The organism is Lolliginicoccus lacisalsi, assembly GCF_014841105.1.
Taxonomy (GTDB): domain Bacteria; phylum Actinomycetota; class Actinomycetes; order Mycobacteriales; family Mycobacteriaceae; genus Lolliginicoccus; species Lolliginicoccus lacisalsi.
Window position 1 is genome coordinate 111,167 of record NZ_JACYWE010000004.1, and the last position, 56,274, is coordinate 167,440.

Genomic DNA, 56,274 nt, shown 5'->3' on the forward strand with positions numbered 1-56,274 from the left:
GTCCTCACCGACGGACTGATCGAGCTCCGCTAGCCCAAGAGATCCGCCCGAGAGATCCGCTAGCCCAACCAAGGAGCCATCCACGATGAACACGCTCGACGGAAAAGTCGCCATCGTCACCGGGGCCGGCCGCGGAATCGGCCGCGAGCACGCCCTCCTGCTCGCCGCCGAGGGAGCCCGCGTCGTGGTCAACGACCTCGGCGGCGCCAACGACGGCACCGGAACCGACGCCGGGCCCGCCCAGCAGGTCGTCGACGAGATCCACTCGGCCGGCGGCACCGCCGTGGCCAACACCGACAACATCGCCACCTGGGACGGCGCCGAGCGCCTCGTGCAGCAGGCCATCGACACGTTCGGTGACCTCCACATCCTCGTCAACAACGCCGGCATCCTCCGCGATGCGTTCCTCGCCGGGATGACCGAGGAGCAGTGGGATTCCGTCATCGCCGTCCACCTGAAGGGCCATGCCGCGCCCACCCACCATGCGGCCGCCTACTGGAAGTCGCGCGCCAAGGCCGGCGAGCACGTCAACGCGGCAGTGATCAACACCTCCTCCGCCTCGGGGACATTCATGCCCAACGCGGGGCAGAGCAACTATGGCGCGGCCAAGGCCGGCATCGCCGCGTTCACCCTCGTCGCGGCGGACGAGCTCGAGCGCTACGGCGTGCGTGTCAACGCGATCGCCCCCATCGCCCGCACGCGCCTCACCCTCGCCACCCCCGGCATGGGCGCGATCTTCGCGGAGGAGGTCCCAGAGGGGGAGTTCGACCCCTTCAGCCCCGCCAACATCGCGCCGCTCGTCGTCCGGCTCGCCCACCCCGAGTGCAAGCTCACCGGCAAGGTCTATGCCGTCCAGGGCGGCGCCATCACCGAGCTGCACGGCTGGACCGGCGGCACCACCATCGAGTCCGACGGCCCCTGGACGGTCCGCGATCTCGCGGACCGCCTGGGATGAAAGGCACCGCCATGGCATCCGCCACCACAGAGACCTCCACCACGGCCCTCCGGGCGATCGAGCATGGGGTTGGCATCCTCGACGAGCATCGCGCGCTCGCCGACTCCGTCCGGGCCTTCACCGAGCGCTACATCCGCGCGGATGACGTCCGCGCCGAGATCGACGCGACCGACGAGGAGCGCACCCCGCCGTTCTGGTCCGACCTCGCAGCCCAGGAGCTCCTCGGGCTCGCCATCCCCGAGGAGCACGGCGGCAGCGGCTACGGGATCCTCACCCTCGCCGTGGCGCTGGAGGCGCTCGGGCGCCGCATCGCCCCCGGGCCATTCGTGCCTACCGTTCTCGCGAGCGCCATGATCAGCGCCTCGGACTCCAAGGCACGGGTGGAGCTCCTGCCCTCCCTCGCTAGCGGGGAAAGGGTGGCCGCCGTCGCCCTGCGCGGCACCTTCACCACCTCCCGCGACAGCGATGGGCTGATCCTCGACGGGCACGCCGATGCGGTGATCTCCGCCGAGCACGCGGACATCATCGTCCTGCCCGCGACCGTGGGCGATGGGGAGACCATCTGGCTCGCGGTCGACGCCGCCTCGGTCCACGCGACGGCCCAGGACAGCATCGACCTGCTGCGCGGCTCCGCGCGCATCGAGGCCCGCGGCGCGCGGATCAGCACCGGCCGCATCCTCGACGGGCTCGGCCACGCGCACGGCCAGGCCCTCGCCACCGCGCTCCTCGGCGCCGAGGCGCTCGGCATCATGTCCTGGTGCGTCACGACCGCGGCGGAGTATGCCCGCGTCCGCGAGCAGTTCGGCCGACCGATCGGCCAGTTCCAGGGGGTCAAGCACCTGTGCGCCCGCATGGGGGTGGCTCTCGAGAAGGCCCGCGCCGTCATCTGGGATGCCGCCAGCGCCCTCGACAACAACGACGCTACCGCGTCCCTCGCGGCCTCCATCGCCGCGACGATCGTGCCCCGCGCCGCGGTCACCGTCGCCCAGGACTGCATCCAGGTGCACGGCGGCATCGGCTTCACCTGGGAGCATGACGCGCACATCTACTACCGGCGGGCGCTGGCCATCCGTGGCGCGCTCGATCATCATGATGTGCACGCGCGCCAGGTGGCGGAGGCCGCTCTGGCCGGGACCACGCGTGGCTCCGCCATCGAGCTGCCGCCCGAGGCCGCTGCGATCCGTTCGCGCATCCGGGCCGCCCTCGAGCCGATCGCCAGGATCACCGATGAGGACGAGCAGCTCATCGCCCTCGGCGATGGGGGCTGGGTGCAGCCGCACCTGCCCGAGCCATACGGCCGCGCCGCCGCGCCGCTCGAGCAGATCATCATCGCCCAGGAACTCGACGCTGCCGGGATCGCCATGCCGCAGCTGCTCATGGGCGGGTGGGCGATCCAGGCGATCGTCGCGCATGGCAGCGAGAGCCAGAAGCGCGACCTCGCCGTCCCCACGCTGCGCGGCGAACTGGTGTGGTGCCAGCTCTTCTCCGAGCCCGGCGCAGGATCGGACCTCGCCTCGCTCAGCACCCGGGCCGTGCGCGCCGACGGCGGCTGGCGGGTCACCGGCCAAAAGATCTGGACCACGGTCGCGCAGTTCGCGGACTGGGCGATGCTCATCGCCCGCACCGATCCCGACAAGCCCAAGCACCAGGGCATCACCTACTTCGTGCTCGACATGTCCACCCCCGGCATCACCGTCCGGCCATTGCGAGAGATGACCGGATCAGCATTGTTCAACCAGGTATTCCTCGATGACGTATTCATCCCCGACGAGCATGTCGTCGGCAGGATCAACGACGGGTGGCACGTAGCCCGGACCACCCTTGCCGGGGAGCGGGTGGCGCTGAGCCAGAAGATGGAGGCCTACGCCACCGACCGCGACCTGCTGGACTTCGCGCGCGGCCGCGACCTCTCGCCGACCTCGATGGTGCGCCTCGGCGAGCTGCTCGCCGAGAGCCAGGCCGTGGACCTCATCGGCGCGCGCGTCGTCCTCAAGCAGCTCGCCGGCATCGACGTCAGCACCACTTCATCGGTGGGCAAGCTGCTCGCGATGTCGCTCGGCCAGGCGATCTCCGAGTTCGTCGTCGAGGAGCTCGGCCCCGCGGGCACGGCGGCCGTGCCCGGACAGCCCAGCGACAAGGCCATCGAGCAGCTCATCGCCGGCCGGGCCACCACCATCTACGGCGGCACCACCGAGGTGCAGCTCAACGTCATCGGCGAGCGCATGCTGGGCCTGCCCCGGGACGCCGAGCCCGTGGCCGCGCGGTGACCGAGGGCATCACACGGCCGGGCCGCGCCATCGTCCAGGGCTCGGGGGAGGACCTTGTCATCCTCGTGCACGGGTTCTCCGATAGCGCCGACGGGTGGCATCGCGTGCAGCCGCTCCTCGCGCGCGAGCGCACCGTGGTGGCGATCGATCTGCCGGGTTTCGGGCGGTCGGCCGAGGCCTGGCCGTTGCCCCTGCTCGACGCCTATCGCGACCTGATCCTCGCGATGGCCCGCGAGCACGGCCGCGGCGGGACCACCACGATCGTCGGCAACTCCCTCGGGGGCGTCGCCGCCGCCCATGCCGCCGCCCACGCGCCGGACCTGATCGACCGCATCGTCCTCGCGGACGTGCCGGGGCTCGCGCCGACGCCGCCGCTGTGGTCGCGCGCCTCCTCGGTCCGCGCCGAGGCGATGCTGCGCGCGCTGACGGGCAGGCTCCCAGCCCGCGCCGCGGTCACCGTGTTCGAGCTGCTCTTCAGCGCCGCGGCACGGCACCGCAAGCGCCTCGACATCGCAGCGCGCCGCGCCGTGCGGGAGAACTACCCCCACCCGAGCACGGTCGTCGCGCTGCTGCCCAAGGCCCGGGAAGTGCTGCGCGCCCTCGATGGGCTGGACCTGCCGAGCCTGATCGCGGCACTGCCGATGCCCGTGCACCTCGTCTGGGGCGAGCATGACTGGCTGACGCCCCCGCGCACCGGCCGCGGCCTGCTCGCCCACCCCCACGTGACCAGCGCCGTCCTCCCCGGTTGCGGGCACTGCCCGCAGCACGACCGGCCCCGCGCCTTCGCCACGCTCCTCGAGGAGGTGCTGGGCACCCCGCACGGCCAGGACGGACCCGAGAGAAATGAGATCGTTCAGTGAATCCGGTTCGCAGCGCGCCCCGCATGGTGGGGCTCGTCCGCGGTGCTCGCGCCATGATCGCCTCCGGCATCGTGCCGCTCGCCCGTCCCGACCTAGCGCTCCGGTCCGTTCGGGTCCTCCGGCGGCAAGGACCATTCGTCGGCGCCCTGCAAGTGCCGCTCGGTCGCGCGCCGCACAGCGTGGCACTGATCGACGATGCCGGGCCGATGACCTACTGGGAGCTCGACCAGGGATCGACCGCGCTGGCCAGGGCCTGGGGCTCGTGCGGGCTCGGCAGCGGATCGGTGGTGGCGACGCTATGCCGCGACCACCGGTACCTGGTGATCGCCATGCTGGCCGCCGGCAAGCTCGGTGCCCGACTGGTGCTGCTCAACACTGGGTTCTCCGGGCCGCAACTGCGCGCCATCGCCGAGCGGGAGAATATCGACGCGCTGGTGCACGACTGCGAGTTCGACGCGATCGTCGAGCATGCGCCTGCTTCGGTGACCACCTACCTCGGCTGGCATGATCCACAGGCCCCCGCGCGGCGCGCCTGCCCCACGGTCAGCGATCTCATGCTGTTCCCGCCCTCGCTGCCACTGCCCGTGCCCCGGGCCGCACGCGGATTCGTCCTGCTCACCAGCGGCACCACGGGGATCCCCAAGGGCGCGCCACGGGAACGGACGTCGATCCTCTCGACAGGCCAGTTCCTCGACCGCATCCCGCTGCGCGCGGGCGGGGTCACAGTCATCGCTGCGCCCGCCTTCCATGGCACGGGACTGTCGCAGTTGCTGCTCGCCCTCGCGCTCGGCAGCACCGTCGTGCTCGCGCGCCGGTTCGACCCTTCGGCCGCGCTCGCGGCGATCGAGCAGCACGGTGCCGATGCGCTGATCGTCGTGCCGACCATGCTCCACCGCATGCTCGAGGCGGATGCTGCCGCCGCGGAGCGCCGCGACACCTCGTCGCTGCGGGTGCTCCTCACTGCTGGATCCGCGCTCGCCCCGGAGCTGTATCGCCGCGCCACCGCCCGGTTCGGCGACGTGGTGCACAACCTCTACGGCTCCACCGAGGTCGCTGTCGCCTCGGTCGCCACGCCCGATGAGCTGCGGCGAGCACCGGGCACCGTGGGCAGGCCGCCCGCGGGATGCCAGGTCAAGCTCGTTGATCAGGATGGCAACGAGGTGACCGGGGCGCATCGGCGCGGACGGGTATTCGTGGGGAGCGGGCTCTCGTTCGAGGGCTACACCGATGGCCGGTCCCGCGAGACCTACCGTGGCCTGCTCGATACCGGGGACATCGGCCACTGGGACTGGTCGGGGCTGCTCTACATCGACGGCCGCGCCGACGACATGATCGTCTCGGGTGGCGAGAACATCCATCCCGTGGCGGTGGAGAACAGCCTGCTCGAGCATCCAGGCGTCAGCGATGCCGCGGTGATCGGGGTGCCCGACGCGGACTTCGGGCACCGGTTACGGGCGTACCTCGTGCCCGCCAGCGGGGGCGGGGCAGCAGGCGAGGAGCTCGAGGATTCCGTTCGCGATCACATCCGGGCCCAGCTCGGCAGGCTCGCCGTTCCCCGCGACGTAGTGATCGTCGAGAGCCTGCCGCGCAATGCCACCGGCAAGCTGCTTCGAAATGTGCTGCAGGATACAGAGACGGTCATCACAATGGATGGGAGCGCGCGGCACTGATAGGTTGAAAGGTTGCGGGAAAAGGTCAATTCTGCGGCGCTAGCCGTGCGCGGAAGCATTGCGGAGGACCATCCTGAGCAGCGCTTTCCTGGTGGGCGGGGGAGTGGAAACCTGCTGGCGGTGCCGCTTTCTCGTTGATGGTCGGGCTTGGTGCCGAACATGCTGGATGTTAAGCGATGGAGAAAACGCCGTCCCGGAATGCCGCAATTGTTGCATTTCCTGTTACGCGGGCAATAACTGCCGAACATCACGCGAAAATGGTGTCCCGCATCAATGCCCGAAGCCCTTTACGATCAGCGCATGGTCATACGACTCGCCCCCCTCGACTGCGCCGCGTACCGGGTGGAGGCCGCCGCCGGGCGCCGCGTGGCGAGCCAGGCAGTGTGGAAGTACGACCGCCCCGTCGACCATGATGTTCTCGCCCGCTTCCACCGACGTCTCGGGCAAGGCCCGCTCGCGCGCCGCATCGCTCCCGCCACCATTCCCGCCGCCGGGGACCGCTGGGTCAAGGAACCGGGCAGCGAGCCCATCGAGCATGCGCCTGGCCCGCTACCCGACCACGCCGTCGAGGACTGGATCCGCGACCGCAGCCATGCTCCCGTCAGCGGAACCGGGCCCACCTGGCGCATGGCCGTCGCCGACCTCGAGTCCGGTGGAGCCGTCGTCTCCGTCCTCGCCTCCCACAGCATCGCCGACGGGCAGGCCTTCACCTACGCGCTCCTCGCCGCCGCCTCGGATGCCGCGCTGCCCGTCCCCGCCGATGACGCAGCAACGGCCCGAACGGCCCTCGCTGACTCCCGCGCTGCCCTCGCTGCCGCCCCCGCGACCATCCTCGCTCTCGCAGGCCTCCCGCGCGCGCTCGCCAGCAGCAAGCCAGCGCACCGTCCGCGGCCACGCACCACCGCCGCAGCGCCCGTAGCCGTCGACGTCATCGCGCGGCTCACCACCGCGAGCGGGGAGTTCCGCTTCCCCGGCGCATCGCTGCCCGTGGCCAGCCACGACTGGACCACCCGCGCCACCGCGCTCGGCGGCACCACCAACTCGCTGTTCATGGCCATCGCCGCGGACATCGCCACCCGCCTCGGCCGCGTTGCCGACGACGGCTCCGTCCAGCTCGCCATCCCCGTCAGCCAAAGGACCGCAGGCGACCATCGCGCCAATGCCATCACCGGCGTCACCATCCCCCTCGATCCCGGCCACGTCCGCACCGGGCTCGGGCCCGTGCGCGCGCTCGCCAAGAAGCGGCTAAGCGAGGCCAAGGGCAAGCCCCACCCGCTCGAGCCGCTGATCCCGATCACCACGGCCCTGCCCCGGCCCGCTGTCCGTGCCCTCGCCGGAACGATCCTGCACGGCGACTACCTCAGCGTCGGCTGCTCCAACGTGGGCGTCGCTCCCGAGCAGCTGCTGTCCATCGACGGAGCGCCCGCCACCCACATGATGATGACCTTCGTGCTCCAGGGATACCGCCCCGACCAGATCCTCCGCACCGGCGGCCGGCTCAATATCGGCATCCTGGAGGCCGCCGGCCTCATCCGCCTCCGCGTCTATGGCTTCGACCCTCGCGTCCCGCTCGACGACGACGGACTCCGCGAGCTCAGCGCCGACGTCCTGCGCTCCTGGGGGCTCGCCGTGCAGCCCTGGTAACCCCGCCCTGCTTGACGACACCCTGCTTGACGACACCGACGAGAGGCCGCACTCATGACCGAACCAACCCTCGCCATCGACGCGCGGGGCCTCGCCAAGCACTACGGGACCTTCGCCGCCGTCACCTCCGTCGACCTCGCCGTGCCCACCGGAACCGTCCACGCGGTCCTCGGCCCCAACGGTGCCGGAAAGACCACCACAGTGCGCATGCTCGCCACCCTCACCAGGCCCACCGGCGGAACAGCCCGCATCCTCGGCCACGACATCGTCCGCGACGCCACCGCCGTGCGCTCCCTCATCGGGCTCACCGGCCAGTACGCCAGCGTTGACAATGACCTCAGCGCCCGCGAGAACCTCACTATCTTCGCCCGGCTGCTCGGCTACAACCGTGCCCGTGCCCGCGCCCGCACCGACGAACTGCTTGCGGAGTTCAGCCTCACCGACTCCGCCACCAAGCCCTTGAAGAGCTTCTCCGGCGGCATGCGCCGCCGCCTCGATCTCGCCGCGAGCCTCATCGCCGAGCCACCGCTGATCTTCCTCGACGAGCCCACCACGGGCCTCGACCCGCGCACCCGCGTCGACATGTGGAACACCGTGCGCTCGCTCGTGGCGCGCGGCTCCACCATCCTGCTCACCACCCAGTACCTCGAGGAGGCCGACGAGCTCGCTGATCGCATCACCGTCATCGACCACGGCACCGTCGTCGCCGAGGGCAGCCCCGATGAGCTCAAGGACAGCATCGGCCACAGCGTCCTGCGCGTCACCGTCACCGACCCGCACGACACCCTCCGCGCCGCCCGCATCGTCGCCGCCTCCACCGGCGCCGAGGCCTCCGCCGCCACCCCCGGAACCCTCACTGCCGCGCTCGCCAGCACCAGCGAGGTCCCAGAGGTTCTCCTCGCGCTGCGCGCCGCCGGAATAGGGATCCGCGACCTCGCGATCGAGCGCCCCGACCTCAACGCCGTCTTCTTCGCCCTCACCGGCAACCCGCACAAGGAGGATGTCGCTTGACCATCACCCGCGCGCCCGCCCCACCCATCGAGCCCATCGCCCGCGTGACCCTTGCCGCCACGTTCCACCAGACCCGCATGATGGCCTACCGCGGACTGCTCAAGCTGCGCCGCAGCCCCCAGCAGCTCTACGACGTCATCATCCTGCCCATCGTCGGCACCGTGCTGTTCGCCACCATCTTCGGTGGCGTCGTCACCGGAAGCGTCGACTCCTACCTGCCCTTCCTCATTCCCGGCGTGCTCGTGCAGATCATCGTCACCGTCAGCGTCGTTACCGGGGTACAGCTCTCCGACGACATCAGCAAGGGCATCTTCGACCGCTTCAACGCCCTGCCCGTCGCCCGCATCGCCCCGCTCGCCGGAGCGCTCGCCGCGTCCACCATCCGCTACGCCATCGCCGCGATCATGACCATCCTCGTCGGCTACGTCATGGGCTACCGCGCCGAGAGCATCCTCGGACTGCTCCTCGGCGCCATCCTCGTCATCCTCGCCGGATTCGTCGTCAGCTGGATCTTTGCGCTTCTCGGCGTGCTCCTCACCGAGCCTTCTGCCGTCCAGGGCCTCTCCATGCTCGTCCTGACCCCGCTGATGTTCGCTTCCAACGCGCTCGTGCCCATCGAGACCATGCCCGGATGGATGCAGGCCGTGGCCAGGTTCAACCCGATCTCCCACCTCGTCTCGGCACTGCGCGAGCTCACCATGACCGGCAGCCCCGGTAGTGACACCGCCTGGGCGATCCTCGGCCTCGCGCTCATCCTCGCTGTGTTCGTGCCCCTCACCGTGGGCGCCTACATGCGCCGGTCGTAGGCTGCCCGGCTGATGCGTCGCGCGCCCGCTTTGACGAGCGGCCCCGAGAACCTGGAACAATAGCGGGCGTGACGGCGACAAGACTTGATGGCAAGGCCACCCGCGACGAACTCTTCCACGACCTCGCAGCGCGCGTGGAGGTGCTCGAGTCCCGCGGCATCCAGCCCGGGCTCGGCACGATCCTCGTCGGAGACGACCCCGGCTCGGCAGCATACGTGCGCGGCAAGCACGCTGACTGCGCCCGCGTCGGCATCGCTTCCATCCGCCGCGACCTGCCCGCTGACATCAGCCAGGAAAAGCTGCACGCCACCATCGACGAGCTCAACGCGGACCCGGCCTGCACCGGCTACATCGTGCAGCTGCCCCTGCCCAAGCACCTCGACGAGAACGCCGCCCTCGAGCGCATCGACCCCGACAAGGACGCGGACGGGCTCCACCCCATCAACCTCGGCCGCCTCGTCCTCGGCAAGGAAGCACCCCTGCCGTGCACGCCGCGCGGCATCGTGCACCTGCTGCGCCGCTACGACGTGCCCATTGCTGGTGCCCACGTCGTCGTTGTCGGGCGCGGCATCACCGTCGGTCGGCCCATCGGACTGCTCCTCACCCGGCGCAGCGAGAACGCCACCGTCACCCTCTGCCACACCGGCACCCGCGACCTCGCCGCCCACGTCCGCCAGGCCGACATCGTCATCGCCGCGGCCGGAGTGCCCGGAATCATCACCGCCGACATGGTCAAGCCCGGAGCCGCAGTCCTCGATGTCGGCGTGAGCCGCGTCGAAGGCAAGCTCGCCGGTGATGTCGCCCCCGAGGTGTGGGACACCGCCGGCCATGTCTCGCCCAACCCCGGCGGAGTCGGCCCCCTCACCCGGGCCTTCCTCATCGCCAACGTGGTCGAGCGCGCCGAGCGGCAGCAAGCCTGATCTCGCTCGCAGTGGCGGCATGGACCGGCGGGGCCGGCGCGCGGAGGCAGATCCCTCGCGCCTCGCGCCCGCGCCACTAGGTTGGGAAAATGGGCCGGACACAAACTTGAGCCGGACACAAACTTGAGCCGGGCAGCACCTTGAGCCGGGCAGCACCTTGAGCAGGGCAGCACCGCCGCACGGGACCACGACCAGCAGACGAGGGGGAACCAGTGGCACCACGGATCCACCCAGCGCGCCGCGAGCAGATCCGCGCTGCGATGTCGCATGTGCCGCTCGCCATCATCAGCGTGTTCCTGCTGCTCGCGCTCGTGCTCGTGCTGCAGGACCGCTGGCGGCGCGGGGCATTCGTCCTCGGCGTCACCTCGTTGCTCGCTGCCTGGTTCAGGCTCATCCTGCCCGAGATCCAGGCAGGACTGATCGCGGTGCGCAGCAAGCCCTTCGACGTGAGCGTGCTCGTGTCCATGGGCGTGATCATCGTGTGGCTGACCTTGTCCATCGATCCGCTCGGCACCGACTAGGCGCGGTCTAGGCGGTGGCTGCCGGTGCGCGGCGGTGGCTTTGGCTGCCGTTCGGCGCGTTGGCTGCCGTCCGCCGCAAACGCGATAGAAGCGGCCGGATATGCAGGTCGGCTTCTATCGCGTTTGGTGGTTTCCGGTGCTTTTGCGACGCCTGGCGGGTGACGTGGCTTCAAGCGGCAGTCCCAGCGCCGGTCAGCCCTGCTACCTCGGCGCGAGTGGAAAATTTTCCCGCTCCTAGAGGGAAAAGTTTCCACTAGCAGCGCGCCACCAGCCGCGCGAGCCCAACCCACCAGCCGCGCGCGCCCAACCCACCAGCCGCGCCGCCGCGTGCTCAGCGAATGCTGTGGCGCGCGAGCTCCATCGTGTCGGTGAGGAGCGCGGAGATCTCCTCGAGATCGGTGAGGAAGCCGTCGTGGCCCTTGTCGGTGTGCAGCACGCGCAGTTCCTTGCAGCCTGGCAGCTTCGCGGCGAGCTCTTCCTGCAGGCGCAGGGGGGAGAGCCGGTCGGAGGTGATGCCACCGACGATGGTGGGCACGGTGCAGGAGGCGAGCGCGGCATCGAGCCCGCCGCGACCGCGGCCGACGTCGTGGCTGCTGAGGGAGTCGCTGAGGATGACGTAGCTACCGGCGTCGAACCGGTGGACGAGCTTGCCGGCCTGGTGGTCGAGGTAGCTCTGGATGGAGTACTGGCCACCGTGGACGGGTGACACGTCGGTCTGCGCATCGTTGCCGAACCGGGTGTCGAGTTCTTCCTCGCCACGGTAGGTGAGGTGGGCGATGCGGCGTGCCACGCCCAGACCGTGCTCGGGAGAGCGACCGGTGCCGTAGTAATCGCCGCCCTGCCAGCCGGGGTCGGTCTTGATGGCGAGGATCTGCGCGGTCTGGGTGCCGATCTGATCGGCGGTGGCGCGGGCTCCGACGGCGAGGACGAGCGCGCTGGCGACGCGATCGGGGCAGGTGATGGCCCATTCGAGCGCGCGGGCACCGCCCATGGAGCCGCCCAGGACGGACGCGAAGCGCTCGATGCCGAGCAGGTCAGCGAGCTTGCGCTCGGCGTTGACCTGGTCGCGGATCGTCACTGCGGGGAAGCGTGATCCCCAGGGCTTGCCGTCGGGGGCGAGGGATCCGGGGCCGGTGCTGCCCTGGCAGCCGCCGACGGCATTGGCGGCGAGGACGCACCATTCGTTGGTGTCGACGACCGCGCCGGGGCCGATGAGCCCGTCCCACCATCCCGGGGAGGGGTGGTGGGCATCGGCGGGACCGGTGACGTGGGAATCACCGGTGAGGGCGTGCAGCGCCAGGATGACGTTGTCGCCGCGGGGCGATACCTCGCCCCAGCGCTGCACCGCGAGGGTCACGTCGGGCAGCGTGGCACCGTTCTCCATGCGGAGCGGCCCGATGCGAACGTGGCCGACACTGCCGTCCGGCGCTGGCCAGAGGGCACTGCCTAGGCCACGCTCCGCCCCGCGCCCGGTGGAGGGCGCGGACGGGGCGCGGTTGCTGAGCGGCGGGTGAACGCTGCGCGGGTGGCTCACTCTCAAGATGCCGCCGCTTCGAATCCGAGCTGGAGGTCGGCGATGATGTCCTCGATGCCCTCGATGCCCACGGCGAGCCGCACGAGGCCGGGGGTGACGCCAGCGGAAAGCTGCTCCTCGGGAGACAGCTGCGCGTGCGTCGTTGATGCGGGGTGGATGACGAGGGAGCGCACGTCACCGATGTTAGCGACATGGCTGTGGAGGACGAGCGCGTTGACGAACCGCTTGCCGGCCTCCACGCCGCCCTCGAGCTCGAAGGACAGCACCGCTCCGGGGCCCTTGGGCGCGAGCTTGCTGGCGCGCTCGTACCAGGGGGAAGCGGGCAGGCCGGAGTAGTGGACGGCGAGGACGTCGTCCCGGCTTGCGAGGTGTTCGGCTACGGCGCGAGCGTTCTGCACATGACGTTCAATGCGCAGGCTGAGGGTTTCTATTCCCTGCCCGATGAGGAACGCGTTGAACGGCGAGACCGCGGCACCGGTGTCGCGGAGCAGTGTCAGGCGGGCCTTGAGCGCGAAGGCGGGCGGGCCGAGGTCAGCGTAGACGAGGCCGTTGTAGGACGGGTCGGGAGTGGTGAACCCGGGGTACCGGCCGGACGTCCAATCGAAGGTGCCGCCGTCGACGATGACGCCCGCGACGGAGGTGCCGTGGCCGCCCAGGTACTTGGTGGCGGAGTGCACGACGATGTCAGCGCCGTGGGCGAGCGGCTGGATGAGATAGGGGGTGGCGACGGTGTTGTCGACGATCAGCGGGATCCCGTTGGCATGGGCGATGCCAGCGATGCCGTCGATGTCGAGGATCTCGCCCCTGGGGTTTGCGATCGTTTCCCCGAAGAACGCCTTGGTGTTGTCGCGCACGGCTGCCTGCCACTGGTCGAGATCGTCGGGGTCATCGACGAAGCTCACCGTGATGCCGAGCTTGGGCAGCGAGTAGTGGAACAGGTTGTAGGTGCCGCCATAGAGGCGCGGGCTGGAGACGATGTGGTCGCCAGCCTCGGCGAGGGTGAGGATCGCGTAGGTCTCGGCCGCCTGGCCGGAGGCGAGGAGCAGCGCGGCGGCACCGCCCTCGAGCGCGGCGATGCGCTGCTCGATCACGTCCTGGGTGGGGTTGATGATGCGCGTGTAGATATTGCCGGGCTCAGCGAGGCTGAACAGCGCCGCGGCGTGATCGGTGTCCCGGAAGGCGTACGAGGTGGTCTGGTAGATCGGGAGGGCGCGGGCGCCCGTTGTTGGATCGGGTGCCTGGCCGGCGTGGACCTGCTTGGTCTCGAAGCTCCAGCTTGCTGCTGCGTCGCTCATGGCGTGATCTCCTGGGAGTCGTGTCGGGGCAGCATCCCGGCCTCGGACTTGCGGGGATGCGGGGGGACGGCACGAATGGTCCGCGTGGAGCGCGGGAACTCACCTCGACGGTGGCCGCGGGGCCGGGCCCTGGGGCTCGCGCGACGGGTGGTGTTCCGTGGGCGGGGCGCGGTCCGGCGCGCCCTCAGGCTCTAGCGGTGGCTAGCGACATCGACTCATGGTGAACCTCCGTTGGTGACAATACCCGGTTCCCGGGCCCGTCCCAGCGGGCCCGCGCTTGCAGCGCGCGCGGTGCTTCGCGCGATGCCTGGTCATCACCCGGGGCACCCCACCGCGGAAGGAGGGTTGCCGAGCAGCCAGCCGGGGCTTGGCGCTGCTTCTCATGACCTGTTCCCGATAGTAGCGCCACTGGCGCCAAAGCGGGAATCGGGGGAGGGGGCCGGTCCTCGCGCGGCGCGCCGGGGCTAGGCTTGGGCCCAGCGTGGCGGGCCTTCCTGGCATGCGGGGCCCGAAGCATCCCTCGAGGGCCTACTCCAACCAGTACGCTTGTCATGTTTGCTGTGGGTGGGACGTGGACCCTCCCAGCACGATAGGTTTAATCCGATGAACCGTGATGCCTGAGCGCGGGCCGGATGCACTCACAAAGTGCGGCACGCGAGAGTCGCGCCAGGACCATTGCCGAGGAGGACGCGAACACCCATGTCCAAGATCAAGGTTGAGGGCACTGTCGTAGAGCTCGATGGCGACGAGATGACCCGTATCATCTGGCAGTTCATCAAGGACAAGCTGATCCATCCGTACCTCGATGTGAACCTCGAGTACTACGACCTCGGCATGGAGAATCGCGATGCCACGGATGACGAGGTCACCGTGGACGCCGCCAATGCGATCAAGAAGCACGGGGTAGGCGTCAAGTGCGCCACCATCACCCCGGACGAGGCGCGCATGGAGGAGTTCGGGCTCAAGAAGATGTGGCGGTCGCCCAACGGCACCATCCGCAACATCCTCGGGGGCACGATCTTTCGTGCCCCCATTATTATTTCCAACGTTCCGCGGCTCGTCCCGGGCTGGACGAAGCCGGTGGTCGTGGGGCGCCACGCGTTCGGCGACCAGTACCGCGCCACCGATTTCAAGGTGCACCAGGCCGGTACCGTCACGCTGACCTTCACGCCCGAGGACGGCAGCGAGCCCATCGTGCACGAGGTCGTCAAGATGCCCGAGGACGGCGGCGTCGTGCTCGGCATGTACAACTTCAAGAAGTCGATCCAGGATTTCGCGCGCGCCTCCCTGTCCTACGGGCTGCAGCAGAACTATCCGGTGTACCTGTCGACGAAGAACACGATCCTCAAGGCCTATGACGGCATGTTCAAGGATGAGTTCCAGCGTGTCTTCGAGGAAGAGTTCAAGTCCGAGTTCGACGCGGCCGGACTGACCTACGAGCATCGCTTGATCGACGACATGGTCGCCTCCGCCCTCAAATGGGAGGGTGGATACGTCTGGGCCTGCAAGAACTATGACGGCGATGTGCAGTCCGACACGGTCGCGCAGGGCTACGGCTCGCTCGGCCTGATGACCTCGGTGCTGATGACCCCGGACGGCAAGACCGTCGAGGCCGAAGCAGCGCATGGCACCGTCACCCGCCACTACCGGATGCACCAGCAGGGCAAGCCGACCTCCACGAACCCGATCGCCTCGATCTTCGCCTGGACGCGGGGGCTCGAGCACCGCGGCAAGCTCGACGACACCCCGGCCGTCGTGGAGTTCGCCCACAAGCTCGAGGACGTGGTCATCAAGACCGTCGAGAGCGGCCAGATGACCAAGGACCTCGCGGGCCTCGTGGGCGGCGAGCAGGGCTGGCTCACCACGGAGGAGTTCCTCGCGGCACTCGATGACAACCTCGCGGCCGCCCTCAAGGAGTAGCGGCGAGGACGGGCCGCGACGCTGCAACGGGCGCGGATCCGCGCTCCCCGGCGATTCTTCGATAGTGCCACGAATCCCTTTACGCCCGTGTTACTTTACGCCCACGGTTTTTATGGCACTAGCGGGGCGCAAGCCCCCGAATCGTGGAGGAATCTTGAAGATGAAGCGGACCGCAGCAGTTCTCGGGGCAGGCGCTCTCGCCTTTGCCGCGTCATGGGGCCCGGCTCTCGCCAGCCACAATGGGGCAGTCGTCACCACGGCTCCCGCGGGCGAATGCGGCGAGACGACGTTCGAGGCAACGATCAACGATGCCGCGGGCACGCACAAGAGCAACAACATGATGCTCGTGGTTAGCGCGGAGGGCAATACCCAGACCGCGCCCATCCCGGTCGACGGCTCCGCCGCCTCCATCACGGTCGGACCGTTCACCTCGGATACGACGACGATCAGCTACCGCGTGTTCGGCGGCGGCGAGCGCGACTACGATGATCCGGCGTGGACCGGCTACGGCACCGCCAACTTCGGTGCGGACATCGGTGCCTACGGTGATGAGAACGGCTACGACTGGGTTGTCTCTGGCCCGGATGATCCGAACCCGTTCACCACGTTCAACACGCTCGACGTCGAGGGCTGCCCCGGTGGCGGCATCGAGGTGTGCCTCGGTGGCGGAGTAGACGTGTTCGACTTCGACGCGGTGCTCGGCTGCCTCGAGGCGCAGCTCATGACGGACTTCGGCGGACTTTCCTAGCCCTGGACCAGCGTCCTAGCCCTGGACCAGCGTCCTAGTCCTGGACCAGCGCTGGCGATCCCCCTGGCAACCATGCCGGGGGGATCGTTTGCTGGTGCAGGGAGATGGTCGCCCGGCGTTCTCGGGCGCACGGCAGTGGTTGCGTTGCGCGATGGCGCCCCTGGCAGTAGTCGCCTGCCAGAGTCCTGGCGCGCTCGGGCGCACGGCAGTGGAAACTTTTCCCCACTGAGGCGGGAAAAGTTTCCACCGGCGCGGGGCAGCAAACCGGCGCGGGGCAGCAAACCAGCGCGGGGCAGCAAACCGGCGCGGACACGGCATTTCGGGCTGGGCAGGGGTAAGGCCGCTCACATTCGCGCTCGCGCGGGCATCAGCGCGGCCGTTGATGGTGTTGCGTGGTCTGGTGCCGGCGCGGGAGCATTGATCCTTTCGCGCCTCGCCACCTGCCCCCGCCCATCCGAGGCCGAACGCCGTCAGGAGAATGCCCGTGCCGCCGACCTCCACCCCGGTCGATCCGCGACAGGTCGCGGGCGGGCAAGCGCGGCGCCGCCATGTCCGGCTGGCGATGCTCGCGATGATGCTCGGCTCCTTCGGCATCGGCACCACCGAGTTCGTCGCCATGGGGCTGCTGCCCGAGATCGCGCGGTCGATGTCGGTGTCGGAGCCGCACGCGGGCAAGCTCATCAGCGCCTACGCGCTGGGTGTCGTGGTCGGCGCGCCTATCATCGCGATCGCCGCCTCGCGCGTGCCGCGCCGCGCGCTGCTCATCGGGCTGATGGTGGCGTTCACCCTCGGCAACGCCGCTACCGTGCTCGCGCCCACCTACGGCACGCTCATGGCAGCTCGGATCGTGGCCGGTCTCCCGCACGGCGCGTTCTTCGGCGTGGCAGCACTGGTGGCCGCGGGCCTCGCCGCCCCTGGAGCGCGTGCCCGGGCGGTCGCGCAGATCATGCTGGGACTGAGCATCGCCAACGTCATCGGCGTGCCCGTGGCGACAGCCCTGGGGCAGCACCTGGGGTGGCGCTCCGCCTTCGGCCTGGTGGTCCTGATCGGTGCCGCCGCAGTGCTGCTGATCGTTCGTTGGGTGCCCGACGTGCCGCTCATCGAGGGCGCGAGCCCGCTCGCGGAGCTCTCGGGCTTCCGCAACATCCGGATCTGGCTCGTGCTGCTCACCGGCATCGTCGGGTTCGGTGGCATGTTCGCCGTCTACACGTTCATCAGTTCCACCGTCACCGAGGAGATCGGGCTGCCACGCGCCGTGGTGCCGCTGGTACTGCTGCTCTACGGGGTGGGCATGGTGATCGGGAACTTTCTCGGCGGCGCGGTGGCCGATCGCGCGCTGGTGCCCGGCCTGTTCGGGTTGTTCACGCTGCTCGCGGTCGCGCTGGGGCTGTTCACCGTGACGAGCACCGTTGTGGTGCTCGCGGTATCGAACCTCGTCCTCATCGCGATTCTTGGCTCGGCGCTGGTCCCCGGCTTGCAGACGATGCTGATGGATGTGGCCGGCGATGCGCAGACCCTGGCGGCCACGGCGAACCACTCCGCGCTGAACATCGCCAATGGCCTGGGCGCGGCACTGGGAGGGGCGGTGCTCGCCGCGGGGCTGGGCTACACCGCCCCGGCCGCGGCGGGCGCTGTGCTGGCGGTAGCGGGCATCGGGGTGCTCGCGCTCGCGGTCCTGCTGCAACGCCGTGGTGGTTTCCCTCGGACGGGGTTGTCCGCTAGCGTGCGATGACGTGCCCGGGATCATCGTGAGTACCGTCAACGTCAATGGCGTGCGCGCCGCCGCCCGCAAGGGGCTGCTCGAGTGGCTGAGCAGCACCGAGGCGGGCATCGTGTGCCTGCAGGAGACGCGGGCCGACGACAAGCAGCTCGCCACGGCGCTCGCTCCGGTCCTGGATGAGGGATGGATGCTCACTTCGGCGGAGCCTGCCGCGAAGGGCCGCAATGGCGTGGCCGTGCTGTCGCGCACCGCGCCCGCGGAGGTGCGCATCGGGTTCGGCTCCGATGAGTTCGACGATGCCGGCCGCTACCTCGAGGCTGACTTCGAGCACGGCGGGCAGCCACTGACGGTGGCGAGCCTGTACCTGCCGTCGGGGGAGGCGAACACCCCGAAGCAGGACGAGAAGGATCGCTTCCTCGCCGAGTTCGGCGCGTTCCTCGCCGTGCGGGCACGCTCGGGCCGGGAGATGGTGGTGTGCGGCGATTGGAACAGCGCGCACGCCGAGGCGGACATCAAGAACTGGAAGGGCAACCTCAAGTCCTCGGGCTTCCTGCCGCACGAGCGGGAGTGGCTCACCGGCATCATTGGCGACGGGACGCCCTGGACCGATGTGGTGCGGGCGCTGCACCCCGGCGTGGAAGGCCCTTACTCATGGTGGTCCTACCGCGGCAAGGCTTTCGACAACGACGCGGGCTGGCGCATCGACTACCAGGTAGCTACGGGCGCGCTGGCGGATCGTGCAGCGGACGCGCGGGTGGAGCGGGCCGCCACGTACGATGCTCGATGGTCCGACCATGCCCCGGTCACTGTCCGCTACGCCGCCTAGCCCGATCCGATCCCCGAACTGGCCCGGTTCGATCCAGAAGGAAGACACCGCGATGACGTCCACCAATCCTGCTGTCCCGGCCCCTGGAGTTCAGGCCCCGAGCAGCAAGCCGCGCGTGCTCTCGGGAATCCAGCCGACGGCTGACTCGTTCCACCTCGGCAACTATCTTGGCGCGCTGCAGAACTGGGTGGCGATGCAGGATGACTTCGATTCGTTCTACTTCATCCCGGACATGCATGCCATTACCGTCCCGCATGACCCCGAGGCGCTGCGTGCCCGCACTCGCGTGGCCGCGGCCCAGTTGCTCGCGGTGGGCATCGATCCGGGCAAGTCGACCATCTTCGCGCAGAGCCAGGTTCCCGAGCATGCCCAGCTCGCCTGGGTGCTGATGTGCCTGACGGGGTTCGGCGAGGCGAGCCGGATGACGCAGTTCAAGGACAAGTCCGCCAAGCAGGGCTCGGAGTCGTCCAGCGTGGGGCTGTTCACCTATCCGATGCTGATGGCGGCGGACATCCTGCTGTACCAGGCGCAGTTCGTGCCGGTGGGGGAGGACCAGCGCCAGCATCTCGAGCTGACCCGGGATCTCGCGCAGCGCTTCAATAGTCGCTTCGGCGCGGCCTTCACCGTTCCGGATGCCTTCATCACCAAGGAATCCGCGAAGATCTATGACCTGCAGGACCCGACGTCGAAGATGAGCAAGTCGGGCCCGAGCCCGGCGGGGCTGATCAATCTGCTCGATGATCCGAAGGTGTCGGCGAAGAAGATCCGCTCGGCGGTCACCGATGCCGAGCGGGAGATCCGCTATGACCCTGCCGCGAAGGCTGGCGTGTCCAACTTGCTGGTGATCAATTCAGTGCTGTCGGGCCGGAGCATCGCGGAACTCGAACAGCACTTCGCCGGAAAGGGATACGGTGATCTCAAGGTCGATACCGCGGAGGTCCTCACGAGCTTCGTGGTGCCGCTGAAGGCGAAGGTCGATGGCTTCCTCGACGATCGGGCCGAGCTTGATCGCATCCTCGAGCTCGGGGCCGGCCGGGCCCGGTCGGTGGCCTCCGAGACGCTCGCGACCGTATACGACAAGATTGGGTTCCTCCCACCGAAGGGGTGACGGCAATGGCCGACCAGCCAGGATTCCTTGCCCGGCAGCGAGCCAAGCGTCCGTGGCTCGACCATCTCATCCGGGCGGCGATGCGATTCACCGAGCAGCACGGCGACTACTACGCAGCCGGTATCACCTACTTCAGCGTGCTAGCGCTGTTCCCGCTGCTGATGGTCGGGTTCGCCGGTGCCGGCTTCGTGCTCGCCGGTAACCTCGAGCTGCTCGACCAGGTGAAGAACCAGGTCTCCGAGTCGATCCCGGGCGGGATGGGCGAGCAGGTCAATGCGCTGATCGATCAGGCCATCGAGCAGCGCAATACCGTCGGCATCATCGGCATCATCATCGCCCTCTACTCGGGCCTCGGCTGGATCGGCAACCTGCGCAAGGCGCTCAGCGCGCAGTGGGCCCAGCCGATCCCCAAGGCGAACTTCCTCAAGACCAAGCTGGTGGACCTGGTCGCGATGATCACCCTCTTCCTCGCCTTCGCGCTCTCGATCGCCCTCAGCGCACTAGGCGGCAGCGGCCTGACCCGCTCGCTGCTCGCACTGGTGAACCTTGATGAAGCACCTGGCGTGGGGATCCTCGTGCGGGTCGTGTCGTTCGCAGTCGCCATCGCTGCGACCTGGTGGGTGTTCACCTGGGTCATCGCCCGCATGCCCCGGCAGCCGGTCGCGTTCGTGAGCGCCGCCCGCGCGGGCCTCATGGCAGCTCTGGTGTTCGCGGTGTTCAAGCAGGTCGGAGTGGCCTACTTGACCGGGGTTACGCAGAGCCCGGCCGGCGCGGTGTTCGGCCCGATCATTGGCATCCTGGTCTTCATCTTCACCACGTCCCGGTTCCTGCTCTTCGCTACGGCGTGGGCCGCCACCTCCGAGGAGAGCCTGGAGAAGGCCATCGTGGCGCCGCCGGATCCTGCGATCATCAACACCCCCGTGGTGATGCGCCAGGGCAGCCCGTTTGCCAGTGGCATCGTTGGGTTTGGCATCGGTGCGGCAGCAGTGCTGGGAGTCTCCGGCCTGCGCCGCAAGCCAGGTACGCCGCGCTCGTAGGACTTGCGCGCCACCGCTAGAGCGAGGCGCCGCTAGAGCGAGGCGCCGCGTCCAGTGCGCTGCCGGATGATGGCGGAGACGATTCCGATCGCGATGATCGCGCTGACGATGCCGACCACGAGGATCCTCGTTGGGAGGCTACCGGCATCAGGGTCCTGCGTGGTCGGTAGCGGTGCCGCGGCATCGCGCGGGGTGTCGTCGCTCTCGGGGGCGGCGGCGAGCTCGTCGAGGAAGCGTGCCGCGTCGAGGGAACCCACGGACTGGTCACGGGGCAGCTCGAACCCGTAGTCGAAGAGCGCGGCGATCTGCTGCCACACCTGTTGCGGCTCGTTATCGGCGCGCAGGATCGACAGGACAAGGCGCCGGCCGTCCTTCTCCGCTGCTCCGACGTAGGTCTGGCGGGCGGAGTCGGTGAATCCGTTCTTGCCACCGAGCGATGGCTCGTAGTACCAGTTCACGACGTTGTCGTTGCCGAGCGCGAAGCCGGGGCGGTCGAAGTCGCCGGGGATGGGGGGGTCGGCGGGGTAACCGGGGAAATCGACCTGGTTGGTGGTGATGGTGCGGGCGAACTCGGGCCTGCCCATGGCCTCGCGGAACAGCATGGCGAGGTCGTAGGCGGACGAGGACATGCCCGGCCCGTCGAGCCCGGAAGGGGTGGCCACGCGCGTGTCGAGGGCGCCGAGCTGCTGGGCGAGCGCGGTCATCTGCTGCGTGGTTGCCTCGGCTCCGCCGAGCTGGCGGGCGAAGGCGTTGGCGGCGTCGTTGCCCGAGGCGAGCAGGAGCGCTTCGAGGAGAAGCTGGTTGGTGTAGGTGCCACGGGGGCCGATGCCGGCGCGGCTGCCCTCGATATTGGCGTCCTCGAGGGTTCCGGTGATGGTGGCGGCGAGGTCGAGGTTGTCGAGGACCACGAGCGCGAGGAGGGTCTTGATGGTGCTGGCGGGCCGGTAGCGGCCGTGCGGGTCCTTGGCCGCGAGCACCTCTCCGGTGTCGAGGTCGGCGAGCAGCCAGCTCGCGGCGGAGATGTCACTCGGGGGTGGCGGCGCTCCGGGGAGCACGAGCAGGTCGCATGCGTCGAGCTGCGGGCCACCGATGGGAATCGCGGGAATGGGGAGCGGGCTGGGCTCCGGCTGGCCGGGGCGGGGTACTTCGGAGCTGTCCGCGGCGGGTCCCGGCGTGCGCCGATTGGGGCAATCGGCGGTGTCCGGCGTCGTGGAGGGTGGCGTGCTGGTGAGGGTCTCGCTCGTGGTGCCGTCCTGGGCTCGCGCGGGGGGGTGCGGGCCAGCGAGCAGGCCAAGCGTGGGCGCGACGATCAGCAATGTCGTCACGATGGCGAATGTGGCATGCGCTGGCGTCTTCATCGGGTCAAGACATTATTCGAGGTGCGGGGTTTTTCCGGGCATTTCGGGGCGGAAGTCGCTGGATGGATACGCGACAAGAGCGCATGCTGCTCGCATGCGCTCTTGTCGTCCCCCCATGATCGGCGGTCACTAACCCCCCAGTCATATGACCGCGATCACCGTGTGCCAATGACATTAAAGGACGGGTAAGAGAATGGGAAGCACTCTTGTTCGCGCAATGTTTGCGCAGAGGGTTTTCGCAATCTGGACGCGTAGGATAGTCCCAGGTGGGGGTTGCGCATGTGGGTGTGCGCGCCACCTCGTGGACACTCGGGATGTGACCGAGATCTCTCTTATGCTTCCCACAGGAAGCAGGGAGAGCCCCCGCCGCGTCGTTCGCGGACTAGTGGCGCGAGGTCAGCGCCGCGATATCCCCGACGATGATGCTCTGATACGTATCCATCGCAGCATCGACATCCACGAACTGGTCCCCGATCTCGTGGGTGTTCTGCACCGAGAGCTCCCGCAGGCCCGAGCGCGAGATCAGGTCATCGATCTTGCCATCGAGGCTGCGGGCCCGCCGCACCGTGTTGATCGTGCGCAGCTTGTACTCGGCCTGCGTCAACAGGTCCCCGATGCGCGCGAGCGCGGCCACCCGCTCCACGAGCTGCTCCCACACCGGCACCAGCGCCTCGAACCGTTCCCGGATATGGTCCTGCGCCGCGGCGTTCGATGTGCGATCCAGCGCGTTGAGCTCCGTCACGATCATCCGCAGCGCCGCGGTATCCACCGCGATCTGCGTCAGCTCCTCCCCGAGATCGAGCTGCCCCCGCTGGAGCGTGAAATGCTCCGAGTGCCACGCGGACGAGTTGCTGATGCGGTCATACAGCGATCCGGCGAGGTACAGCAACGTGTCATACCGATCCGTGAACTGTCCCGGATCCGGGACGAACGTGGGCATCCGGGGGCCGGCGGCCCGACCCAGCAGGAACCGGCGCGTGCCCTCCGAGATCTGCGCGAGCACCTCCGCGGCATGGCCGAGCGGACGGGTGAACTGCTCCACCTGGTCTGGGCTGGCCGCCATCGGCGCAGGCGTGCGGCGCAGCGCATCAAACAGCGCTTCCCGCTGCTCGACCGAGAGATGCACGCCATCGCGCTTGTCGCGCCGCACCGCGCGCGCGTTGCGCGGGAAATGCTTGTCGGAGAAGACGAACTCGTTCTGCTTGACCTGCAACAGGTGCCCTAGCTCGCCCGCCCGGACTCCGAGCAGGGAGCGCGACACGCCCAGGTTGGCGGCGTGGAACCGCGCGACAGCGCGGGCATGCTCGTCCGATAGCGCACGCAGCTCCGCGTAGCCGCCGATGTCGGGCAGGTCCCGGTCAGCCCGCCGCCGGGCGATCAGCACCTCCCGGATCTCCTCGTCCACGTAGCCCATCGCGATGAGCAGCGCGGACTCGTCCGACAGGTCGGGATGAGCGCCCTCGATCTCCTCCTCGGCGATGAACGATTGCTCGCTCCAGAGCCGGACCTGCTGGGTTATGCGATCGCGTCGCTGATCCACCGATTCGGCAGCATGCTCGACGAGCGAGAACGAGCCTGGATCGCCACCGTGGTAGGCGTCATCGCTGGCATGGCGGGACATGGAACCTCCTTGGACGCGGCAACGCCTCCATTTTCCTCGCGAACACGGCGCGAGCGCGAGGAATGTGAACCCAAACATACCGGCAGCCCCGCTGGGGCTCGCCAGGACCGCCCTGGTGCGATACGTTCGCGATCGTGAACACTTGGCGAGCATCGCGCCCCTGCTGGCACGTGCTCGGGCTGCTGCTCCTCATGCCGACGCTGCTCCTGGGCGTGGCCGCGGGCGCGGAGCCGCTCGATGACCCGATCGCTGAGCTGCCACCCGACCAGCGCCCCCGATGGTCGGGGCTCGACGCGCGCGCCTTCAGCGGGCACGTGCCTGATGCCCCGGGCGCCGTCATCGCCGCCACCCCGTTGGACCCGGCCCTCGTGCCGACCGGGGCGGGCGCCGCGCACCGGGTGCTGCACGCCACCACGGATCTGTGGGGAAATCCCGCACCGAGCACCGCCGCGATCTACCTGCCGGAGGGGGATCCGCCGCCCGGGGGCTGGCGGGCCCTCGCGCACGCCCATGGCACCTTCGGCCTCGGTGACCATTGCGCGCCCTCCGCCCGCCCGCTGCCCGACGCGCTCTCCGCCGCGTACACGATGCTCCTCGACGAGGGCTATGCGGTGATCGTCTCGGACTACCAGGGCCTCGGCACGCCTGGAGAACATGCCTATCTGCATGGCCCGACCGCGGCGCGCAACGTGCTGGACTCGGTGCGGGCAGCGCGCGGGCTCGAGCTGCCGATCACGGCGGAGTGGGCGGTGCTGGGGCATTCCCAGGGCGGGCAGGTAGCCCTGCACGTCGAGCACGAGGCCCGCGCGATGGCGCCGGACCTGCTGCCCGCATTGCGGGGAGCGGTGGCGATCGCCCCGAGCGTCAACGTCGCCGATCTCGCGCCGCTGGTCACGCCCGCCCTGCCTGGGGTGCTGCCCGCGGGCCTCTCGACTTTTGGGGTGCTCGCCATCGCGGCCATGGACACCGCCTACCCGGAGCTGTCGGTGACCGAAGCGCTGACGCCGCTGGGCGAGGAGGCGCTCGAGGTTGCCCGCACGCGGTGCACGAAGCCGGTCTCCCGGCTGCTCGAGGGCAGGACGGCGCAGGATCTGCTCGTCCGCCCCCTCGCCGACGTGCCAGGGGCGATGGACGCGGCGCGCGAGTACCTATCGACCCCGGTGCGCGGCTACGACCGTCCCGTGCTGATCGTGCAGGGGCTCGCCGATACCGCTGTGCCCGCGCCCATGGTGCTGGCGTACGCGGCTGAGCTATCGAGCAATGGCGAGACGCCGGAGCTGCACCTCGAGCCCCATGCTGATCACCTGACGGTGCTGGCGTTCTCGCGCTCCGAGGTGCTGGCATTCCTTGACGCCGCCTGGTCCTGAGGATCCGTCGTCGTGGCCTCATCCGGGCCCAGCGGCACGAGGAGCTCGACGATCGTCCCATGCCCCGGCTCGCTGTCGATCCGGGCGCTGCCACCATGCTCGGCGAGCCGGGCGGTGATCGATTGCGTGATGCCGAAACCTGGGGGAGTGGCTGCCTGGTCGAAACCCGCGCCGCGGTCGACGATGCGGAGCGCGATGGCCCCCTCGTCGACGGTGACGGTGATCCATGCGTCCGCGGACCCGGAGTGCTTGGCCACGTTGTTCAAGGCCTCGCCGGTGGCCCCGCAGAGTGCGTCGACGACATCGGGGGGCAAGGCGGCGGGGAAAGCATCGTGCTGGTAGCGCACGCGAAGGCCAAGGGTCTCGGCGCGGCGGATCGTGTCGGTGAGGTTCGTGGCAAGGCTACTGCCCGCGGTGTCGGCGTCGGTGCTGATGAGGCGGCGGATGTAGTCGGCCTCCGCCGCGCATCGCGAACGCACGTCAGCCCCGCGGTGATCCAGCCCTCCGCGGGCGATCGCGGTGAGCGTGGTGAGGACGGTGTCGTGGAGCCTGCGATGCTGGTCGAGTCGTTCCTCCAGGCGGGCCTGGGCGGCAGCCTCGGTCGCCTTGAGCTCAGCCTGCTGCTGGGTGAGCTGGTCGAGCTTGCGGGCCTGCGCCACAAGGTAGTGGCGGATGAAGTAGAAGACGAGCGCGAACCACACATAGCCATTGAGGATGCTCGCGAACTCGTCGACCGGGGGCTCGAAACCGTCGGCGGCCAGGGTGGTGCTGCCCAGCCGGACCGCGACGATGGTGAGCCAGGCAACGAGGAACTGGCGCAGGGGCAGGGCTGCTGCGACGAGAGCGACGGTGCCCATCGCGAGGCGCCCGGACCAGTTCATGCCGCTGTATACCTGCTCGGGCCACGAATTGAAGCTGGTGGCGATCAGGAGCGCGCTCATGATGACGACGTCGATCCAGACGATGCGCGGAGGGATCCAATGCTTGCGCCGCACGATGCCGACGAGCGTGACGTTCCAGGCCACGGCAATGAGCACGAGCATGGCATTGGTGGCGGGATGCCGGTAGGTGTGGGCGGGATGCACGAGCAGCACCCCGATGATCACGATGAGGTAGGCGGCCCGCTGGAACAGCAGCACGATGGAAAGCAGCAGCAGGGCACGTTCCTCGCTGGACCGCAGGGAACTGCCGCTGCGCATGGTCAACCTCCTGTGATGTGGCCCACGTCGGGTAAGTTCATCATGCTGGATACGCGAGCAAGTCTATAGATGGGGGACGCAATGATCCGAGTGGCATTCATCGACGATGACCGCATGCTGCTCGACGGTATCGGGTCGTGGCTGGCCGGGAGCAACGCGCTGACCGTGGTGGCCAAGGCGCACACGGTGGCGGAGTTCCTCGAGTCCCTGTCCGTGGAGGTCGATGTAGTGGTGCTCGATCTCTTCCTCGCGGACGGCTCCGATCCCGCGGACAATGTAGCCAATCTGGTCGAGGCCGGGCACAAGGTACTGGTCGTGAGCGTGACGCCGCAGGCCACTCACGGCATCGACGTGGTCCGCGCGGGCGCCTCGGGATACCTGACCAAGGACAACGACCTCGCCACCCTCACCTCGGCGATCGAAGTGGTGGCCGCGGGGGAGATGGCGTACTCGCCGGAACTGGCGTTCGCGTGGGCGCGCGACGACCGTCCCTCCAAGCCACGGCTGTCCCCGCAGGAGCGCGCGGTACTGCTCGACTACGCCACCGGATTGACCCTGGAGGTGGCCGCGCGCCGGGCCGGGGTCAAGACCTCCACCGCGAAGTCCTACCTCGATCGCGTTAAGATGAAATACGCCCAGGTAGGGCGCCCCGCGACCACCAAGCTCGATCTAGCGACTCGCGTGCGCGAGGACGGCCTGCACCGGGACGCGCGCTCCGGCTCGGAGTAACGACCGCCTGGCCGACCGCCGCGGCGATCAGAACCCGGCGCGCTCGAGCTCGGTATCCCACGCCTCGATGAGGTCCTGGCCCTGCACGCCTGATTCGACGAGCGTGCTGTAAGCGCGGAGCAGGTCGTCCTGGCGGGCTTCGTAGCGGCGCTGGAAGTCCTCCTTGTCCTGTCGCCAGTATCCGATGACGGTCATGCGCGCGTTGGGCAGGCCGCGGTCGCGCCGCAGGTGCTTGCGGATCGCGCGCGTCGTGGATGCTTCCGCTGCTACCCACACATGGGTGTCGTCGGGGAGGGGGCCGAGCTCGCGCACCGCATCGGCGAGGCGCGAGGGCGCGTGGCCGAGCCCGCTGCCGACGAGCCAGGTGGCGCTTGAGCTGTGCGGTATCGCGAGGTACTGCTCGTCCTCGGAAACAGGGACCTCAAAGATGACGTCGACGCGGGTCCCCGGCGGTGCTTCCTCGATGATCCGGGCAGCGGCGGGCAGGCCCGTGGCGTCGGCCACCAGGAGGTAGCGGCTCGTGCCGGGCAGGGGAGCGAACCATCCGTCCGCGTCGGAGAGGCCGACGAGATCGCCGGGGCGCGCCCGCGTCGCCCAGGCCGAGGCGACCCCGCCCTCGTGGACGACGAAGTCGATGTCGATCTCGCCGCGATCGGGCCGCGCGCGGCGCACGGTGTAGCTGCGTCCCTCGGGAATGTCGTCGGGGTCGGCGAACTCCCAGGCTCCGTCGGTGACGGTGGGGCGCTGTGGCTCGCGCGTGCCGGGGTTGGGGAAGTAGACGCCGAGGCGCTCGTCGGGCTTGCCGGTCGAGGCGAACCCCGCGAGGCCTCGCCCGCCCAGCGTCACGCGCACCATGCTCGGTGTGACCTGTCGTGCCTCGATGACCTCGCCCAGGTGGAATCCTTCTCCCCGTGCCACATTGCCCCCTCGATCTAGTAGGTAAACCTAACCTACCTCGCGGGCGCAACGGTTGTCATCACTCGTCGTGCAGATGACGCAGCGCATCCTCGATGCCCCGGTGGAAAGTCGGATACGCCCAGATCATCCCCCGCAGCGCCGCAACGGGCACCCGCGCATGCACCGCCACCGCGAGCGCGCCCAGCACCTCGCCGCCATGCGGTCCGACGGACGTGGCGCCCACCAGCACGCCGGCATCCGCGTCCTCGATCAGCTTGATCACGCCCTCGTTGCCAGACTTGTGGATCCAGCCCCGCGCCGTCGACGGCACCCGCGCCACGCCCACGCGCAGGCGCAAGCCCTGCTCGCGGGCCTGCTGCTCGGTCAGCCCCACCGCTGCCGACTCGGGATCGGTGAACGTCACCCGCGGCACCGCGTGGTACTCGGCTGGCCGAGGACCTTGCCCCAGGATGTCCTGGATCACGATCCCCGCCTGGTACATCGACATGTGGGTGAACGCGCCCTTGCCCGTGACGTCACCGAGCGCCCACACGCCCTCGGTCACGCGCAACGTTCCATCCGTCGGCAGGTACCGTGACCCCGGATCGACGCCGATGGAGGCCGCCCCGAGCTCATCGAGCCTCGTCGTGCGCCCGGCCGCCACCAGCAGGCGCTCCGCGGTGACCATCCGATCGGGGAGCGAGATCGTGAAGACCGAGCCGTCATGCGACACCTCCTGGGCAGGAGCGCCCGCGCAGATCGACACGCCATCACGCTCGAGCGCCTGCGCCACGATGCGGCTAGCCTCCGGCTCGTCCGCGGCAAGGATGCGATCCGCGGCCTCGATCACCGTCACTTCCGAGCCGAAGCGCGCGAATGCCTGCGCGAGCTCCACTCCGATGGCGCCGCCACCGAGGATCGCGAGCGAACGGGGCGGCTCCTCCACCGCGAAGATGTCCCGATTCGTCCAGAACGGTGTTTCCGCGAGCCCCGGGATCGGCGGTACCGCCGGCGCTGTACCCGTAGCGATGACCACGGCCTTGCGCGCGGTCAGCGGCACGCCTCCGACCTGCACGGCATCCGTACCCACCAGCGTGCCTGTGCCTCGGATGAACCGACCGCCCTTGCTCTCGAACCGTTCCACCGCGACGCGGTCATCCCAGTAGTCCGTCGCTTCCTCGCGGATCCGCAGGGCCACCGGTCCCAGGTCCGGCTCCACGCTGCTCGAGCCAGCGAGATCATTCACTCGCCGCGCCTCGGACAGCGCATTGGCAGCCCGGATGAGCATCTTGCTCGGAATGCACCCGTAGTAGGGGCATTCGCCACCCACGAGCCGCTCATCGATGCCCACCACATCGAGGCCGGCGTCGGCAAGGGTTCCCGCGACAGATTCGCCGCCGGGCCCCATGCCCAGCACGATCACGTCCGCCTCGCGAGTGCTCGTCGCGTCGTTCACGGCGTTGTCCTGGGGCATCACGGCCACCTCTCGTCGTCGGGCATCCCGCGAGGAACCGGGGCGGGACGCACCTTCCCTCGGGCCCAGGATCTCAAGCCACGCGCCCCGCCCGCTCCCGATCAGCGATACTCGGGGTTCTCGAAATCGAACCGGCAGCCCGCTTCCCACTCGGTGCGCTGATTGCCGTAGGCGGGAACCCCGCCCTGATCGGTCCGCATCCGGGCGAAATGCAGCAAGTTCCACGTCATGAACGTGGTGTTCTTGTTGGTGAAGTCATTCTCGGGGCCGCCCGAGCCCTCATCGAGATACGACGGACCGGGACCGGCCTCGCCCACCCATGCCGCATCGGCCTGCGGCGGAATCGTGTACCCCACATGCTGCAACGAGTACAGCGTGTTCATCGCGCAATGCTTCGCGCCGTCCTCGTTGCCGGTGATCAAGCACCCACCGACCCGCCCGTAGTAGAGATACTGGCCGGCATCGTTGAGCAGTCCCGAGCACGCGTAGAGCCGCTCATGGATCTTCTTCATCTCGGAACTGTTGTCACCCAGCCAGATCGGGCCCGCCAGCACGAGGATGTGCGCGGCCTTGACCTTCTCGAACAACTCCGGCCACTCATCGGTCGACCAGCCATGCTCCGTCATGTCCGGGTACACGCCCGGCGGGATCACATGATCCACCGACCGGAACTGCTCCACCGTCACGCCCTGCTTGCGCATGATCCCGGCGCTGATATCGATCAAGCCCTGCGTATGGCTCTTCTCGGGCGACGGCTTCAACGTGCAATTGATGAACAATGCCCGCAGATCGCTGTAGTCCGCGGGCGGCCTCGTATGTTCCTGGTCTGCCATGAAACCAGCATCGCACCGCCCGGTGGTCCGTGCGAGGGCATTGTCACCCACTTGCCAAAGCCTGGCCGGCAAACCGCTAGCAGCGTCCTTCCGCAGCGTCGATGGCAGCCCGCTCGCACGCCTCCCGCTCCTCCTCGGACATCGACTCCCACGTCTCGATCTCGGCAGCGTCGTCGGGGGCATCCTCGCCCGCGGCCTCGAGCGCTGCATCGACGAGGTCAGTGAAGTCCTCCTGGGCGAATCGCACGAACTCTTCGGCCTCGGCACGCCGATCCATCTCGCCCATGTCGAGCTCCCGGTACGTCTCCTCGATCTGCGCCAGGTAGGTGTTCACCTCCGCGCAGACCTCGTTGTAAGTCGCGTCGGCCTCCGGGCTGGACGAGCCGGACGAGCACGATGCGATCAGGAACGCGGCAGCCACCCCCGCGATCATCGCGCGGGGCGGGGCGATCACGGGGCGGAGCGAGGAAGGAAGGGTGCTCACTGCTGCCATTCTTCCCGACCGCGGCAGGCCCATGCAGGAGAACACCGCAACCGGGAACGCGTCCGCGCCGTGCCACGGAAGGGCCAGGAGGGTGTGCAATCCTGGGAAGCATCCGGCATCCCGCGGCAGAACAGGAAACCCAGCGTTGAACAGGCGTCACCTCCTGAGGCTCGGCGGCGGAGCGCTCGTCGTCGGAGCCGCGGCCAGCCTCAGCGTGCTCACGAGCCGGGGAGCCTCGGAGGCGGCGAACCTCCTGCCCGCGCTCGTGCGCAGCGACCGGCCACTCCCGCCCCGCTTCGTTGTCCCCCTGCCGCGCCCCGCGCAGCGCACCGGCAGCAGCGTGTCGTTAGTCCAGCGCATCGCCGAGCAGGAGATCATCCCCGGCACCCGCACTCGCATCACCGGCTACAACGGAACCTTTCCCGGCCCCACCATCCGCGCACACCGCGGCCAGCCCGTCACGGTGCGCGTCCGCAACGAGCTCGACATTGGCACCGTCACCCACCTGCACGGCGGACGCATGCCACCCGAGCAGGACGGATATCCCACCGACCTGCTGCTTCCCGCTTCCGGCCGCACGCCGAAGGCCATCGAGTCCGGCCTCGCCATGCCCGGTCGCACCACCCTCGCCGAGCGCGACTACGCCTATCCCATGGACCAGCGCGCCGCCACGCTCTGGTACCACGATCACGCCATGGACTTCACCGGGCCCAACGTCTACGCCGGGCTCGCCGGGGCCTGCATCATCAGCGACGACGAGGAACGCGCCCACCCGCTGCCCGAGGCCGACCGCGACCTCGAGCTTGTCCTCGCCGACCGATCCTTCGACGCCGACGCCCAGTTCGCCTACCCCGCGCTCGCCCCCGACCAGGCCTATCCCGGCGTGCACCCGCTCTACCTCGCCGGAGTGCTCGGCGACACCATCCTCGTCAACGGCGCCCCGTGGCCCGTGCACGAGGTCTCCGCTGGCCGCTACCGGCTCCGCTGGATCAACGCCTCCAATGCTCGTGCCTATCGGCTCGAGCTGGAGCCTGGTGGCGAGCTCACCCAGATCGGCAGCGACGGCGGCCTCCTCGAGCGTCCCGTCCGCCGCCGCGTCATCACCATCGCCCCCGGCGAGCGCATCGACACGACCCTCGACTTCAGCGCCTACCCCGACGGCAGCCGCGTCACCATCCGCAACACCTTCGGCTTCGGCAGCACCGACGCCGTGATGCAGTTCCACGTCGTGCGCCGCATCAAGGACGAGACGCACATCCCTGACCGGCTGAGCACCGTGCCCGCGCTGCGGCGCGAGGACGCCGTCCGCACCCGCGACTTCTTCCTCGCCCTCGAGCTCGGCGCCGGCCACCACCACGGCGCCGCCCCCCGCCCGACCGGATTCCTCCCGCACCGCTGGACCATCAACGGCCTCACCGTCGACACCGAGCGCGACTGGGCCACCCCCCAGTTCGGCGACGTCGAGATCTGGCGCTTCACTGGCGTCGCCGCCCACCCCGTGCACATGCACCTCGTTGCGTTCCAGGTGCTCAGCCGCAACGGCGGCCCCATCCGGCCCGGTGATATCGGCTGGAAGGACACCGTCGATCTCGGCCCGCTCGAGACCCTGGAGGTCATCACGCGGTTCGATGGATTCCGCGGCCGCTACGTCATGCACTGCCACAACCTCGAGCACGAGGACATGGCCATGATGGCCAACTTCACCGTCGTCTAGAGGCTGCTTGCGGGCTGGTCCCCGTTGTTTCCCAAGCGATCCCGATGGATCGCGCTCGATAGCGGCCGCCGCGAGCGCCAGCCGTGCCGCTCGAGGTCCGGGACCTCATGCAGGTGCGTGACCGGCCCCACGCAGAGCCAGGCGATCGGCCGCACCGGGGGTTTGGCCCCAACGAAGCGCGCGAGGAAATCCTCCCCGTAGAACGACACCCAGCCCAGCCCCAGGCCCTCAGCGGTGGCCGCCAGCCAGATGTTCTGGATCGCCAGCACCGCCGAGAACAGGCCGGTGTCCTCGACGGTGTGCCGGCCGAGCACGTGCGCGCCGCCGCGGTCCGGGTCATAGGTGACCGCGATCCCGGTGCCGCTCTCCCGGATGCCCTCGATCTTGATGCGGTCGAAAACCGACCGGCGCTCGGCGTCCAGTCCCGCGGCGAACGCGTCCCGCCGCTCTGCCACGTGCTCCGCGAACGCATCGAGCCGCGCCCGGTCCTGGATGACCACGAAGTCCCACGGCTGCGTGTTGCCCACGCTCGGCGCGCGATGACCCGCCTCGAGGATGCGGGCCAGCACTGCCTCGTCGACGGTGTCGCCGGTGAACTCCGCGCGAACGTCACGGCGGGCGGCGATGGTCTCGTACAGGGGGAGGGGTGCTGGCATGCAGGTATTCGATCATGCGCGGGGGCTCGGGGTGCGAGTGGCGCGGGGTTGCGGCTGCGAGTGGCGCGGGGTTGCGGCGGCGAGTGGCGCGAGGTTGCGGCGGCGAGTGGCGCGGGGTTGCGGCTGCGAGTGGAAACTTTTCCCGCTGAACGGGGGAAAAGTTTCCACTGGCCGGGCCGGGCCAGGCCGGGCCAGGCCGAGCCGGGCCGGGCCGGGCCGGGCCGGGCCGGGGCGGGCCGAGCCGGTGCACGGAAATAGGACGCGCAAGGCCAGGCCCGGTCGAGCGGCGAGCGCGAATGCCCCTCCCGGAGTGTCAGTTTCGTCGCGGGCGGATCACGATTCGATGGTATTGCGTCGTGTTGTGGCGCACATCGCGCCGCTATGCCTCAATCTAAAGTGCAGGTAGAGGGTTGATCAGGTTTTTGCAGCTCAGCGTCGTGCCTGAGATCACAGTAGTTAACACACGTAACAGTGCAACACTGGTTTCACACGGCAGGGCAGCCTGGCCGGAACCACCACGCAGAACAGCCCAGCAACACCCCCGCCCGACTCGGGTGGGCCGAAGGGAGAACCCAATGAACGCTCGTCGATTCGCCGCCGGAATCACAGCAGGCACCGCCGCGCTGGCACTCGGCGCGGCAGGCGCAGCACAGGCCGCCGTCATCGCGAACTCGCCCGAGGTCGTTCCCGCGGTGATCGTCGATCCGCAAGGCAACAGCCAGGTGGAGCCCGAGTCCATCATCATCACCCCGGCCGACGCGAACAACGCCGTCAACTTCATCACCTGGCTTGTGTGGAACGACAACGTCGCCGTGGGCACGGGCGTCGAGCAGATCAACAACTGCCAGCCCACTTGCGCCGAGGGCACCGTCTTCTCGACCCCCGTCGTGATCGTGCTCGACGATGCGACGGAGGCCGAGGAGGGCGAGGACCGCGAGTTCACCGAGATCCGCATCTCGGGCGTGCAGGGCGAGCGCACCCTCGACCTCACTTCCGTCGAGGTCCTGCCGCTCCCCGTCCCGGAGGAAGACGCACCCGAGGACGAGGCGCCGGTCGAGGAGCCTGAGGTCACCACCCCGGTCGAGGAGCCTGCTGTCGAGGAGGAAGCCCCCGCCGTGGAAGCCCCCGCTGAAGAGGCTGCCGCTGAGGGATCGGCCGACGACGCGATCGCCCCCGAGGAGGAGGCAGCCGTCACCGCCGCTGCCGAGGTCGAGGCCGCTGGTGGCAACCTCTCCCCCGAGCAGGTGCAGACCATCATCGAGGCCGCCAAGGCTGCTGCGGAAGCCGCCGCCTCCGATGCCGATGTCGACGCCGAGGCAAGCGTGACCGTCGAGGGCGACGACGCCTGATCCACCGACACCAAGCGAGGGGCCCGACCAGCACCACGGTCGGGCCCCTCTGCTATTCAGCGCATCGGCGCGCGGCCCAGCTATCGGGGCCAAAGACCTCGTAGTCCGGCTAGCGCGCCGCGAGTGGAAATTTTTCCCGCGCCAGGGGGGATTTGTTTCCACTGGCGGGGCGGAGCGGCAGCGCCGGCCCTCCAGCCTCGAAGCCAGCCTCGAAGCCAGCCTGCGCCAGCACCCTGCCTAGCCCTGGCGGCCGAGCAGCACCGCGGTGAGCAGCGCCTCGACAGTGGGGGCGAGGCCCGCTAGCTGGCTGAGCGCGTCGCGCTCGGCGGCGTCGAGGATGAGCTCGCTGATCGCGCCGACGAGGGCGAGGGCCATCTCGTGCGTGAGAGCGGACATGGCGGGGTTGCGCTGGCTGCCGCGCAGGGTGATCTCCTGGAGGAGGGTGGCCAGCATGTGCTGGGTCTCGCGGCGGGCTTGCCGGGGGCGATCCCCGGCGGCGGCCATCTCGACGAAGTAGACGCGGGCTTCCGAGGGGTGTTGCTGGAGGGCGGCGAGCAGCGCGGCGACGGTTCCGGTGATGCGTTCTGCCGAGGTGGTGCCGCGCTGCGAGGCATCGGATAGCTTCCTCGCGAGGGCGGCGCTGAACGCGTGGTGGCACGCGAGGAGGCAGTCCTCCTTGTCGGTGAAGTGCTCGTAGAAGGTGCGGCGCGAGACATGCGCGCGGCCAACGACATCGGTGATCGTGGTGGCGCTGAATCCTTTCTCGGCCACGGAGTCGGCCAGCGCGTCGAGCAGGCGTGCGCGCGCGGGGCTGGTCACGCTCTCGATGGGCGGGGTGGTGCTCATGGGGCTCCTCGTGGCTCGGGTCCTGCGGTAGGTGATCGTACTCGTGGCTTGGCGCGGCGGAGGGTCTGCCCCGCGGGCTGCGCCACCTGCATCGAAGGGGTGTGACAAACACCACTTGTCAAGCGGTACTGTGCCGTACCATACTGGTGACTAGTTGGTACGGAGTAGTACCACCGCTTGCGGCCTCGACACCGCCGTCGTGCAACACCCAAGCCAGGCCCACCAAGCCTGGCGCCGCAGCCAAGAACCCTGAAGCCAGAACCTCGACCAAGGAGCAATCCCATGGCCACTCTCGCCCCCGCCACCTTCCTCGCCTTCACCCAGCCCGCCGACCTGCTTGTGCAGAGCCTCGTCGCTCCTGCCCGCGGCGCACTGTCGCCGGTAGCGCGCGCTCCCCGCCAGGCCGCCACGGCAATGGGCAGCTCCCTGCGCTCGCGCCGTCCGAGCACCACCGGCCCGCTGCACGATCGCCGGATCGTCATTACCGGCGCGTCATCCGGGATCGGCGCCGCGGCCGCGCACCAGATCGCCGCGAACGGCGGCACCGTCCTCCTCGTCGCTCGCAGCCTCGACAAGCTGCTCGAGGTGAAGGACAGCATCGAGGCCGAGGGTGGCACCGCGTTCGCCTACCCATGCGACATCACCGACAGTGACGCCGTGGAGCGACTCATCGAGCAGATCGTCCACGAGCACGGCACCATCGACATGCTGGTCAACAATGCCGGCCGCTCCATCCGTCGCTCGATCGCCCTCTCGCACGACCGGTTCCATGACTTCGAGCGCACCATGTCGCTCAACTACTTCGCCGCGATCCGTCTCATCCTCGGCCTGCTGCCGCACATGAAGGCCAACGCGTTCGGCCATATCGTCAACATCTCGTCCATCGGCGTGCAGACCAGCGCTCCCCGCTTCTCCGCCTATGTCGCATCCAAGGCCGCGCTCGACGCGTTCAGCGACGTGGTCGCCACCGAGACCCTCGGCAGTGGCGTCACCTTCACCACCATCCACATGCCGCTCGTGCGCACCCCGATGATCGCGCCCACCACCATGTACGACGCGTTCCCGACCCTCAGCCCCGAGGAGGCCGCCAACCTCGTGGTCCGCGCGCTCGTCAAGCGGCCCGTCGAGATCGGCACGCCCGTCGGGACCTTCGGCGAGCTCATGCATGCCCTCGCGCCCAAGATCACCGACCGCATCCTGCACCAGGCCTACAAGGCGTTCCCTGACTCCCTGGCCGCGCAAGGCGAGCGCAACCCGGGCGAGAAGGCCCCGGAGAACAACACCAAGAGCACCGGCCCGGGCCTCTCGCGCCGCACCCTGCTGCTCGCTCGTGCCTCCCGCCTCGCCCGCACCCAGCCCCTCTCGGGCACAGCCACCGCCATGATGCGGCTGCTGCCCGGCATCCACTGGTGAACACCCACCACAACACGAAGGACACGAGCTTCATGAAGAACATCAACGGCAAGACCGTCCTGATCACCGGCGCCGCCATGGGTATGGGAGCCCTCCACGCCCACCGCGCCCTTGTCGAGGGAGCGGCCACGCTCATCCTCTGGGACATCAACGAGCAGGCGCTCGAGAAGACCGCCCGGGAACTGCGCGAGCTCGGCGCGACCGTCCACGCCCAGATCGTCGATGTCTCCGATGCGGATGCCATCGCGGCCGCCGCGCAGCAGGTGCGCGACGAGATCGGCACCGTGCATATCCTCATCAACAATGCCGGCATCGTGCGCGGCAACTCGTACTTCTGGGAGACGCCCAGCGCCGGCGACACCACGCTCACCATGGCCATCAACGCGGTGGCGCCCATGCTGATCACCCGCGAGTTCCTGCCGGGCATGGTCGCGACCACCGAGGAATGCCGCGTCATCAACGTCGCCTCCGCGGCCGGGCTCACCGCGAACCCCCGCATGGCCGCCTACTGCGGATCCAAATGGGCGGCGGTCGGCTGGTCGGACTCGGTGCGCCTCGAGCTCGAGCAGGCCGGGCACCGGCACATCAAGGTCACCACGGTGTGCCCGTACTACATCAGCACCGGCATGTTCGACGGCGCCCGGCCCGCCCCGCTGCTGCCCATCCTTGAGCCCCAGCATGTCGTTGACCAGGCGTGGAAGCACTCCAAGGCGGGCTCGCCGTTCGTGATCCTGCCGCGCGCGGTCGTGCTCAGCGAGGTCGTCAAGGGCATCGTTCCCACCTCCGTCCGCGACTTCCTCGCCGGGCGCGTGCTCGGCATCCACAAGACCATGGACGACTTCGTCGGCCGTCGCTGACCAACCCCGCCAGGAGAACACCATGACCATCCTCGCCCCTCGCCCCATCCACTCGCTGCGGCCACGCATCGCCGCCCAGCCGACCGCTCCCGTCCTCCACGTCGCCACGGCTCCGCGCGAGCCCGCGCTCGACGTGCCGGGCCACGCCCAGTCCCGCGTCGAGGGACGTCGCCTGCCCTGGCCGTTGCCCCTGACGATGCGCGAGCCCAGCACCCGCCGCTGGGTCCACGAGCTGCTGCCGCACGCCATCGTCGCGGCCAGCCGCGCGGCGGACGGCGCCCCCGTCCACCTCGTCGGCCGCGACATCGCTGGCCAGCGGGCATTGGTGTGCGCGGCGGAGTTCCCGCACCTGCCGATCGCCTCGATCACCGTGCTCGCCGGCACGCTCGACGATGCGGCCCTGCCCGGGCGCCAGCACGCGGGTCACACGCACCTGGGTGACCGTTGCCTCGACCTCGCGCGCATCGCCGTGCCCGTCGCGTTCCTGCTCCCGCCCGGAACCGCCTGGACCCCGGCGCTGCTCGATCTCGACGCCCGGGCCCGCGCCGCGCTGCCCGCCTCCACCCACGTCAGCGTCAGCGCCGGCGCGGAGGACGCACTGCCGCGTTTCCTCCGCGAGGCCGAAGCGATCCGAGCCCTGCGCTTCGACCGAAACCCCACCAGCGCGGAGCGCCGCGCCGCCATCCGATCCCTCATCACCACCACCTAGGAGCCCCTCCATGCGCGAGATGACCGTCCCCCCAGCGCAGCACGTCGAGCCCGGCGACAGCCTCACCGACATGATCGTGCGCAACGCCTTCACCGACCCCACTCGCATCGCCTTCCAGCGGCAGGCCGACGGCGACTGGATCGACGTGACCGCGGCAGGATTCCTGCGCGAGGTCGACGATCTCGCCAAGGGGCTCATCGCCAGCGGCATCGAGCCCGGCGACCGCGTGGCACTGCTTTCCCGCACCCGCTACGAGTGGACGCTGTGCGACTTCGCGATCTGGAGCGCGGGCGCGATCACGGTGCCGATCTACGAGACGTCCTCCGCCGAGCAGATCCACTGGATCCTCTCCGACTCCGGGGCCGTCGCCTGCATCGCCGAGTCGCCCGCGCTCGCCCTCACCGTCGCCACGGTCCTCGATGGCAACGACTGCGACATCTGGCAGATCGAGGGCCCCGCAACCGATCCCGCGCGTTCGCTCACGGCGCTCCGCGACCTCGGCACCGGACTCGCTGACGACACCGTCGCGCACCGTCGCGAAGGGCTCCGCTCCACCACCCCCGCGACGCTCATCTACACCTCCGGCACCACCGGCAGGCCCAAGGGGTGCGCGCTCACCCACGGCCACTTCCTCGGCGAGGTCACCAACGTCACCACGCAGCTCGCCGACGTGTTCGATCGCCCCGGCAGCGCCACCCTGCTCTTCCTGCCGCTCGCGCATGTCTTCGCCCGCGTCATCCAGCTCGGCTGCGTGCACGCCGGAGTGGTGCTCGGCCACTCGCCCGACATCAAGACTCTCCTCGACGACCTCGCTGAGTTCCAGCCCACCTTCATCCTCGCCGTCCCCCGCGTCTTCGAGAAGGTCTACAACGGTGCCGCGCGCAAGGCCGACGCCGCGGGCAAGGGAAATATCTTTGCCCGCGCCGCCGCGACCGCCATCGCCTACAGCGAGGCCATCGACGACGGCCGCATCGCCTGGTCGCTGCGCGCCCGCCACAAGGTCTACGACGTGCTCGTCTACCGCAAGCTCCGCGCCACCCTCGGCGGGCTGGCAACCCACGCCATCTCCGGCGGATCGCCCCTCGGGACGAGGCTGGGGCACTTCTACCGCGGAATCGGGCTCACCGTCCTCGAGGGATACGGGCTCACTGAGACGACGGCCGCCATCACCGTCAACCCGCCCGAGGCTCCGCGCATGGGCACCGTGGGGCAGCCCGTGCCCGGTACCACCATCCGCATCGCCGACGATGGCGAGGTGCTTGCCCGCGGGCCCATGGTGTTCGGCGGCTACTGGAACAACGACGCCGCCACCGCCGAGGCGCTCGAACCCGATGGCTGGTTCCACACCGGCGATATCGGCACCCTCGACGAGGATGGCTATCTCACCATCACCGGGCGGAAGAAGGAGATCATTGTCACCGCGGGCGGCAAGAACGTCGCGCCCGCCGTCATCGAGGACCGCATCCGCGCCCATCCGCTGATCAGCCAGGTCATGGTCGTCGGCGACAACGAGCCCTTCGTCGGCGCGCTCATCACGCTCGACGCCGAGGCTCTCGAGCCCTGGGCGCTGGCTCGTGGCAAGACCCCGTCCGCAGCGGGCCTGATCGAGGACGCCGAGCTGCTTGCCGAGATCGACAGCGCCATCGCCGAGGGCAACAAGGCCGTTTCCAAGGCCGAATCCGTGCGGGCCCACCGGATCGTGCCCCGCGACTGGACCGTGGAGGAGGGGCAGCTCACGCCGTCGATGAAGCTCAAGCGCGCCATCGTCGCCAAGGAACACGCCGCCGATATCGAGGCCCTCTACGGCCGGTGATCGGGCGGGGCCTGGCGACCTCTGCTCACGGGCTCGAATCTGCTGGTCAATGTCACGCGCCGCGCCGCGACACGACTGCGTGAACGTGACATTGGCTAGCAGATCCTTGGGATCAGCGCCGAGTGCCGAAGCCCGCGCGACCACCGTGGATGGGGCGCCATCATGTGGTGCTGGTGGTGCCCCATCCACGTGGTTCAGGAGCGGCTGGCGAGGATCTGCAGGGCCTCGTCGGCGTGGGCGTTGGCCTTGAACTCGCTGGAGATGACGCCGAGGATCGTGCGATCGGTGTCGATGACAAACGTCTTGCGCTTGACCGGAGCGAGCTTGCCGAGCAGGCCACGCTTGACGCCGAAGCGGGCGGCGACAGTGCCGTCGGTGTCGGACAGCAGCGGGTAGTCGATCTCCTGGGCGGTGGCGAAGCCCGACTGGGTCTGCATGTCGTCGGTGCTGATGCCGACGCGTGCTGCTCCGGCGGTAGCGAAGTCGGCGGAGAGATCGCGGAAGTGACAAGCCTCGGCGGTGCAGACAGGGGTGTTCGCGGCCGGGTAGAAGAAGAGCACGATGGGGCCGTCGGCGAGGAGCTCGTCGAGGGAGCGGACGGTCCCGAACTGGTCGGGAAGGGCGAAGTCGGGGGCTTTGTCTCCAGTGTTCACACGGCTGAGATTACCGCTGCTGGCCGTGGACTTCAGCGCGAGCGGGAATGCCCGGACCGGTATGGCCGTGCGGCAGGCGATTGGCCACTATGGTCGGTACCACCGGTTCCCGAGGAAAGGCGGCGGCGATGGGCGCGGAGGTCACGGCGATCCGGTTCACTCACGAGGACCGGCGCTTGTTCCGCCGAAAGGTGCACGAATGCACTGAGGCGCTGGAGCGAATGCTGCACGACGGCGCGTTCGACAGCCATCGGGCGGTGCCGCTACTGGGCATGGAGGTCGAGCTCAACCTCGTCGATGCGGCAATGGAACCGGCGAAGGCGAACGATCAGGTGCTCGCCGCGATCGCGAACAATGACTACCAGACCGAGCTGGGCCGCTTCAATATCGAGCTGAACGTGGCGCCCGCGCCGTTGGCGGGGGAGTCGATCCGCGAGGTCGAGATGGGGCTGCGCCGGTCCCTGGAGCACGCCGACGACATGGCCTCGCGCAACGGCGCGCGCGTGGTGCTCACGGGGATGCTGCCGACGCTGCGCACGGAGCACTTCGATGCCGCATGGATCACCGACAATCCGCGCTATGCGCTGCTCAATGAGCAGATCTTCGCGGCGCGGGGCGAGGATATCGAGATCGATATCAGTGGCACCGGGCTGGACGGTGGAGCCGAGCGGCTGCGCATCGATTGCACCTCGGTGCTGCCCGAGGCAGCGTGCACCTCGGTGCAGCTGCACCTCGCGGTGGATCCGGACATGTTCGCGGCGTACTGGAATGCCGCGCAGTGCGTGGCGGGCGTGCAGGTGGCGCTGGGCGCGAACTCGCCGTTCCTCGCGCAGACGGCATTGTGGCACGAGAGCCGCATCCCGGTTTTCGAGCAGGCCATCGACACTCGCTCGCTGGAGCTGAAGAACCAGGGCGTGCGTCCCCGGGTGTGGTTCGGGGAGCGGTGGATCACGTCGATCTTCGATTTGTTCGATGAGAACGCCCGCTACTTCCCGGCTCTGCTGCCCGAGGCCACCGAGGAGGCGCCGCTTGCCCGCCTCGAAGCGGGGGAGACGCCGTCGCTCGCGGAGCTCGCGATGCACAACGGCACCATCTATCGGTGGAACCGGCCGGTATACGCGGTGGTGGAGGGCAAGCCGCAGATACGGGTGGAGAACCGGGTGCTGCCGGGCGGGCCGACGGTGATCGACACGATGGCGAATGCTGCCTTCTACTACGGCGTGGTGCATGCGCTGGCCCATGCGGACCGGCCCGCGTGGACACAGATGTCGTTCGACGCGGCACAGACCAACCTGGGGAATGCCGCCAGGCATGGCATGGATGCGCGGCTGTATTGGCCGTCGTGCGGCGATGTGGGGCCCGATGAGCTCGCGCTGCGCTGGTTGCTGCCGCTCGCGGAGCAGGGGCTCTCCGATTACGGGGTGGCAGCGGGGGTTCGCGACCGGTACTTGTCGATCATCGAGGAGCGGTGCTTGCAGCGTCGCAATGGCGCGGGTTGGCAGCGCCGGATGGTGGCGCGGCTCGAGAAGTCCGGGATGACGCGGCAGGAGGCGTTGCCCCGGATGCTGGCCGAGTACGCGGAGCTGATGCGGGCGGGCGACCCGGTGCACACCTGGCCCTGGTAGCTCGCAAGGCTCGAGCTGCGGTCAATCCAGTGGCGCGTGCCGCTGCTGCAGGAGTTGCTTGGCGCGGCTGACTTGCTCGGGGGTGAGGCTGGCGACGGGCAGGGGAAGGTGCTCGCGATCGCCGCGCAGGCTGTCGAGGAACAGCGTGAGGTAGCGGCGCCACGCATCGGGCGCGACGGGGCCCGAGAAGCTCGCGAAGTTGGCCACCATGTGGATGGTGGCGAAGAGGTCGGAGAGGGTGGCATCGGGCCGGAGCGCGCCAGCATCGTGCGCGCGATCGAACACCGCCGCGAACGAGGTGCGCATGCGTTCGGCGGCTTGGGAAATGCGCTCGCGGTCGTTCTCGCGGCCGATGACCACTTCGGATAGCCCTCGGTCGACGGCGAGGCGCTGGCAGGCGTGCTCGGCGAGCCGTGTGTCCCCGTCCCAGGGGTCGGGGTCGGCGAGGGCCTGCTCGGCGGCCTCGGCGAGGTTGGTGAGGCTGAGCTCGAACAGTGCCTCGATGAGCTCATGCTTGTTGGCGAACCGCCGGTAGACAGTGCCGACACCGACACCGGCGGCGCGGGCTACCTCGTCGAGGGTGATGGCGAGCCCTTGGGTGGCGTAGAGCTCGCGCGCGGTCTCGATGATGCGTTGCCGGTTGCGCTCGGCGTCGGCGCGCAATGGGGTGTTGGGCGCGTCGGTCATTGTGATTCACCTCACGGATCTATTCGGAGGGGGAATCTCCGCTTACGATCATAAGTTGTGAGAAGCGGAGATGGAAACTCCACTTAGTAAAGATCCTGCAAAGCCGCATCAGTACAAGCCCGCCAGCACGGAAGCAGAGCCGATCCCCATGACCACCACCACGCCCCTCGCGAGCCCCGGCGCCGGAACCCAGCGTGACCGCCGCTGGCTCGTCCTCGCCGTCCTCGGCATCGCCCAGCTCATGGTGGTGCTCGACGCCACCATCGTGAACATCGCCCTCCCCGCCGCCCAGGCCGACCTCGGTTTCACCGACTCCGACCGGCAATGGGTCATCATCGCCTACGCGCTCACCTTCGGCAGCCTGCTCCTGCTCGGTGGACGCCTCTCCGACCTTTTCGGGCGCCGCGTCACCTTCCTCACCGGCCTCGTAGGCTTCGCGGCCGCCTCCGCCGTCGGCGGGCTCGCCCCCAGCTTCGAGATCCTCGTCGCCGCCCGCGCCGGGCAAGGCATCTTCGGCGCGCTGCTCGCCCCCACCGCCCTCGCCCTGCTCACCACCACCTTCACCGACCCCAAGGAACGCGCCAAGGCATTTGGCATCTTTGGTGCCATCGCCGGGTCCGGAGCAGGCGTCGGGCTCCTGCTCGGCGGCGTCCTCACCGAATGGGCCGACTGGCGCTGGACGCTGCTGGTCAACGTGTTCTTCGCCGGAGTCGCCCTGATCGGCGCGGCCATCCTGCTAGACCCCCAGCGCTCCACCACCCGGCCTCGTCTGGACATCCCCGGCACCCTCGTCGGCTCGGTCGCGCTGTTCGCCATCGTCTTCGGATTCTCGAGCGCCGAGCACAACGGCTGGACCGCCACCTCCACCCTCGCCTGGATCGCCACTGGCGTCGTGGGGCTCGCGGCGTTCGTCTACCTCCAGAACCGGGTCGAGCACCCCCTGCTCCCGCTGAAGATCATCCTCGACCGCACCCGCGGCGCCGCGTTCCTGTCGATGTTCCTTGCCGGCAGCGGCATGTTCGCCGTGTTCCTGTTCCTCACCTACTACCTGCAGGTCACCGTCGGATACTCACCCATCCGCACCGGGCTCGCGTTCCTGCCCATGGTGATGATGATCATGATCTCCTCCATCGTCATCAACGCCGTCCTGCTGCCCAAGCACGGACCGCGACCCCTCGTCACCACCGGCATGATGCTCGGCGCCCTCGGCCTCGCCTGGCTCACCCAGATCGAGATCGGGAGCAGCTACCTCGCGCATATCCTCCCGTCGCTGGTGATCATGGGACTCGGCATGGGCGCGATCTTCGCCTCATCCATCCAGTCCGCCGTATCCGGGGTCGCGCCCGCTGATGCCGGCATCGCCTCCGCCACCATGAACACCATGCAGCAAGTGGGCGGCTCCATCGGTACCGCGCTGCTCAGCACCCTCGCTGCGACCGCGGCATCGGATTACCTCGCGGGTGGCGGCAGCGGTGGCGCCGTCCAGGCTGCCATGGAGAGCTACACGACAGCCTTCGCCTGGGGCGCCGGGATCTTCGTCATCGGCGCTATCGTCGCCGGCACCCTGTTCCGGACCGGCCAGCTTCCCGCCCAGCAGGGCGCGCCCGTCGTCGCGCATTGACCGTCGTGGGCCGGTGGCTCGCGATGGTGGCTCGCGCTGGTGGCTAGCGATGGTGGCTAGCGCTGGTGGCTCCGTTCGGGGGCTTGCGGCTCCGCGGCTGGCGATGGTGGCTCCGTTCGGGGGCTTGCGGCTCCGGAAGTGGAAACTTTCCCCCCTCAGGGCGGGAAAAGTTTCCACCAGCGGCGCGGGCGCCCACCACCAGCGGCGCGGGCACCTGCGACCAGGCGAGCGGCCTACCTCACCGAGCAGATCGTGGTGTTGCCCGGGGAGCCCGAGGGCGCCGTTTCAACGACGCTGATGGTGCTCGAGGCTGTTGCCTCGGCATCGAGAGCGTAGGCCACGGTGCCGGCGAGTCCGATGTTCAGGACCGCGACGAGCAGCGCGACGCGGGTGATCCGGTTCGCAGTCCGGGGACGCATGGGGCTCCTAGCACGGTAGGGAATGAGGCCAGCTTGAACACTGCCAACACGATCTTGAATGATGCCGGGACCGCGTGCATGGCTTGGCTTCCACTGGTTAGCCGACTGTGACCACAGCGTGTTCTGTTGTGTTGGTCGCACTTCCCTCCACGACGAAGCACCTAGCTACCGGAGGGCGGTAGCCTGAGCGATGGCGTCCTGACCTCGGCACAACTCCTCGAGTGCACACATCACGACAGGAACCCGAACGTGAATCGACCGATCACCGTGGCAGCGGTGTGCATCCTCCACGAGGGGAAGCGCATCCTGCTCGTCCGCAAGGCGGGCACGCAGCGGTTCATGCTGCCGGGAGGCAAGCCCGAGCCGGGCGAGTCCATCCACGCCGCGGCGATCCGCGAATGCCGCGAGGAGATCTCCGTCGAGCTCGGTTCCGCGTCGCTCAGGTTCCTGGGCAGATGGACCGCCCCTGCCGCCAACGAGCGGAATCGTCGTGTGGATGCCACTGTCTACGTCACCGACACGGCAGCCCTTGCCGCGCCGCACGGCTACCAGGTCATCCAGCCCGGCGGTGAGATCGCCGAGATCCGCTGGCTCGAACTCTCTGACGATCATGGCAATATTGCCCTGGCACCCTTGCTCGCGGACAAGATCCTCCCCGAGCTCCGGCGGCCCCTGAGCATCGGCCAGGTTCGTCCCTAGGAGGCACGGTGCAGCGAGGAGGCACGGTGCGCGCGATCATCGTGCATGGCTATAGCGCCCATACGGGCAAGCATTGGTTCCCCTGGCTCGATGACGAGCTCGCGAACCGGGGCCACGAGGTGCATCGGGTGGTGCTACCCAGCCCGGATGAGCCAGACAGCGGTGCCTGGGAGGCGGAGCTCGCGCGGGCGATCGGGCCCGTTGACGACGAGACCGTGCTGATCGGTCACAGCCTGGGGTGCTTGTCGCTGCTGCGCCACCTCGATGCCCTCGGCGGCGGTTGGCGCCTCGGTGGCCTCGTCCTGGTCGCTGGATTCCTCGGAACGCTTCCTGGCCTGCCCGAGCTCGATGCGTGCATCGGGCAGGGGCAAGGGCAGGGGCAGGGGCTGGATGCGACCGCGCTGGGTGCTCGTGTCCGTCATGCCGCCGTCATCCACTCGGACGACGACGAGATCGTCCCGCCCGAGCTATCCGCGCAGCTCGCTGAGGCGCTCGGGGCGCGGGACATAACGGTTCCGGGCGGGGGTCATTTCCTGGAGGACGAGCTGCCCGAGGCCCTGGCAGAGGTCCTCGCGGCTGCGGCGCAGGAGGCGCAGTGACGTGTTCCAGCAGGCCTTGCTCGCGGGATCATGGGCCGGTGGATCGCTAGCCGATCGCTGGGCTGCGGGCCTCAGTCCGCCGGCACTACCGGGGGAGGGGTGGTGTCGAGACCGAGCATGTCGAGGAATTCGCGGCATTCCTTCGCGTTCTCGCTATGCGAGGCCACGATGTTGGTGGCGCGCATGGCAAGGTCATCGTTCGGCGGCTCGTGGTGGTGGAGGACATGATCTGACATCGGGGTCTCCCTAGTTTCGAGCGGGCCGGCGTGCCCTCCACTAGCCTACCGCGCTGCCATGGCCGTCGCGGCCCGTGCGCAGGTGGCCCCGGGTGTCTCAAGCGAGTGTGTCCCGAGCGGGGAACGCAAAGAGGGGCACCCCTGGCGCGGGGTGCCCCTCGTGTAGCTGGCGGTGGTCAGCGGGCGAACAGCAGTGCCCGCTTGACCTCCTGGATCGCCTTCGTCACCTGGATGCCGCGAGGGCAGGACTCGGTGCAGTTGAAGGTGGTGCGGCAGCGCCACACGCCGTCCATGTCGTTGAGGATCTCGAGCCGCTCGGCAGCACCCTCGTCGCGGCTGTCGAAGATGAACCGGTGCGCGTTGACGATCGCCGCGGGCCCGAAGTAGGAGCCATCGTGCCAGAACACGGGGCACGAGGTGGTGCAGCAAGCACACAGGATGCACTTGGTGGTGTCGTCGAAGCGTGCCCGGTCATCCTGGGACTGGATGCGCTCGCGCGTGGGTTCCTGGCCGTGCGCGATGAGGAAGGGCTTGACGGCACGGAACGCGTCGAAGAACGGCTCCATGTCGACGATGAGGTCCTTCTCGACGGGCAATCCACGGATGGGCTCGACGGTGATGGTGATCGGCTTCCCGTCCTTCGACAGCAGATCCTTCATGAGGATCTTGCAGGCGAGCCGGTTGACCCCGTTGATGCGCATCGCGTCGGAGCCGCACACGCCGTGCGCGCAGGAGCGACGGAACGTCAGCGAGCCATCGAGGTACCACTTGACGTGGTGCAGCAGGTTCAGCAGCCGGTCGGACGGCAGCGCGGGGACCTCGAACTCCTCGAAGCCCTGCGCGTCCGGGTCCTCCGGGTTGAAGCGCCGGATCTTGAGCGTGACCATCGTCGCGCCCTCGGGAACCGGCGGAAGTGGACGCTGGCCTGTCTCGGCGGAAACGGTGGCAGTCATCAGTACTTACGCTCCATCGGCTCGTAGCGGGTGAAGGTCACTGGCTTGTAGTCCAGCGTGATGTCAGAGATCAGCGGAGCGCGGCTGTCCTTCGGCACCTTCTTGTACGCCATGGTGTGGCGCATGAAGTTGGTGTCGTCCCGGTCCGGGTAGTCCTCGCGGGCATGTCCGCCGCGGGATTCCTTCCGGTTCAGGGCGCCGGCCACGGTGACCTCGGCCAGCTCGAGCAGGAACCCGAGCTCCACGGCCTCGAGGAGATCACTGTTGTACCGCTTGCCCTTGTCCTGCACCTGGACTCTGCTGTAGCGCTCCTTGAGCACGCGGACATCCTCGAGCGCCTGCTTGAGGGTCTCCTCGGTGCGGAACACCGAAGCGTTGCGGTCCATGGTCGCCTGCAGCTCGATGCGGATATCGGCGACCCGCTCGTCGCCGCGATCGGACAGCATGAGCTTCATCCACTCCTCCACCATGCCCTCGGGGGACTCGGGCAGCGGCACGAGCTCCGACTGGGCGGCATAGTCGGCGGCAGCGATGCCGGCGCGGCGACCGAACACGTTGATGTCGAGCAGTGAGTTGGTGCCCAGGCGGTTCGCGCCATGCACGGACACGCACGCGCACTCGCCGGCCGCGAAGAGGCCCTTGACTACGGTGTCGTTGTCCTTGAGCACCTCGCCGGTGACCAGGGTGGGGATGCCGCCCATCACGTAGTGGCAAGTGGGGAACACAGGAACGAGCTCCGTGACCGGGTCCACGCCGAGATAGGTGCGGGAGAACTCGGTGATGTCCGGCAGCTTCTCCTCGAGCACGTCCGCGCCGAGGTGGGTCACGTCGATGTAGACGTAGTCCTTGTCCGGTCCGGCACCACGTCCCTCGAGGACCTCGAGCACCATGGACCGGGCCACGATGTCACGCGGGGCGAGGTCCTTGATGGTCGGTGCGTAGCGCTCCATGAAGCGCTCGCCGTCGGCGTTGCGGAGGATGCCGCCCTCGCCGCGCACCGCCTCGGAAATGAGGATGCCGAGGCCCGCGAGGCCTGTGGGATGGAACTGGTGGAACTCCATGTCCTCGAGCGGCAGGCCCTTGCGGAGCACGATCGCCATGCCGTCACCGGTGAGGGTGTGGGCGTTCGAGGTGGTCTTGTACATGCGGCCGGAACCGCCGGTGGCGAACACGATCGACTTCGCATGGAAGACGTGGATCTCGCCGGTGGCCAGCTCGTAGGCCACCACGCCGGTGGCGGCGGTTCCCTCGGGGGTCTCGCTCAGGCACAGGTCGAGCACATAGAACTCGTTGAAGAACTCCACGCCGTGCTTGACGCAGTTCTGGTAGAGGGTCTGCAGGATCATGTGGCCGGTGCGGTCCGCGGCGTAGCAGGCACGGCGGACCGGCGCCTTGCCGTGGTCGCGCGTGTGGCCGCCGAAGCGCCGCTGGTCGATCTTGCCCTCGGGCGTGCGGTTGAACGGCAGGCCCATCTTCTCGAGGTCGAGGACCGCGTCGATGGCCTCCTTGGCCATGATCTCCGCGGCGTCCTGGTCAACGAGGTAGTCGCCACCCTTGACGGTGTCGAAGGTGTGCCACTCCCAGTTGTCCTCCTCGACGTTCGCCAGCGCGGCGCACATGCCGCCCTGGGCCGCGCCGGTGTGGGAACGGGTGGGGTAGAGCTTCGTCAGCACGGCGGTGCGGGCGCGCGGACCAGCCTCGATGGCGGCACGCATTCCGGCGCCGCCAGCGCCGACGATGATCACGTCGTAACGGTGTTCTTGCATGTGTGCCTCGCTCAGCCTGTGATGTTCGGGTCGAACGTGAAGATTACGTACGTGCCCAGCACGGTGATGAGCACGATCGAGATGGCCAGCAGCGTCTGCAGCCAGAAGCGGGTCGAGTCCTTGCGCGCGTAGTCATTGATGACCGTGCGCAGGCCGTTGCCGCCGTGCAGCTGCGCGAGCCACAGCATGGACAGGTCCCAGAACTGCCAGAACGGGCTTGCCCAGCGGCCAGCGACGAACGCGAAGTTGATGCGATGCACGCCGTCATCGAGCAGCAGCATGATCGAGATATGGCCGATGACCAGGAAGATCAGCAGCAGCCCGGAGATGCGCATGAAAAGCCATGCCCACATCTCGAAGTTGTTGGTGTTGCTGCGCCGCGGGGTGCGGGGCAGCGACAACGCGGCGGGGCGATCGTAGGACGTGGCCACGGTCTTGGCGGCGGGGGTCTCCGAAGAAGTCATCACAAGCTCCCGAACAGCAAGTAGAAGATGCGGCCAGAGGCGGGGATCATGATCGCGACCGAGAGGGCGAGCACGATGTAGAACATGACCCGCTGGTACTTCGGCCCCTTGGACCAGAAGTCGATGAGGATCACACGGAGGCCATTGAACGCGTGATAGACGACGGCGCCGAGCAGTCCGAGCTCGAGCGTGCCGACAACAGGGTTCTTGTACGTCTCGATGACCGCGTCATACATCTCGGGGCTGACCCGGACGAGCGCGGTGTCGAGGACGTGCACGAACAAGAAGAAGAAGAGAGTGACGCCTGTGATCCGATGGAGGACCCAGGACCACATGCCGGGATCGCCCCGGTATATCGATCGTGTGCGCACCACCTGCCCAGTGGCGTCTTGTGTGCTGGTCATTGAGAGCTCTGCCTCCAGTGTCATCGGTGGGCGCCGCAGGTCCCGTCAGGCGCGTCCCTGTGTTGTGTGTGTCAGCAGGGCGCTTCGCGACAGAGGTCCGGCGTGAACCTAAGCTGACACAGAGAACTGTAGTCCCTCCAGTTCCGTGGGTTGCAGCCGGATATAAGGTTTTGACCTGCGGGTATTATTTAGGGTTGCCTTGCCATATTCAGTTGCATGGCCGTGGCCCACCCTGTCCCACCAACAGAAAATCCGACACGAAACCACGGTGATGACCATGGTAGCTGAATGGAAAACCCTGCGTAGCGCAGCAATCGAAACCATGCGCAACGCCTACGCCCCCTACTCGCGATTCCCCGTCGGAGCTGCGGCTACCACGACTGATGGCCGGATCATCACAGGCTGCAATGTGGAAAACATCTCATTCGGGCTCACCCTGTGCGCCGAATGCAGCGTCGTCGCTCAGCTCCACACCACCGGTGGCGGACGGCTCGCTGCCCTCGCCTGCGTCGACAGCCGCGGCGAGTACCTCATGCCATGCGGACGCTGCCGGCAGCTCCTCCACGAGCACGGCGGACCCACCATGCTCATCGGCTCCGCCGACGGCCCAATCCCGCTCAGCGAGTTGCTCCCGCGCGCGTTCGGCCCCGACGAATACGCCGCCGGGCAGCAATAGCGCCGCCCACCAACCCCAGCCAAGGAGCAGCCAGCTAGCCATGAGCCACCACCACGACGCCGTCACTGTTATCCGCGCGAAGCGCGACGGCCACGCGCTCACCGCCGGGCAGATCGACTGGATCATCGAGGCTTACACACGCGGCGAAGTGCACGACGAGCAGATGTCCGCGCTCGCGATGGCCATCCTGCTGCGCGGCATGGACCGCGCCGAGATCGCCCGCTGGACCCACGCAATGATCCGCACCGGCGAGCGCATGGACTTCCGGCACCTCGGCACGCCCACCGTCGACAAGCACTCCACCGGCGGTGTCGGCGACAAGATCACGCTTCCCCTCGCGCCGCTCGTCGCCGCGTGCGGCGCCGCGGTGCCCCAGCTCTCCGGCCGCGGTCTCGGCCACACCGGCGGCACCCTCGACAAGCTCGAATCGATCCCCGGCTGGCGCGCAGCGTTATCCAACGACGAGATGCTGGCCCAGCTCCACGACGTCGGTGCCGTTATCTGCGCCGCCGGAAGCGGCCTCGCCCCCGCCGACAAGAAGCTCTACGCCTTGCGCGACGTCACCGGAACCGTCGAATCGATCGCGCTCATCGCCAGCTCCATCATGAGCAAGAAGATCGCCGAGGGAACCAGCGCGCTCGTCCTCGACGTCAAGGCCGGCGCCGGAGCATTCATGAAGAACCTCGACGACGCGCGCGAGCTCGCCCGCACCATGGTCGACCTCGGCAACGACTCCGGAGTCCGCACCACCGCGCTGCTCACCGATATGAGCACCCCCCTCGGCCTGACCGCCGGCAACGCCCTCGAAGTGCGCGAATCCGTGGAAGTCCTGCAAGGCGGAGGACCCGCCGACATTATCGAGCTGACCCTCGCCCTCGCCCGCGAGATGCTCGACGCCGTAGGCATCACCAGCGTCGACCCCGCTGACGCCCTCGCCGACGGCCGCGCGATGGACACCTGGAAGCAGATGGTCCGCGCCCAGGGCGGCGACCCCGACGCCGAACTGCCCACCGCGCGCGCCACCGAGACCATCACCGCCCCCGAGAGCGGCGTCCTCACCCACCTCGACGCCATGGGCGTGGGAATCGCAGCCTGGCGGCTCGGCGCCGGACGCCAGAAGCTTGGCGACCCCGTGCAGGCCGGTGCCGGCGTCCAATGGCACGTCCAGGTCGGCGACACCATCAATGCCGGCCAACCCCTCATCACGCTGCACACCGACACCCCCGAGCGCTTCCCGGCCGCCCTTGCCGCGCTCGATGGCGCGTGGAGCATCGGGGATTCCGCGTCCCGGCAGGTGCTCGTGCACGAGCGCATCGCGTAGGCGGTCCGCTGGCTGCCGGTGGCTGGTGGGTGGCTGCCGGTGGCTGGTGGGAGGCTGGTGGGTGGCTGGTGGGAGCCTCCTCGGGAAATCTGCTAGCCAATGTCTCGCGCCACGCCGCGACACGACCGCGGAAAGGTGACATCAAGCAGCAGCCGTTGGGAAGCAGCCGTTGGGAAGCAGCCGTTGGGAGGCGCCCAGCGGAAAGTGCCCAGCGGGAAGCGCCCGGCATCCAGCACTCGCTGGGGCCGGGCATGCAGCGCCTGCCATGTCCCGCAGCGCTAGCGTGTGAGCCCCTCCGTCCCGCCTCGTTGTGGATGGCCGGCGACCTATCCACAGATCACGGCTGGCAACCCCGACCAGCCGGAGCGAAACGGCACTATTGGCCCCCGTGGGATCCATTCCAGACGACATCCGCTACCTCCTGCGACGACATGGGGGCGTCATTCACGCAACTGAGGCCCGTGAATCCGGGATCAGCAGGCAAAGGCTCGCACGGCTCGTGGGATCGGGGAGGCTGGTGCGCCCCCTGCCCACGATGTATGCGGACGCTGATCCGGGGCAGAGGCTGCCACCATGGGAGATGTTTGCCCTGTGCGTGGCCGCCTTCGCGCGCAACGCGAACGAGGCGCTGCATCTCTCGGGCTGGTCAGCTGCATCCATGTGGGGATTGCCGTCGCACGGGCGCCCGCCGCGATACCTGGAAGCGATCGCGCCGTCACGCGGTAGCGCAGGTGGATGGTCCTCGGCCGTGGCGCGGGTGCGCCGGGCGACGTTGCTGGAGCACCATCTCGATGTCGCCCGGGGGGCGCGCGTCGTGAGCATGGGAATGGCAGCGGCCACTGTGGCACTCGAGGCCCCGTTGCCGACGGCGCTGAGGGGGGCCGACGCGGCGGCGCGGCGGGGTGCGGATCTCACCGAGCCGAGCTGTCTGGTGGCGGGATGGAAAGGCGCGGCCCGGGCGCGATGGATCGCCGCTCACGCGTCACCGGCTGTGGAGTCTCCGCTCGAGAGCCTTGGCAGGTTCGCCAGCATCCAGGCCGGGCTGCCCGGCATGGTGCCGAATGCCTGGGTTGGCCCCGGCTATCCGCAATTTCGTGTCGATGGCTTGTGGCCGCATCACTGGGCGGCAATGGAGGCGGATGGTGCCGTCAAGTACAACCATCGGCCGGATGCGCACAGCATTGTCCTGCGCCAGAGCGAGCGCGATTGGATCCTCCGCAACGAGTGCGGCCTGGACCTGCTCCGGTTCGGGCACAAGCACACCAAGGACCTTGATGATCTCGGCACCCGCATGGCCGGGCTCCTTGCGCGGAATCCGGCGCGCAGTGTTCCGATCCAGTGGTGGATGCATGTGCCCGGGACAGGGCCAGTGGAACCGGCGCCCGAGGACTGGCCGTCTCCAGCGCCACGCTGCGTACGGTTGCCGCGGTGAACTGGTCGGGTTGGCGGGTCGGCTGGTTGGCCACCCTCGCCCGAGCAAATCTGCTAGCCAATGTCACGCGACACACCGCGACGCGACCTCGGAAACGTGACATTGACCAGCAAATCGTGTGTGCCTTAGCGCGTCGCCCAGCCCATCAGGAGGCAGTCTTGCCACCAGCGCCAGCGCCTTCATCCTGCCCCTCGCCAACCGCCAGCTCCGGCCAGCGATGCCCTGCTAGCGCTGCAGCGTTCCGCTACCGTCGTGGGCATGACTGCCGCCCCTCTTGATCTGGCTTCGATCCGCCTGGCCCCGAAGGTGTTGCTGCATGATCATCTTGACGGTGGGGTGCGGCCACGCACGGTGATCGAGCTGGCCGATGAGATCGGCTACGAGGGTTTGCCCTCGCGCGACGAGGCGGAGCTCGGGGCATGGTTCCGGGAGGCCGCGGATAGCGGTTCGCTGGAGCTGTACCTGGAGACGTTCGCGCACACAGTGGCGGTGATGCAGACGTCGGCCGCCCTGCGGAGGGTAGCGCGGGAATGCGTGGAGGACCTGGCCGCCGATGGGGTGGTGTATGCAGAGGTTCGCTTCGCGCCGGAGCAGCACCTCGACGGCGGCTTGTCGCTCGATGAGGTAATGGAGCAAACGATCGGGGGCTTCGAGGACGGCATGCGTGCGGTCCAGGCAGAGTCGGGCCGCGAGATCGTGGTGCGGTGCCTGGTGACGGCGATGCGCCACGCGGCGCGATCGCGGGAGATCGCGGAGCTGATGGTGCGGTTCCGGCACCAGGGCGCGTGCGGGTTCGACATCGCGGGCGCGGAGGCGGGGTTCCCGCCGTCCAGGCATTTGGATGCGTTCGAGTTCCTGCAACGAGAGAACGCGCACTTCACGATTCACGCGGGGGAGGCTTTCGGTCTGCCGTCGATCCAGGAGGCGGTGGCGTACTGCGGGTGCGATCGGCTGGGGCACGGGGTGCGCATCATGGATGACATCGTGGTGGGGGCGGATGGCTTGGCAGAGCTGGGCTTGCTGGCGAACTATGTGCGGGACAAGCGGATTCCGCTGGAGCTGTGCCCGAGCTCGAACGTCCAGACCGGGGCCGCCTCGAGCATCGCGGAGCATCCGTTCGATACCTTGGCACGCTTGCGGTTCCGGGTGACGGTGAACACGGACAACCGGTTGATGAGCCACACCTCGATGAGCGAGGAAATGCTCAAGCTCGTCGAGGCGTTTGGCTATGGCTGGAGCGATCTGGAGCGCTTCACCATCAATGCGATGAAGTCGGCGTTCTATCAGTTCGACAAGCGGCTAGCGTTGATCGATGACGTGATCAAGCCAGGCTACGCGGTGCTAGTCGGCTAGCGGCGCCGCGGCGCGGCGGGCCCCGGGTGCTGGCGCCGCCGCTCACCCGGCGAGTGTGCTGGCGCCGCCGCTCACCCGGCGAGTGTGCGAAGAACGACAGCATTTCGCGGTGAAGCTGTCGCTTATCGCACACTCCCGCGCCGCGCGCTCCGCGCCGCGCGCACGCTCCCGCGCCGCGCGCGCCTGAACGCGGGCTCACAGGATGCGCAGGCGGCCCTCGAGCTCGTGGAGGAGCTCGCGGAACGCGGCTGCCTCGGTGTCGTGCGGCGCGGCGGGCGCTAGCCGATTGGGGTCGGGCTTGAGCAGGTAGGAGATGTACCAGCCGAGGGGGGTGGTCTTGGCGAGGGCGTTCTCGACGGAGTCATCGTCGGCGAAGTCGGCGGCGTCGTTGAGAAGCTCGACGGCGAGATCGAGTTGCTCGGCGTCGACGTGCTCCCGCCCCGCCGCGAGGTCCTCGACGAGGCCTGTGAGCAGGTAGGTGTTGTCGTCGATGACGCTGATCTCGAGGGATCCGTCGGTGGCGGCGGTCGCGATCTCGGGGTAGGTGCTGACCTCGGCTAGCTCATTGTCGTGCGGGTCGGCGAGGTAGCGGGCGAGGGCGCGGGGGGTGCGGAAGGCGAGGATGGTGCCGTCCTTGCCGAGGAATATGGGTACGTCGTCGAGGTAGCAGCGCAGCGTGTAGAGCTCGTCAGGCCCATTGATGATCTTGATGGGATCGATCCCGACGTGAGTCCAGAAGTCGTCCTCGTCGTCCTCGTCGTCCTCGTCATCGCCTTCGTCCTCGTCGAGCGGGTCGACGTCGTCGCTGTCCTCGGCGGCATCGTCTGCCTCGACATCGTTCTCGTCGGCGGCGAGCAGCTCGGCCTCCGCGAGCGCCACGGCCGCCTTGTCGACAGCCGGCGTCGTCACTGCCTCGTCGATGGCATCAAGCACGGCGTCCCAGCCGTTGACGATGGTCTTGCCGATCTGGGTCCATGCCTTGGCGCCGCTGGATCCGGTGAAGGCTGCATGGCCGAGCGCGAGCTTGCCGAGGTCGGGATTGGAGTCGAAGAACTCGATGACGACATCGAGGTCGCAGACATCACCGAGGTTGCGGGCCATGGCCAGGATGTCGTCGAGCTCGGCGACGGTCAAGGCGTCGGGGGTGCCCGCGGCTAGCTCGGGAACGCCCACGAGGTCGAAGACATGCTCATCGTCGGGCTCGA

At 68.7% G+C, this 56,274-nt stretch carries 52 protein-coding genes, 1 pseudogene and 1 riboswitch (2 of these 54 only partly in view); of the genes and pseudogenes, 33 read left to right on the top strand and 20 right to left on the bottom strand.

The window, feature by feature from the left end; genetic code table 11:
• From HT102_RS08325 to HT102_RS08370, 10 genes are all read left to right on the top strand, one after another.
• A protein-coding gene (locus HT102_RS08325) for a MaoC/PaaZ C-terminal domain-containing protein (RefSeq protein WP_192038962.1) crosses the window boundary here: on the top strand, window positions 1–33 show its end. It extends 843 nt beyond the left edge of the window; the window shows 33 of its 876 coding nt (coding positions 844–876); its start codon lies off the left edge, out of view; it ends in the stop codon at window positions 31–33.
• A 52-nt stretch (window positions 34–85) separates the two neighbouring features.
• Entirely contained in the window at window positions 86–955 is an 870-nt protein-coding gene (locus HT102_RS08330; RefSeq protein WP_192038963.1) for an SDR family oxidoreductase, read from the top strand.
• A gap of 11 nt (window positions 956–966) precedes the next feature.
• Window positions 967–3,222 (top strand): acyl-CoA dehydrogenase, encoded by a 2,256-nt coding sequence (locus HT102_RS08335; RefSeq protein WP_192038964.1) that lies wholly within the window; start codon window positions 967–969, stop codon window positions 3,220–3,222.
• Entirely contained in the window at window positions 3,219–4,082 is an 864-nt protein-coding gene (locus HT102_RS08340; RefSeq protein WP_192038965.1) for an alpha/beta fold hydrolase, read from the top strand. Before HT102_RS08335 ends, HT102_RS08340 begins: the two co-directional genes overlap by 4 nt.
• 23 nt (window positions 4,083–4,105) lie before the next feature.
• Window positions 4,106–5,752, top strand: coding sequence for an AMP-binding protein (locus HT102_RS08345; RefSeq protein ID WP_192039120.1), 1,647 nt, complete (start codon window positions 4,106–4,108; stop codon window positions 5,750–5,752).
• Window positions 5,753–6,052: 300 nt separating this feature from the next.
• On the top strand, window positions 6,053–7,396 hold the full coding sequence (locus HT102_RS08350) for a hypothetical protein (RefSeq protein ID WP_192038966.1): 1,344 nt from the start codon (window positions 6,053–6,055) through the stop codon (window positions 7,394–7,396).
• Window positions 7,397–7,450: 54 nt separating this feature from the next.
• On the top strand, window positions 7,451–8,407 hold the full coding sequence (locus HT102_RS08355) for an ATP-binding cassette domain-containing protein (RefSeq protein ID WP_192038967.1): 957 nt from the start codon (window positions 7,451–7,453) through the stop codon (window positions 8,405–8,407).
• Window positions 8,404–9,213, top strand: a complete 810-nt coding sequence (locus HT102_RS08360; RefSeq protein ID WP_225443414.1) for an ABC transporter permease — start codon at window positions 8,404–8,406, stop codon at window positions 9,211–9,213. The genes HT102_RS08355 and HT102_RS08360 overlap by 4 nt, the downstream gene beginning before the upstream one ends.
• 68 nt (window positions 9,214–9,281) lie before the next feature.
• On the top strand, window positions 9,282–10,133 hold the full coding sequence (locus HT102_RS08365) for a bifunctional methylenetetrahydrofolate dehydrogenase/methenyltetrahydrofolate cyclohydrolase (protein ID WP_192038968.1): 852 nt from the start codon (window positions 9,282–9,284) through the stop codon (window positions 10,131–10,133).
• Between the two features lie 260 nt (window positions 10,134–10,393).
• Entirely contained in the window at window positions 10,394–10,654 is a 261-nt protein-coding gene (locus HT102_RS08370) for a DUF3017 domain-containing protein (protein ID WP_192039122.1), read from the top strand.
• 331 nt (window positions 10,655–10,985) lie between these two features.
• On the opposite strand, the gene metX is transcribed toward HT102_RS08370, so the two are convergent.
• Both metX and HT102_RS08380 read right to left on the bottom strand, forming a co-directional pair.
• The gene (metX, locus tag HT102_RS08375; protein ID WP_192038969.1) at window positions 10,986–12,188 is read right to left on the bottom strand and encodes a homoserine O-acetyltransferase MetX; all 1,203 of its coding nucleotides are present in this window, start codon (window positions 12,186–12,188) and stop codon (window positions 10,986–10,988) included.
• Window positions 12,189–12,190: 2 nt separating this feature from the next.
• A complete protein-coding gene (locus tag HT102_RS08380) occupies window positions 12,191–13,483 on the bottom strand; it encodes a bifunctional o-acetylhomoserine/o-acetylserine sulfhydrylase (RefSeq protein ID WP_192038970.1) in 1,293 nt (430 codons plus the stop codon).
• A 268-nt stretch (window positions 13,484–13,751) separates the two neighbouring features.
• Window positions 13,752–13,871: riboswitch (SAM riboswitch) on the bottom strand.
• 311 nt (window positions 13,872–14,182) lie between these two features.
• Between HT102_RS08380 and HT102_RS08385 the strand changes: the two genes are divergently transcribed.
• From HT102_RS08385 to yhjD, 6 genes are all read left to right on the top strand, one after another.
• Window positions 14,183–15,403, top strand: a complete 1,221-nt coding sequence (locus tag HT102_RS08385; protein ID WP_192038971.1) for an NADP-dependent isocitrate dehydrogenase — start codon at window positions 14,183–14,185, stop codon at window positions 15,401–15,403.
• 160 nt (window positions 15,404–15,563) lie between these two features.
• Window positions 15,564–16,151, top strand: coding sequence for a hypothetical protein (locus tag HT102_RS08390; protein ID WP_192038972.1), 588 nt, complete (start codon window positions 15,564–15,566; stop codon window positions 16,149–16,151).
• Window positions 16,152–16,629: 478 nt separating this feature from the next.
• Window positions 16,630–17,883 (top strand): MFS transporter, encoded by a 1,254-nt coding sequence (locus HT102_RS08395; protein ID WP_408611332.1) that lies wholly within the window; start codon window positions 16,630–16,632, stop codon window positions 17,881–17,883.
• Between the two features lies 1 nt (window position 17,884).
• A complete protein-coding gene (locus HT102_RS08400; RefSeq protein WP_192038973.1) occupies window positions 17,885–18,697 on the top strand; it encodes an exodeoxyribonuclease III in 813 nt (270 codons plus the stop codon).
• A gap of 52 nt (window positions 18,698–18,749) precedes the next feature.
• The gene (gene trpS / locus HT102_RS08405) at window positions 18,750–19,805 is read left to right on the top strand and encodes a tryptophan--tRNA ligase (protein ID WP_192038974.1); all 1,056 of its coding nucleotides are present in this window, start codon (window positions 18,750–18,752) and stop codon (window positions 19,803–19,805) included.
• 5 nt (window positions 19,806–19,810) lie between these two features.
• Entirely contained in the window at window positions 19,811–20,842 is a 1,032-nt protein-coding gene (yhjD, locus tag HT102_RS08410) for an inner membrane protein YhjD (RefSeq protein ID WP_192038975.1), read from the top strand.
• A gap of 32 nt (window positions 20,843–20,874) precedes the next feature.
• Here yhjD and HT102_RS08415 read toward each other — a convergent pair whose 3' ends face one another.
• Both HT102_RS08415 and HT102_RS08420 read right to left on the bottom strand, forming a co-directional pair.
• Entirely contained in the window at window positions 20,875–22,167 is a 1,293-nt protein-coding gene (locus HT102_RS08415) for a D-alanyl-D-alanine carboxypeptidase family protein (protein WP_333473347.1), read from the bottom strand.
• Between the two features lie 415 nt (window positions 22,168–22,582).
• Window positions 22,583–23,821, bottom strand: coding sequence for a hypothetical protein (locus HT102_RS08420; RefSeq protein WP_225443415.1), 1,239 nt, complete (start codon window positions 23,819–23,821; stop codon window positions 22,583–22,585).
• 134 nt (window positions 23,822–23,955) lie between these two features.
• Between HT102_RS08420 and HT102_RS16290 the strand changes: the two genes are divergently transcribed.
• Window positions 23,956–25,188, top strand: coding sequence for a lipase family protein (locus HT102_RS16290; RefSeq protein ID WP_192038977.1), 1,233 nt, complete (start codon window positions 23,956–23,958; stop codon window positions 25,186–25,188).
• On the opposite strand, the gene HT102_RS08430 is transcribed toward HT102_RS16290, so the two are convergent.
• A complete protein-coding gene (locus HT102_RS08430; protein WP_192038978.1) occupies window positions 25,122–26,387 on the bottom strand; it encodes a sensor histidine kinase in 1,266 nt (421 codons plus the stop codon). The two genes, HT102_RS16290 and HT102_RS08430, sit on opposite strands and share 67 nt — an antisense overlap.
• An 81-nt stretch (window positions 26,388–26,468) precedes the next feature.
• On the opposite strand from HT102_RS08430, the gene HT102_RS08435 reads away from it, so the two are divergent.
• On the top strand, window positions 26,469–27,116 hold the full coding sequence (locus tag HT102_RS08435; RefSeq protein ID WP_192038979.1) for a response regulator: 648 nt from the start codon (window positions 26,469–26,471) through the stop codon (window positions 27,114–27,116).
• A gap of 27 nt (window positions 27,117–27,143) precedes the next feature.
• Here the strand turns inward: HT102_RS08435 and HT102_RS08440 are convergent, their stop codons facing one another.
• From HT102_RS08440 to HT102_RS08455, 4 genes are all read right to left on the bottom strand, one after another.
• The gene (locus HT102_RS08440; protein ID WP_192038980.1) at window positions 27,144–28,034 is read right to left on the bottom strand and encodes a siderophore-interacting protein; all 891 of its coding nucleotides are present in this window, start codon (window positions 28,032–28,034) and stop codon (window positions 27,144–27,146) included.
• A 58-nt stretch (window positions 28,035–28,092) separates the two neighbouring features.
• Window positions 28,093–29,487: a dihydrolipoyl dehydrogenase family protein gene (locus HT102_RS08445; protein ID WP_192038981.1), complete on the bottom strand. Its 1,395-nt coding sequence runs from the start codon at window positions 29,485–29,487 to the stop codon at window positions 28,093–28,095.
• A gap of 101 nt (window positions 29,488–29,588) precedes the next feature.
• Complete coding sequence (locus tag HT102_RS08450; RefSeq protein ID WP_192038982.1) at window positions 29,589–30,320, bottom strand: flavodoxin family protein; 732 nt, start codon at window positions 30,318–30,320, stop codon at window positions 29,589–29,591.
• Window positions 30,321–30,396: 76 nt separating this feature from the next.
• Window positions 30,397–30,804 (bottom strand): hypothetical protein, encoded by a 408-nt coding sequence (locus tag HT102_RS08455; protein WP_192038983.1) that lies wholly within the window; start codon window positions 30,802–30,804, stop codon window positions 30,397–30,399.
• 145 nt (window positions 30,805–30,949) lie between these two features.
• Between HT102_RS08455 and HT102_RS08460 the strand changes: the two genes are divergently transcribed.
• A complete protein-coding gene (locus HT102_RS08460; protein ID WP_225443416.1) occupies window positions 30,950–32,518 on the top strand; it encodes a multicopper oxidase family protein in 1,569 nt (522 codons plus the stop codon).
• On the opposite strand, the gene bluB is transcribed toward HT102_RS08460, so the two are convergent.
• Window positions 32,515–33,174: a 5,6-dimethylbenzimidazole synthase gene (gene bluB / locus HT102_RS08465; protein ID WP_192038984.1), complete on the bottom strand. Its 660-nt coding sequence runs from the start codon at window positions 33,172–33,174 to the stop codon at window positions 32,515–32,517. The two genes, HT102_RS08460 and bluB, sit on opposite strands and share 4 nt — an antisense overlap.
• A gap of 575 nt (window positions 33,175–33,749) precedes the next feature.
• Between bluB and HT102_RS08470 the strand changes: the two genes are divergently transcribed.
• Window positions 33,750–34,523, top strand: a complete 774-nt coding sequence (locus tag HT102_RS08470; protein ID WP_192038985.1) for a hypothetical protein — start codon at window positions 33,750–33,752, stop codon at window positions 34,521–34,523.
• Window positions 34,524–34,760: 237 nt separating this feature from the next.
• Here HT102_RS08470 and HT102_RS08475 read toward each other — a convergent pair whose 3' ends face one another.
• Window positions 34,761–35,369, bottom strand: a complete 609-nt coding sequence (locus tag HT102_RS08475) for a TetR/AcrR family transcriptional regulator (RefSeq protein ID WP_192038986.1) — start codon at window positions 35,367–35,369, stop codon at window positions 34,761–34,763.
• 282 nt (window positions 35,370–35,651) lie between these two features.
• Between HT102_RS08475 and HT102_RS08480 the strand changes: the two genes are divergently transcribed.
• Genes HT102_RS08480 through HT102_RS08495 form a run of 4 tightly spaced genes read left to right on the top strand, consistent with a single transcriptional unit; the run spans window position 35,652 to window position 40,161 of the window.
• Complete coding sequence (locus HT102_RS08480; protein WP_192038987.1) at window positions 35,652–36,782, top strand: SDR family NAD(P)-dependent oxidoreductase; 1,131 nt, start codon at window positions 35,652–35,654, stop codon at window positions 36,780–36,782.
• Complete coding sequence (locus HT102_RS08485; protein WP_333473348.1) at window positions 36,779–37,639, top strand: SDR family NAD(P)-dependent oxidoreductase; 861 nt, start codon at window positions 36,779–36,781, stop codon at window positions 37,637–37,639. The genes HT102_RS08480 and HT102_RS08485 overlap by 4 nt, the downstream gene beginning before the upstream one ends.
• A gap of 22 nt (window positions 37,640–37,661) precedes the next feature.
• Window positions 37,662–38,348 (top strand): hypothetical protein, encoded by a 687-nt coding sequence (locus HT102_RS08490; protein WP_192038988.1) that lies wholly within the window; start codon window positions 37,662–37,664, stop codon window positions 38,346–38,348.
• A gap of 10 nt (window positions 38,349–38,358) precedes the next feature.
• Window positions 38,359–40,161: an AMP-dependent synthetase/ligase gene (locus tag HT102_RS08495; RefSeq protein WP_192038989.1), complete on the top strand. Its 1,803-nt coding sequence runs from the start codon at window positions 38,359–38,361 to the stop codon at window positions 40,159–40,161.
• Between the two features lie 194 nt (window positions 40,162–40,355).
• Here the strand turns inward: HT102_RS08495 and HT102_RS08500 are convergent, their stop codons facing one another.
• Window positions 40,356–40,814, bottom strand: a complete 459-nt coding sequence (locus HT102_RS08500) for a peroxiredoxin (RefSeq protein ID WP_192038990.1) — start codon at window positions 40,812–40,814, stop codon at window positions 40,356–40,358.
• Between the two features lie 128 nt (window positions 40,815–40,942).
• Between HT102_RS08500 and HT102_RS08505 the strand changes: the two genes are divergently transcribed.
• Window positions 40,943–42,439 (top strand): glutamate--cysteine ligase family protein, encoded by a 1,497-nt coding sequence (locus HT102_RS08505; protein WP_192039127.1) that lies wholly within the window; start codon window positions 40,943–40,945, stop codon window positions 42,437–42,439.
• Between the two features lie 21 nt (window positions 42,440–42,460).
• Here the strand turns inward: HT102_RS08505 and HT102_RS08510 are convergent, their stop codons facing one another.
• Entirely contained in the window at window positions 42,461–43,126 is a 666-nt protein-coding gene (locus HT102_RS08510; RefSeq protein ID WP_192038991.1) for a TetR/AcrR family transcriptional regulator, read from the bottom strand.
• Between the two features lie 148 nt (window positions 43,127–43,274).
• Here HT102_RS08510 and HT102_RS08515 point away from each other — a divergent pair, with 148 nt between their 5' ends.
• Window positions 43,275–44,747, top strand: coding sequence for an MFS transporter (locus HT102_RS08515; RefSeq protein WP_192038992.1), 1,473 nt, complete (start codon window positions 43,275–43,277; stop codon window positions 44,745–44,747).
• Window positions 44,748–44,980: 233 nt separating this feature from the next.
• On the opposite strand, the gene HT102_RS08520 is transcribed toward HT102_RS08515, so the two are convergent.
• A complete protein-coding gene (locus HT102_RS08520) occupies window positions 44,981–45,166 on the bottom strand; it encodes a hypothetical protein (protein ID WP_192038993.1) in 186 nt (61 codons plus the stop codon).
• Between the two features lie 249 nt (window positions 45,167–45,415).
• Between HT102_RS08520 and HT102_RS08525 the strand changes: the two genes are divergently transcribed.
• Both HT102_RS08525 and HT102_RS08530 read left to right on the top strand, forming a co-directional pair.
• A complete protein-coding gene (locus HT102_RS08525) occupies window positions 45,416–45,865 on the top strand; it encodes an NUDIX hydrolase (RefSeq protein ID WP_192038994.1) in 450 nt (149 codons plus the stop codon).
• 8 nt (window positions 45,866–45,873) lie between these two features.
• Window positions 45,874–46,464 (top strand): RBBP9/YdeN family alpha/beta hydrolase, encoded by a 591-nt coding sequence (locus HT102_RS08530; RefSeq protein ID WP_192038995.1) that lies wholly within the window; start codon window positions 45,874–45,876, stop codon window positions 46,462–46,464.
• A 71-nt stretch (window positions 46,465–46,535) separates the two neighbouring features.
• Here HT102_RS08530 and HT102_RS08535 read toward each other — a convergent pair whose 3' ends face one another.
• The 5 genes from HT102_RS08535 to sdhC form a co-directional block, all read right to left on the bottom strand.
• Window positions 46,536–46,700 carry a hypothetical protein gene (locus HT102_RS08535; RefSeq protein ID WP_187774260.1) on the bottom strand — a complete coding sequence of 55 codons (165 nt, stop codon included), beginning with the start codon at window positions 46,698–46,700 and terminating at the stop codon, window positions 46,536–46,538.
• A gap of 176 nt (window positions 46,701–46,876) precedes the next feature.
• Window positions 46,877–47,653 carry a succinate dehydrogenase iron-sulfur subunit gene (locus HT102_RS08540; RefSeq protein ID WP_192038996.1) on the bottom strand — a complete coding sequence of 259 codons (777 nt, stop codon included), beginning with the start codon at window positions 47,651–47,653 and terminating at the stop codon, window positions 46,877–46,879.
• A complete protein-coding gene (gene sdhA, locus HT102_RS08545) occupies window positions 47,653–49,419 on the bottom strand; it encodes a succinate dehydrogenase flavoprotein subunit (RefSeq protein ID WP_192038997.1) in 1,767 nt (588 codons plus the stop codon). The genes HT102_RS08540 and sdhA overlap by 1 nt, the downstream gene beginning before the upstream one ends.
• A gap of 11 nt (window positions 49,420–49,430) precedes the next feature.
• Complete coding sequence (locus tag HT102_RS08550) at window positions 49,431–49,883, bottom strand: succinate dehydrogenase hydrophobic membrane anchor subunit (protein WP_192038998.1); 453 nt, start codon at window positions 49,881–49,883, stop codon at window positions 49,431–49,433.
• Window positions 49,883–50,287 (bottom strand): succinate dehydrogenase, cytochrome b556 subunit, encoded by a 405-nt coding sequence (gene sdhC, locus HT102_RS08555; protein ID WP_192038999.1) that lies wholly within the window; start codon window positions 50,285–50,287, stop codon window positions 49,883–49,885. Before sdhC ends, HT102_RS08550 begins: the two co-directional genes overlap by 1 nt.
• A 250-nt stretch (window positions 50,288–50,537) precedes the next feature.
• Between sdhC and HT102_RS08560 the strand changes: the two genes are divergently transcribed.
• The 5 genes and pseudogenes from HT102_RS08560 to HT102_RS08575 all read left to right on the top strand — a co-directional run bounded on the left by HT102_RS08560 (window position 50,538) and on the right by HT102_RS08575 (window position 55,069).
• On the top strand, window positions 50,538–50,963 hold the full coding sequence (locus tag HT102_RS08560) for a cytidine deaminase (protein ID WP_333473362.1): 426 nt from the start codon (window positions 50,538–50,540) through the stop codon (window positions 50,961–50,963).
• Window positions 50,964–51,003: 40 nt separating this feature from the next.
• Window positions 51,004–52,284, top strand: coding sequence for a thymidine phosphorylase (locus HT102_RS08565; protein ID WP_192039001.1), 1,281 nt, complete (start codon window positions 51,004–51,006; stop codon window positions 52,282–52,284).
• Between the two features lie 388 nt (window positions 52,285–52,672).
• Window positions 52,673–52,798: pseudogene (locus HT102_RS16425) on the top strand (type IV toxin-antitoxin system AbiEi family antitoxin domain-containing protein); the annotation flags it as partial.
• 477 nt (window positions 52,799–53,275) lie between these two features.
• On the top strand, window positions 53,276–53,716 hold the full coding sequence (locus HT102_RS16070; protein WP_232845189.1) for a hypothetical protein: 441 nt from the start codon (window positions 53,276–53,278) through the stop codon (window positions 53,714–53,716).
• A 258-nt stretch (window positions 53,717–53,974) separates the two neighbouring features.
• On the top strand, window positions 53,975–55,069 hold the full coding sequence (locus HT102_RS08575) for an adenosine deaminase (protein ID WP_192039003.1): 1,095 nt from the start codon (window positions 53,975–53,977) through the stop codon (window positions 55,067–55,069).
• Between the two features lie 195 nt (window positions 55,070–55,264).
• On the opposite strand, the gene HT102_RS08580 is transcribed toward HT102_RS08575, so the two are convergent.
• A protein-coding gene (locus HT102_RS08580; RefSeq protein WP_192039004.1) for a primosomal protein crosses the window boundary here: on the bottom strand, window positions 55,265–56,274 show its 3' portion. Its footprint extends 238 nt past the window's final position; only the last 1,010 of its 1,248 coding nucleotides appear in the window; the start codon falls outside the window, past its right edge — the gene reads right to left on this strand; the stop codon is at window positions 55,265–55,267.

What these genes read in the sequence shown, in the direction of transcription:
- HT102_RS08330 (WP_192038963.1), top strand. Translation starts at nt 86, where the DNA reads ATGAACACGCTCGACGGAAAAGTCGCCATCGTCACCGGGGCCGGCCGC.
- HT102_RS08335 (WP_192038964.1), top strand. Translation starts at nt 967, where the DNA reads ATGGCATCCGCCACCACAGAGACCTCCACCACGGCCCTCCGGGCGATC.
- HT102_RS08345 (WP_192039120.1), top strand. Translation starts at nt 4,106, where the DNA reads ATGGTGGGGCTCGTCCGCGGTGCTCGCGCCATGATCGCCTCCGGCATC.
- HT102_RS08350 (WP_192038966.1), top strand. Translation starts at nt 6,053, where the DNA reads ATGGTCATACGACTCGCCCCCCTCGACTGCGCCGCGTACCGGGTGGAG.
- HT102_RS08355 (WP_192038967.1), top strand. Translation starts at nt 7,451, where the DNA reads ATGACCGAACCAACCCTCGCCATCGACGCGCGGGGCCTCGCCAAGCAC.
- HT102_RS08370 (WP_192039122.1), top strand. Translation starts at nt 10,394, where the DNA reads ATGTCGCATGTGCCGCTCGCCATCATCAGCGTGTTCCTGCTGCTCGCG.
- HT102_RS08380 (WP_192038970.1), bottom strand. Translation starts at nt 13,483, where the DNA reads ATGAGCGACGCAGCAGCAAGCTGGAGCTTCGAGACCAAGCAGGTCCAC.
- HT102_RS08385 (WP_192038971.1), top strand. Translation starts at nt 14,183, where the DNA reads ATGTCCAAGATCAAGGTTGAGGGCACTGTCGTAGAGCTCGATGGCGAC.
- HT102_RS08390 (WP_192038972.1), top strand. Translation starts at nt 15,564, where the DNA reads ATGAAGCGGACCGCAGCAGTTCTCGGGGCAGGCGCTCTCGCCTTTGCC.
- HT102_RS08395 (WP_408611332.1), top strand. Translation starts at nt 16,630, where the DNA reads ATGCCCGTGCCGCCGACCTCCACCCCGGTCGATCCGCGACAGGTCGCG.
- trpS (WP_192038974.1), top strand. Translation starts at nt 18,750, where the DNA reads ATGACGTCCACCAATCCTGCTGTCCCGGCCCCTGGAGTTCAGGCCCCG.
- yhjD (WP_192038975.1), top strand. Translation starts at nt 19,811, where the DNA reads ATGGCCGACCAGCCAGGATTCCTTGCCCGGCAGCGAGCCAAGCGTCCG.
- HT102_RS08420 (WP_225443415.1), bottom strand. Translation starts at nt 23,821, where the DNA reads ATGTCCCGCCATGCCAGCGATGACGCCTACCACGGTGGCGATCCAGGC.
- HT102_RS08430 (WP_192038978.1), bottom strand. Translation starts at nt 26,387, where the DNA reads ATGCGCAGCGGCAGTTCCCTGCGGTCCAGCGAGGAACGTGCCCTGCTG.
- HT102_RS08435 (WP_192038979.1), top strand. Translation starts at nt 26,469, where the DNA reads ATGATCCGAGTGGCATTCATCGACGATGACCGCATGCTGCTCGACGGT.
- HT102_RS08445 (WP_192038981.1), bottom strand. Translation starts at nt 29,487, where the DNA reads ATGCCCCAGGACAACGCCGTGAACGACGCGACGAGCACTCGCGAGGCG.
- HT102_RS08450 (WP_192038982.1), bottom strand. Translation starts at nt 30,320, where the DNA reads ATGGCAGACCAGGAACATACGAGGCCGCCCGCGGACTACAGCGATCTG.
- bluB (WP_192038984.1), bottom strand. Translation starts at nt 33,174, where the DNA reads ATGCCAGCACCCCTCCCCCTGTACGAGACCATCGCCGCCCGCCGTGAC.
- HT102_RS08470 (WP_192038985.1), top strand. Translation starts at nt 33,750, where the DNA reads ATGAACGCTCGTCGATTCGCCGCCGGAATCACAGCAGGCACCGCCGCG.
- HT102_RS08475 (WP_192038986.1), bottom strand. Translation starts at nt 35,369, where the DNA reads ATGAGCACCACCCCGCCCATCGAGAGCGTGACCAGCCCCGCGCGCGCA.
- HT102_RS08480 (WP_192038987.1), top strand. Translation starts at nt 35,652, where the DNA reads ATGGCCACTCTCGCCCCCGCCACCTTCCTCGCCTTCACCCAGCCCGCC.
- HT102_RS08490 (WP_192038988.1), top strand. Translation starts at nt 37,662, where the DNA reads ATGACCATCCTCGCCCCTCGCCCCATCCACTCGCTGCGGCCACGCATC.
- HT102_RS08495 (WP_192038989.1), top strand. Translation starts at nt 38,359, where the DNA reads ATGCGCGAGATGACCGTCCCCCCAGCGCAGCACGTCGAGCCCGGCGAC.
- HT102_RS08505 (WP_192039127.1), top strand. Translation starts at nt 40,943, where the DNA reads ATGGGCGCGGAGGTCACGGCGATCCGGTTCACTCACGAGGACCGGCGC.
- HT102_RS08510 (WP_192038991.1), bottom strand. Translation starts at nt 43,126, where the DNA reads ATGACCGACGCGCCCAACACCCCATTGCGCGCCGACGCCGAGCGCAAC.
- HT102_RS08515 (WP_192038992.1), top strand. Translation starts at nt 43,275, where the DNA reads ATGACCACCACCACGCCCCTCGCGAGCCCCGGCGCCGGAACCCAGCGT.
- HT102_RS08520 (WP_192038993.1), bottom strand. Translation starts at nt 45,166, where the DNA reads ATGCGTCCCCGGACTGCGAACCGGATCACCCGCGTCGCGCTGCTCGTC.
- HT102_RS08535 (WP_187774260.1), bottom strand. Translation starts at nt 46,700, where the DNA reads ATGTCAGATCATGTCCTCCACCACCACGAGCCGCCGAACGATGACCTT.
- HT102_RS08540 (WP_192038996.1), bottom strand. Translation starts at nt 47,653, where the DNA reads ATGACTGCCACCGTTTCCGCCGAGACAGGCCAGCGTCCACTTCCGCCG.
- sdhA (WP_192038997.1), bottom strand. Translation starts at nt 49,419, where the DNA reads ATGCAAGAACACCGTTACGACGTGATCATCGTCGGCGCTGGCGGCGCC.
- HT102_RS08550 (WP_192038998.1), bottom strand. Translation starts at nt 49,883, where the DNA reads ATGACTTCTTCGGAGACCCCCGCCGCCAAGACCGTGGCCACGTCCTAC.
- sdhC (WP_192038999.1), bottom strand. Translation starts at nt 50,287, where the DNA reads ATGACCAGCACACAAGACGCCACTGGGCAGGTGGTGCGCACACGATCG.
- HT102_RS08565 (WP_192039001.1), top strand. Translation starts at nt 51,004, where the DNA reads ATGAGCCACCACCACGACGCCGTCACTGTTATCCGCGCGAAGCGCGAC.
- HT102_RS08575 (WP_192039003.1), top strand. Translation starts at nt 53,975, where the DNA reads ATGACTGCCGCCCCTCTTGATCTGGCTTCGATCCGCCTGGCCCCGAAG.